Source organism: Pseudomonas sp. B6(2017) (assembly GCF_002112765.1).
GTDB classification, from domain to species: Bacteria; Pseudomonadota; Gammaproteobacteria; order Pseudomonadales; family Pseudomonadaceae; genus Aquipseudomonas; species Aquipseudomonas piscis.
This window is the reverse complement of the sequence record NZ_NEIQ01000022.1, coordinates 1-52,919: the sequence shown is the minus strand read 5'-3', so window position 1 is coordinate 52,919 and position 52,919 is coordinate 1. Positions and strand designations below refer to the sequence as shown.

At 59.3% G+C, this 52,919-nt stretch carries 62 protein-coding genes, 5 tRNA genes and 5 pseudogenes (1 of these 72 running past the window's edge); 54 read left to right on the top strand and 18 right to left on the bottom strand.

Features of this window, described 5'->3' with window-relative positions:
* From CAG11_RS28790 to CAG11_RS28740, 11 genes are all read left to right on the top strand, one after another.
* Window positions 1–301, top strand: partial view of a phosphoribosylanthranilate isomerase gene (locus CAG11_RS28790; protein WP_085599489.1) — the 3' portion only. The gene continues 332 nt to the left of window position 1, outside the view; 301 of the gene's 633 nt are visible here — the last part of the coding sequence; the start codon falls outside the window, past its left edge; its stop codon occupies window positions 299–301.
* A 259-nt stretch (window positions 302–560) separates the two neighbouring features.
* The gene (gene accD / locus CAG11_RS28785; RefSeq protein ID WP_085599487.1) at window positions 561–1,481 is read left to right on the top strand and encodes an acetyl-CoA carboxylase, carboxyltransferase subunit beta; all 921 of its coding nucleotides are present in this window, start codon (window positions 561–563) and stop codon (window positions 1,479–1,481) included.
* Window positions 1,478–2,785 (top strand): bifunctional tetrahydrofolate synthase/dihydrofolate synthase, encoded by a 1,308-nt coding sequence (gene folC, locus CAG11_RS28780; protein WP_085599485.1) that lies wholly within the window; start codon window positions 1,478–1,480, stop codon window positions 2,783–2,785. Before accD ends, folC begins: the two co-directional genes overlap by 4 nt.
* Window positions 2,769–3,419: an SPOR domain-containing protein gene (locus tag CAG11_RS28775; protein ID WP_031321372.1), complete on the top strand. Its 651-nt coding sequence runs from the start codon at window positions 2,769–2,771 to the stop codon at window positions 3,417–3,419. Before folC ends, CAG11_RS28775 begins: the two co-directional genes overlap by 17 nt.
* A gap of 84 nt (window positions 3,420–3,503) precedes the next feature.
* A complete protein-coding gene (locus tag CAG11_RS28770; RefSeq protein ID WP_022643449.1) occupies window positions 3,504–4,061 on the top strand; it encodes a CvpA family protein in 558 nt (185 codons plus the stop codon).
* A 41-nt stretch (window positions 4,062–4,102) separates the two neighbouring features.
* A complete protein-coding gene (gene purF, locus CAG11_RS28765; RefSeq protein WP_031321374.1) occupies window positions 4,103–5,608 on the top strand; it encodes an amidophosphoribosyltransferase in 1,506 nt (501 codons plus the stop codon).
* 36 nt (window positions 5,609–5,644) lie between these two features.
* Window positions 5,645–6,856, top strand: a complete 1,212-nt coding sequence (locus CAG11_RS28760) for an O-succinylhomoserine sulfhydrylase (protein WP_085599483.1) — start codon at window positions 5,645–5,647, stop codon at window positions 6,854–6,856.
* A gap of 5 nt (window positions 6,857–6,861) precedes the next feature.
* On the top strand, window positions 6,862–7,629 hold the full coding sequence (locus CAG11_RS28755) for an SDR family oxidoreductase (protein WP_053138390.1): 768 nt from the start codon (window positions 6,862–6,864) through the stop codon (window positions 7,627–7,629).
* Window positions 7,630–7,786: 157 nt separating this feature from the next.
* Window positions 7,787–7,862: transfer RNA gene (locus CAG11_RS28750), tRNA-Val, on the top strand.
* 59 nt (window positions 7,863–7,921) lie between these two features.
* A tRNA-Asp gene (locus tag CAG11_RS28745) sits at window positions 7,922–7,998 on the top strand.
* 98 nt (window positions 7,999–8,096) lie between these two features.
* Window positions 8,097–8,173 (top strand) — tRNA-Asp (locus tag CAG11_RS28740).
* Between the two features lie 165 nt (window positions 8,174–8,338).
* Here CAG11_RS28740 and CAG11_RS28735 read toward each other — a convergent pair.
* A complete protein-coding gene (locus tag CAG11_RS28735; RefSeq protein ID WP_085599481.1) occupies window positions 8,339–9,622 on the bottom strand; it encodes an FAD-binding oxidoreductase in 1,284 nt (427 codons plus the stop codon).
* A gap of 186 nt (window positions 9,623–9,808) precedes the next feature.
* On the opposite strand from CAG11_RS28735, the gene CAG11_RS28730 reads away from it, so the two are divergent.
* Window positions 9,809–9,885: transfer RNA gene (locus CAG11_RS28730), tRNA-Val, on the top strand.
* A gap of 718 nt (window positions 9,886–10,603) precedes the next feature.
* Here the strand turns inward: CAG11_RS28730 and pseH are convergent.
* The 3 genes from pseH to CAG11_RS28715 form a co-directional block, all read right to left on the bottom strand.
* On the bottom strand, window positions 10,604–11,167 hold the full coding sequence (gene pseH / locus CAG11_RS28725; protein WP_085599479.1) for a UDP-4-amino-4,6-dideoxy-N-acetyl-beta-L-altrosamine N-acetyltransferase: 564 nt from the start codon (window positions 11,165–11,167) through the stop codon (window positions 10,604–10,606).
* Window positions 11,168–11,370: 203 nt separating this feature from the next.
* The gene (prfH, locus tag CAG11_RS28720) at window positions 11,371–11,988 is read right to left on the bottom strand and encodes a peptide chain release factor H (protein WP_085599559.1); all 618 of its coding nucleotides are present in this window, start codon (window positions 11,986–11,988) and stop codon (window positions 11,371–11,373) included.
* On the bottom strand, window positions 11,988–13,121 hold the full coding sequence (locus CAG11_RS28715) for an RNA ligase RtcB family protein (protein ID WP_085599477.1): 1,134 nt from the start codon (window positions 13,119–13,121) through the stop codon (window positions 11,988–11,990). Before CAG11_RS28715 ends, prfH begins: the two co-directional genes overlap by 1 nt.
* Window positions 13,122–13,397: 276 nt before the next feature.
* Between CAG11_RS28715 and CAG11_RS28710 the strand changes: the two genes are divergently transcribed.
* The 6 genes from CAG11_RS28710 (at window position 13,398) to CAG11_RS28685 (ending at window position 17,797) form a co-directional block, all read left to right on the top strand.
* Window positions 13,398–13,718: a helix-turn-helix domain-containing protein gene (locus CAG11_RS28710; protein WP_053138141.1), complete on the top strand. Its 321-nt coding sequence runs from the start codon at window positions 13,398–13,400 to the stop codon at window positions 13,716–13,718.
* Window positions 13,719–13,806: 88 nt separating this feature from the next.
* A complete protein-coding gene (locus tag CAG11_RS28705; RefSeq protein ID WP_085599475.1) occupies window positions 13,807–14,157 on the top strand; it encodes a hypothetical protein in 351 nt (116 codons plus the stop codon).
* A gap of 335 nt (window positions 14,158–14,492) precedes the next feature.
* The gene (locus CAG11_RS28700; protein WP_031321399.1) at window positions 14,493–15,122 is read left to right on the top strand and encodes a lytic polysaccharide monooxygenase auxiliary activity family 9 protein; all 630 of its coding nucleotides are present in this window, start codon (window positions 14,493–14,495) and stop codon (window positions 15,120–15,122) included.
* A 45-nt stretch (window positions 15,123–15,167) separates the two neighbouring features.
* The gene (locus CAG11_RS28695) at window positions 15,168–16,634 is read left to right on the top strand and encodes a carbohydrate-binding protein (protein WP_085599473.1); all 1,467 of its coding nucleotides are present in this window, start codon (window positions 15,168–15,170) and stop codon (window positions 16,632–16,634) included.
* A gap of 177 nt (window positions 16,635–16,811) precedes the next feature.
* Complete coding sequence (locus tag CAG11_RS28690; protein WP_085599471.1) at window positions 16,812–17,273, top strand: DUF2214 family protein; 462 nt, start codon at window positions 16,812–16,814, stop codon at window positions 17,271–17,273.
* Between the two features lie 92 nt (window positions 17,274–17,365).
* On the top strand, window positions 17,366–17,797 hold the full coding sequence (locus CAG11_RS28685) for a VOC family protein (protein ID WP_085599557.1): 432 nt from the start codon (window positions 17,366–17,368) through the stop codon (window positions 17,795–17,797).
* 234 nt (window positions 17,798–18,031) lie between these two features.
* On the opposite strand, the gene csrA is transcribed toward CAG11_RS28685, so the two are convergent.
* Window positions 18,032–18,226 (bottom strand): carbon storage regulator CsrA, encoded by a 195-nt coding sequence (gene csrA, locus CAG11_RS28680; RefSeq protein ID WP_007920550.1) that lies wholly within the window; start codon window positions 18,224–18,226, stop codon window positions 18,032–18,034.
* Window positions 18,227–18,493: 267 nt separating this feature from the next.
* Between csrA and CAG11_RS28675 the strand changes: the two genes are divergently transcribed.
* Window positions 18,494–18,856, top strand: a complete 363-nt coding sequence (locus tag CAG11_RS28675) for an SPOR domain-containing protein (RefSeq protein WP_371857925.1) — start codon at window positions 18,494–18,496, stop codon at window positions 18,854–18,856.
* Window positions 18,857–18,906: 50 nt separating this feature from the next.
* Here the strand turns inward: CAG11_RS28675 and CAG11_RS28670 are convergent, their stop codons facing one another.
* The 3 genes from CAG11_RS28670 to CAG11_RS28660 all read right to left on the bottom strand — a co-directional run bounded on the left by CAG11_RS28670 (window position 18,907) and on the right by CAG11_RS28660 (window position 21,160).
* The gene (locus CAG11_RS28670) at window positions 18,907–19,596 is read right to left on the bottom strand and encodes an endonuclease (RefSeq protein ID WP_085599467.1); all 690 of its coding nucleotides are present in this window, start codon (window positions 19,594–19,596) and stop codon (window positions 18,907–18,909) included.
* A gap of 4 nt (window positions 19,597–19,600) precedes the next feature.
* Complete coding sequence (locus tag CAG11_RS28665; RefSeq protein WP_053138153.1) at window positions 19,601–19,870, bottom strand: DUF1654 domain-containing protein; 270 nt, start codon at window positions 19,868–19,870, stop codon at window positions 19,601–19,603.
* A 201-nt stretch (window positions 19,871–20,071) separates the two neighbouring features.
* Window positions 20,072–21,160 (bottom strand): asparaginase, encoded by a 1,089-nt coding sequence (locus tag CAG11_RS28660; protein WP_053138156.1) that lies wholly within the window; start codon window positions 21,158–21,160, stop codon window positions 20,072–20,074.
* A gap of 339 nt (window positions 21,161–21,499) precedes the next feature.
* On the opposite strand from CAG11_RS28660, the gene CAG11_RS28655 reads away from it, so the two are divergent.
* The 8 genes from CAG11_RS28655 to CAG11_RS28620 all read left to right on the top strand — a co-directional run bounded on the left by CAG11_RS28655 (window position 21,500) and on the right by CAG11_RS28620 (window position 29,204).
* Window positions 21,500–21,958, top strand: coding sequence for a hypothetical protein (locus CAG11_RS28655; protein WP_085599465.1), 459 nt, complete (start codon window positions 21,500–21,502; stop codon window positions 21,956–21,958).
* A 270-nt stretch (window positions 21,959–22,228) separates the two neighbouring features.
* Window positions 22,229–23,185, top strand: coding sequence for a sugar ABC transporter substrate-binding protein (locus CAG11_RS28650; protein WP_085599464.1), 957 nt, complete (start codon window positions 22,229–22,231; stop codon window positions 23,183–23,185).
* 55 nt (window positions 23,186–23,240) lie between these two features.
* A complete protein-coding gene (locus CAG11_RS28645) occupies window positions 23,241–24,794 on the top strand; it encodes a sugar ABC transporter ATP-binding protein (protein ID WP_085599462.1) in 1,554 nt (517 codons plus the stop codon).
* Entirely contained in the window at window positions 24,791–25,768 is a 978-nt protein-coding gene (locus CAG11_RS28640; protein ID WP_085599460.1) for an ABC transporter permease, read from the top strand. The genes CAG11_RS28645 and CAG11_RS28640 overlap by 4 nt, the downstream gene beginning before the upstream one ends.
* 3 nt (window positions 25,769–25,771) lie before the next feature.
* Window positions 25,772–26,791, top strand: coding sequence for a LacI family DNA-binding transcriptional regulator (locus CAG11_RS28635; RefSeq protein WP_085599458.1), 1,020 nt, complete (start codon window positions 25,772–25,774; stop codon window positions 26,789–26,791).
* 24 nt (window positions 26,792–26,815) lie between these two features.
* Complete coding sequence (gene rbsK / locus CAG11_RS28630; RefSeq protein ID WP_085599457.1) at window positions 26,816–27,733, top strand: ribokinase; 918 nt, start codon at window positions 26,816–26,818, stop codon at window positions 27,731–27,733.
* Complete coding sequence (gene rbsD / locus CAG11_RS28625) at window positions 27,730–28,134, top strand: D-ribose pyranase (RefSeq protein ID WP_085599455.1); 405 nt, start codon at window positions 27,730–27,732, stop codon at window positions 28,132–28,134. Before rbsK ends, rbsD begins: the two co-directional genes overlap by 4 nt.
* A gap of 41 nt (window positions 28,135–28,175) precedes the next feature.
* Complete coding sequence (locus tag CAG11_RS28620) at window positions 28,176–29,204, top strand: nucleoside hydrolase (RefSeq protein WP_085599453.1); 1,029 nt, start codon at window positions 28,176–28,178, stop codon at window positions 29,202–29,204.
* Between the two features lie 33 nt (window positions 29,205–29,237).
* Here the strand turns inward: CAG11_RS28620 and CAG11_RS28615 are convergent, their stop codons facing one another.
* On the bottom strand, window positions 29,238–29,429 hold the full coding sequence (locus tag CAG11_RS28615) for a hypothetical protein (RefSeq protein ID WP_031321411.1): 192 nt from the start codon (window positions 29,427–29,429) through the stop codon (window positions 29,238–29,240).
* Window positions 29,430–29,567: 138 nt separating this feature from the next.
* Here CAG11_RS28615 and CAG11_RS28610 point away from each other — a divergent pair, with 138 nt between their 5' ends.
* Both CAG11_RS28610 and CAG11_RS28605 read left to right on the top strand, forming a co-directional pair.
* Complete coding sequence (locus CAG11_RS28610; RefSeq protein WP_085599451.1) at window positions 29,568–29,873, top strand: hypothetical protein; 306 nt, start codon at window positions 29,568–29,570, stop codon at window positions 29,871–29,873.
* A gap of 159 nt (window positions 29,874–30,032) precedes the next feature.
* On the top strand, window positions 30,033–30,347 hold the full coding sequence (locus CAG11_RS28605) for an I78 family peptidase inhibitor (RefSeq protein WP_022643537.1): 315 nt from the start codon (window positions 30,033–30,035) through the stop codon (window positions 30,345–30,347).
* A 68-nt stretch (window positions 30,348–30,415) separates the two neighbouring features.
* On the opposite strand, the gene CAG11_RS28600 is transcribed toward CAG11_RS28605, so the two are convergent.
* Complete coding sequence (locus CAG11_RS28600) at window positions 30,416–30,628, bottom strand: cold-shock protein (protein WP_003179963.1); 213 nt, start codon at window positions 30,626–30,628, stop codon at window positions 30,416–30,418.
* A 297-nt stretch (window positions 30,629–30,925) separates the two neighbouring features.
* Window positions 30,926–31,225: a hypothetical protein gene (locus CAG11_RS28595; RefSeq protein WP_085599449.1), complete on the bottom strand. Its 300-nt coding sequence runs from the start codon at window positions 31,223–31,225 to the stop codon at window positions 30,926–30,928.
* Between the two features lie 378 nt (window positions 31,226–31,603).
* Between CAG11_RS28595 and thrS the strand changes: the two genes are divergently transcribed.
* From thrS to CAG11_RS28550, 9 genes are all read left to right on the top strand, one after another.
* Window positions 31,604–33,526, top strand: a complete 1,923-nt coding sequence (gene thrS, locus CAG11_RS28590; protein ID WP_085599447.1) for a threonine--tRNA ligase — start codon at window positions 31,604–31,606, stop codon at window positions 33,524–33,526.
* Window positions 33,526–34,077, top strand: a complete 552-nt coding sequence (gene infC / locus CAG11_RS28585; protein ID WP_172681693.1) for a translation initiation factor IF-3 — start codon at window positions 33,526–33,528, stop codon at window positions 34,075–34,077. Before thrS ends, infC begins: the two co-directional genes overlap by 1 nt.
* Window positions 34,078–34,137: 60 nt before the next feature.
* The gene (gene rpmI, locus CAG11_RS28580; RefSeq protein ID WP_002553160.1) at window positions 34,138–34,332 is read left to right on the top strand and encodes a 50S ribosomal protein L35; all 195 of its coding nucleotides are present in this window, start codon (window positions 34,138–34,140) and stop codon (window positions 34,330–34,332) included.
* A 30-nt stretch (window positions 34,333–34,362) separates the two neighbouring features.
* Complete coding sequence (rplT, locus tag CAG11_RS28575) at window positions 34,363–34,719, top strand: 50S ribosomal protein L20 (protein WP_016963673.1); 357 nt, start codon at window positions 34,363–34,365, stop codon at window positions 34,717–34,719.
* Window positions 34,720–34,828: 109 nt separating this feature from the next.
* Window positions 34,829–35,845, top strand: coding sequence for a phenylalanine--tRNA ligase subunit alpha (pheS, locus tag CAG11_RS28570; RefSeq protein WP_053138173.1), 1,017 nt, complete (start codon window positions 34,829–34,831; stop codon window positions 35,843–35,845).
* 35 nt (window positions 35,846–35,880) lie between these two features.
* Window positions 35,881–38,259 carry a phenylalanine--tRNA ligase subunit beta gene (gene pheT / locus CAG11_RS28565; RefSeq protein ID WP_085599445.1) on the top strand — a complete coding sequence of 793 codons (2,379 nt, stop codon included), beginning with the start codon at window positions 35,881–35,883 and terminating at the stop codon, window positions 38,257–38,259.
* A gap of 3 nt (window positions 38,260–38,262) precedes the next feature.
* Window positions 38,263–38,565, top strand: coding sequence for an integration host factor subunit alpha (ihfA, locus tag CAG11_RS28560; protein WP_002553164.1), 303 nt, complete (start codon window positions 38,263–38,265; stop codon window positions 38,563–38,565).
* A complete protein-coding gene (locus CAG11_RS28555; protein ID WP_007920509.1) occupies window positions 38,546–38,902 on the top strand; it encodes a MerR family transcriptional regulator in 357 nt (118 codons plus the stop codon). Before ihfA ends, CAG11_RS28555 begins: the two co-directional genes overlap by 20 nt.
* An 88-nt stretch (window positions 38,903–38,990) precedes the next feature.
* Window positions 38,991–39,067, top strand: a tRNA-Pro gene (locus tag CAG11_RS28550).
* 69 nt (window positions 39,068–39,136) lie between these two features.
* Here CAG11_RS28550 and CAG11_RS34230 read toward each other — a convergent pair.
* The 3 genes and pseudogenes from CAG11_RS34230 to CAG11_RS28535 all read right to left on the bottom strand — a co-directional run.
* Window positions 39,137–39,558: pseudogene (locus CAG11_RS34230) on the bottom strand (site-specific integrase); the annotation flags it as partial.
* Between the two features lie 411 nt (window positions 39,559–39,969).
* Window positions 39,970–40,206 carry a hypothetical protein gene (locus tag CAG11_RS28540; protein WP_085599443.1) on the bottom strand — a complete coding sequence of 79 codons (237 nt, stop codon included), beginning with the start codon at window positions 40,204–40,206 and terminating at the stop codon, window positions 39,970–39,972.
* Window positions 40,203–40,403, bottom strand: coding sequence for a hypothetical protein (locus tag CAG11_RS28535; RefSeq protein ID WP_085599441.1), 201 nt, complete (start codon window positions 40,401–40,403; stop codon window positions 40,203–40,205). Before CAG11_RS28535 ends, CAG11_RS28540 begins: the two co-directional genes overlap by 4 nt.
* A gap of 731 nt (window positions 40,404–41,134) precedes the next feature.
* Here CAG11_RS28535 and CAG11_RS33700 point away from each other — a divergent pair.
* From CAG11_RS33700 to CAG11_RS28495, 6 genes are all read left to right on the top strand, one after another.
* Window positions 41,135–41,443 (top strand): hypothetical protein, encoded by a 309-nt coding sequence (locus tag CAG11_RS33700; RefSeq protein WP_158091448.1) that lies wholly within the window; start codon window positions 41,135–41,137, stop codon window positions 41,441–41,443.
* A 107-nt stretch (window positions 41,444–41,550) separates the two neighbouring features.
* The gene (locus CAG11_RS28520; protein WP_085599435.1) at window positions 41,551–42,063 is read left to right on the top strand and encodes an acyloxyacyl hydrolase; all 513 of its coding nucleotides are present in this window, start codon (window positions 41,551–41,553) and stop codon (window positions 42,061–42,063) included.
* Between the two features lie 347 nt (window positions 42,064–42,410).
* Window positions 42,411–43,373, top strand: coding sequence for a hypothetical protein (locus CAG11_RS28510; protein ID WP_085599431.1), 963 nt, complete (start codon window positions 42,411–42,413; stop codon window positions 43,371–43,373).
* Window positions 43,374–44,512: 1,139 nt separating this feature from the next.
* Window positions 44,513–44,872, top strand: coding sequence for a hypothetical protein (locus tag CAG11_RS28505; RefSeq protein WP_083457012.1), 360 nt, complete (start codon window positions 44,513–44,515; stop codon window positions 44,870–44,872).
* A gap of 105 nt (window positions 44,873–44,977) precedes the next feature.
* Window positions 44,978–45,307 carry an MFS transporter gene (locus tag CAG11_RS28500; protein WP_085599429.1) on the top strand — a complete coding sequence of 110 codons (330 nt, stop codon included), beginning with the start codon at window positions 44,978–44,980 and terminating at the stop codon, window positions 45,305–45,307.
* Window positions 45,304–45,648 (top strand): hypothetical protein, encoded by a 345-nt coding sequence (locus CAG11_RS28495; protein WP_085599427.1) that lies wholly within the window; start codon window positions 45,304–45,306, stop codon window positions 45,646–45,648. The genes CAG11_RS28500 and CAG11_RS28495 overlap by 4 nt, the downstream gene beginning before the upstream one ends.
* Before the next feature lie 75 nt (window positions 45,649–45,723).
* Here the strand turns inward: CAG11_RS28495 and CAG11_RS28490 are convergent, their stop codons facing one another.
* Together CAG11_RS28490 and CAG11_RS33695 are read right to left on the bottom strand one after the other, a co-directional pair.
* A complete protein-coding gene (locus tag CAG11_RS28490; protein ID WP_085599425.1) occupies window positions 45,724–46,056 on the bottom strand; it encodes a hypothetical protein in 333 nt (110 codons plus the stop codon).
* Between the two features lie 157 nt (window positions 46,057–46,213).
* Entirely contained in the window at window positions 46,214–46,372 is a 159-nt protein-coding gene (locus tag CAG11_RS33695) for a hypothetical protein (protein WP_158091447.1), read from the bottom strand.
* Window positions 46,373–46,474: 102 nt separating this feature from the next.
* On the opposite strand from CAG11_RS33695, the gene CAG11_RS28485 reads away from it, so the two are divergent.
* The 4 genes from CAG11_RS28485 to CAG11_RS28470 are packed head-to-tail and all read left to right on the top strand — an operon-like array spanning window position 46,475 to window position 50,415.
* Entirely contained in the window at window positions 46,475–47,089 is a 615-nt protein-coding gene (locus CAG11_RS28485; RefSeq protein ID WP_177409190.1) for a putative metallopeptidase, read from the top strand.
* Between the two features lie 32 nt (window positions 47,090–47,121).
* Window positions 47,122–47,574, top strand: coding sequence for a DUF2280 domain-containing protein (locus tag CAG11_RS28480; protein ID WP_085599423.1), 453 nt, complete (start codon window positions 47,122–47,124; stop codon window positions 47,572–47,574).
* A complete protein-coding gene (locus tag CAG11_RS28475; RefSeq protein WP_085599421.1) occupies window positions 47,561–48,862 on the top strand; it encodes a terminase large subunit domain-containing protein in 1,302 nt (433 codons plus the stop codon). Before CAG11_RS28480 ends, CAG11_RS28475 begins: the two co-directional genes overlap by 14 nt.
* Window positions 48,859–50,415 carry a DUF4055 domain-containing protein gene (locus tag CAG11_RS28470; RefSeq protein WP_256578754.1) on the top strand — a complete coding sequence of 519 codons (1,557 nt, stop codon included), beginning with the start codon at window positions 48,859–48,861 and terminating at the stop codon, window positions 50,413–50,415. The genes CAG11_RS28475 and CAG11_RS28470 overlap by 4 nt, the downstream gene beginning before the upstream one ends.
* 49 nt (window positions 50,416–50,464) lie before the next feature.
* Here the strand turns inward: CAG11_RS28470 and CAG11_RS28460 are convergent, their stop codons facing one another.
* Window positions 50,465–51,001, bottom strand: a complete 537-nt coding sequence (locus CAG11_RS28460; protein ID WP_085599419.1) for a hypothetical protein — start codon at window positions 50,999–51,001, stop codon at window positions 50,465–50,467.
* Between the two features lie 129 nt (window positions 51,002–51,130).
* Here CAG11_RS28460 and CAG11_RS28455 point away from each other — a divergent pair.
* From CAG11_RS28455 to CAG11_RS28435, 6 genes and pseudogenes are all read left to right on the top strand, one after another.
* A pseudogene (locus tag CAG11_RS28455) lies at window positions 51,131–51,462 on the top strand (hypothetical protein); the annotation flags it as partial.
* A gap of 48 nt (window positions 51,463–51,510) precedes the next feature.
* A pseudogene (locus tag CAG11_RS28450) lies at window positions 51,511–51,918 on the top strand (major capsid protein); the annotation flags it as partial.
* Between the two features lie 51 nt (window positions 51,919–51,969).
* Window positions 51,970–52,101, top strand: coding sequence for a hypothetical protein (locus CAG11_RS34225; RefSeq protein WP_256578753.1), 132 nt, complete (start codon window positions 51,970–51,972; stop codon window positions 52,099–52,101).
* Complete coding sequence (locus CAG11_RS34220) at window positions 52,094–52,276, top strand: hypothetical protein (protein ID WP_256578752.1); 183 nt, start codon at window positions 52,094–52,096, stop codon at window positions 52,274–52,276. Before CAG11_RS34225 ends, CAG11_RS34220 begins: the two co-directional genes overlap by 8 nt.
* A 3-nt stretch (window positions 52,277–52,279) precedes the next feature.
* Window positions 52,280–52,435: pseudogene (locus CAG11_RS34575) on the top strand (DnaT-like ssDNA-binding protein); the annotation flags it as partial.
* A 1-nt stretch (window position 52,436) separates the two neighbouring features.
* Window positions 52,437–52,526 (top strand): annotated as a pseudogene (locus tag CAG11_RS28435) (integrase core domain-containing protein); the annotation flags it as partial.
* Window positions 52,527–52,619: 93 nt separating this feature from the next.
* On the opposite strand, the gene CAG11_RS28430 reads toward CAG11_RS28435, so the two are convergent.
* On the bottom strand, window positions 52,620–52,919 hold a 300-nt coding region (locus tag CAG11_RS28430), incomplete at its 5' end, for a flagellar hook-basal body complex protein (protein ID WP_143494801.1).

Below are 52,919 nucleotides of genomic sequence, written 5' to 3'. Positions count from 1 at the left end.
CATCGCCGCGGCCTGCCAGGCCTATCCTGGGGCCAGCGGGATTCTCCTGGATACCTATGTCGAAGGCGTGCCCGGGGGAACCGGAGAGGCCTTCGACTGGTCCCTGGTTCCGCAGGGGCTGAGCAAGCCGATCATCCTCGCCGGTGGCCTGTCGGCCGATAACGTCGCCCTGGCCATTGCCCAGGTGCGTCCTTATGCGGTGGATGTCAGCGGCGGGGTGGAGCAGAGCAAGGGCATCAAGGATCCAGCGAGAATCCAGGCGTTTATGCAGGCTGTACGTCGCAGCAGTGAGTCGATGTGACGGCTGGCAGTCTGCCGCCGTCCATAAGACCACTGTACAAAACAGGCAGGCGCCGCCGTGAGGCGGAGTCGTAATCGAGTGGCAACCGCTCTATCGCGGGTTGTCGGGATGGCGCAGGAGGGGTTCGCTGCGGGCAGGTCGAGCCAAGTGCTGACCGCGGTAGCGAGCCGATCATCGCCGCATACATGAATTTGGCTCAAGGGCATGCGCGGGGTCGCGAACCACAGCGTTCGGGCCGCCGGTACTGGAGAAAGAAAGCATGAGCAACTGGTTAGTAGACAAACTGATCCCTTCGATCATGCGTTCCGAGGTGAAGAAGAGCTCGGTGCCCGAAGGTCTTTGGCACAAGTGCCCGTCCTGCGAGGCCGTGCTCTATCGTCCGGAGCTGGAAAAGACCCTGGATGTTTGCCCCAAGTGCAACCACCACATGCGGATCGGCGCACGTGCCCGCATCGATATCTTCCTTGATGCTGAAGGCCGCGCCGAACTGGGTGCCGACCTGGAGCCAGTGGACCGCCTGAAATTCCGCGACGGCAAGAAGTACAAGGACCGCCTGAGCGCAGCCCAGAAGCAGACCGGCGAGAAAGACGCGCTGGTTTCCATGAGCGGTACGCTGCTGGGTATGCCAGTGGTGGTTTCGGCTTTCGAATTCTCCTTCATGGGCGGTTCCATGGGGGCCATCGTCGGCGAGCGTTTCGTGCGTGCGGCCAACTACGCCCTGGAAAACCGCTGCCCGATGGTCTGCTTCTCCGCCTCCGGTGGTGCGCGGATGCAGGAGGCGTTGATCTCCCTGATGCAGATGGCCAAGACCTCCGCGGTGCTGGCGCGCTTGCGTGAAGAAGGCCTGCCGTTCATCTCCGTGCTGACCGACCCGGTCTACGGCGGCGTATCCGCCAGCTTGGCGATGCTGGGTGATGTAATCGTCGGTGAGCCCAAGGCGCTGGTAGGTTTCGCCGGCCCTCGAGTGATCGAGCAGACCGTGCGCGAGAAGCTGCCTGAAGGCTTCCAGCGCAGCGAGTTCCTGCTGGAGCACGGTGCGATCGACATGATCATTTCCCGTCAGGAACTGCGTCCACGCCTGGGCAACCTGCTGGCACAGCTGATGGGGCTGCCGACGCCGGAGTTCGTGGCTGCACCGGTCGAGCCGATCGTGGTTCCCCCGGCTCCTGCAAGCCTATGACCCAACGTACCCTGGGCGAGTGGCTCGCCTACCTCGAGCAGTTGCATCCTTCGGCCATCGACATGGGGCTGGAGCGCTCGCAGCAGGTAGTGTCCCGGATGGGGCTGGGCAAGCCGGCGCCCCGGGTGATAACCGTTACCGGTACCAACGGCAAGGGTTCCACCTGTGCCTTCATCGCTTCCCTGCTGCGGGCCCAGGGCCTGCAGGTCGGGGTCTACAGTTCGCCGCACCTGTTGCGCTACAACGAGCGGGTGCAGGTCAATGGCATCGAGGCCACGGACCAGCAGCTGTGCGAGGCCTTCGCTGCGGTGGAGGCCGGGCGTGGCGATGTCTCCCTGACCTATTTCGAAATGGGCACCCTGGCGGCGTTCTGGCTGTTCCAGCGCGCAGCCCTGGATGCCGTGGTGCTTGAGGTGGGCCTGGGAGGGCGCCTGGATGCGGTCAACCTGGTGGATGCCGATATCGCCCTGGTGACCAGCATCGGTGTCGATCATGTGGAGTATCTCGGGGACTCCCGCGAGTCTGTGGCCTTTGAAAAGGCCGGGATCTTCCGTCCTGGCGCCCCGGCGTTGTGCGGCGACCTCGAGCCGCCGCAGCCTTTGCTGGACAAGGCGCGAGAGCTGGGTTGTGCGTTTTTCCTCCGTGGCCGGGATTTCGATCTGGGAATCACCGATACCCATTGGCAATGGCGTGGCCTGGATAACCAGGGCAATCCGGTGCAATTGCGTGACCTGCCGCTACTCGACCTGCCCATGGAAAACGCGGCACTGGCGCTGCAGGCCTATCTGCTGACCGGGTTGCCCTGGCAGCCTGAGCGGCTCGCCAGCGCGTTGCAGCAGACCCAGGTGACCGGGCGCCTGGATCGTCGCCGGATCAACTGGCAGGGCAAATCCCTCAACCTGTTGCTGGATGTCGGGCACAACCCCCATGCGGCGCAGTACCTGGCCGAGCGCCTGGCGCGCCGGCCGGTGGCTGGCCGGCGCCTGGCGGTGTTCGGCCTGTTGGCCGACAAGGACCTGGCGGGCGTGGTGGCCTGCCTGCAGGCGTCGATCCAGCACTGGGCCGTAGCTCCACTGGACTCGCCCCGGGCGCGTCCTGCCGAGGAGCTGCAGGCGGCGCTGGAGAACCTTGGCGCTCCCGTGGCGTCTTATGCCAGCGTGGCGGCGGCGCTGGAGGCGCAATGCGCGCAGGCCACCGCCGATGACGAAATACTGCTGTTCGGGTCTTTTTATTGTGTTGCCGAGGCCCTTGAGTGGCTTGCCCGGCGCGCCACGGAGGAAGCTGCACATGGCTATGCTGGATAACGTCTACAAGCAGCGGATGGTCGGGGCGTTGGTGCTGGTGGCACTGGCAGTGATCTTCTTGCCGATGCTGTTCTCGCGAGAAGACGAGCAGCGCCACGTGGTGGTCGAGGCGCCTGCTGCGCCGCAGCCATCGGCGTTGCCCCAGGTCCAGGTCGAGCCGGTGGTGGTCCCGGAGCCGCAGCCATTGCCGCAAGGTTCCGTGCCTGCCGATGATCCGGTGGTGCAGCAGGCGGCCCCTGCGGCGCCGATCGCCCCCAGTGTGCCAGCGACTCCGGCTCCGGTAGTGGTCAACAAGCCGGCCCCGACGCCCAAGCCGGCGCCCGTGCCGGCGCCAGCGCAGCCGGTGGTGAGCGCCAAGCCCGATACCAGCCAGAGCCGTGTCGATGCCAATGGCTTGTCCGTCAGCTGGTCGGTGCAACTGGCCAGCCTGTCGAGCCGGGAAAGCGCGGAAAACCTGCAAAAGACCCTGCGTAGCCAAGGCTATAACGCTTATATCCGTTCGGCCGAAGGCAAGAACCGGGTGTTCGTCGGGCCGCTGATCGAGCGTGCCGAAGCGGATCGCCTGCGTGATCTGTTGGGTCGCCAGCAGAACCTCAAGGGCTTCGTGGTGCGCTTCCAGCCAGAGCGCGGTTGATTTGTACGGCACAGTGAATCGCAGCTTACCGACAGCCAAGCGCTCTGTTAAAATGCGCCGCCTTATCCGTCTGTAGGCTGCACTGTGCCATTTACCCTGGTTGACTGGGCGATTGTTGCAATAATCGCCATTTCCGCTTTGATCAGCTTGAGCCGTGGTTTCGTCAAAGAAGCCTTGTCGTTGCTTACCTGGATCATCGCAGGAGTCGTCGCCTGGATGTTCGGTGGCTCACTGTCCGAGTACCTCGGCGCTTATATCGAAACTCCTTCGGCTCGCGTGATCGCGGGCTGCGCAATCATGTTTGTCGCCACCTTGCTGGTGGGCGCAATGGTCAACTATCTCATCGGCGAATTGATTCGCGTCACCGGCCTGTCCGGCACCGATCGATTCCTCGGCATGGCCTTCGGCGCGGCGCGTGGCGCGTTACTGGTGGTCGTGGCGGTCGGGCTCCTGAGCCTGGGGCCGGTTCAGCAGGATTCCTGGTGGCAGCAGTCGCGACTGGTGCCACAATTTCTATTGGTTGCAGATTGGTCCAAGAACCTCATATTGGGGTGGAGCAGTCAGTGGCTGGCCAGCGGTATCAGCGTACCCGCTGAAATACCGTTCAAGGAGCACCTCTTACCGGCCCAGGCGCCTCAGTAAGATGAGCTCAGTTCAGTTCCATTAAGTAGGGGTTGCGTCGCATGTGTGGCATCGTCGGTATCGTCGGTAAGTCGAACGTTAATCAGGCGCTGTATGACGCGCTAACCGTCCTCCAACACCGCGGCCAGGACGCGGCTGGTATCGTGACCAGTCATGATGGCCGGTTGTTCCTGCGCAAGGACAATGGCCTGGTCCGTGACGTGTTCCAGCAGCGCCACATGCAGCGCCTGGTCGGCCACATGGGCATCGGCCACGTGCGTTACCCGACCGCCGGTAGCTCCACTTCGGCCGAGGCCCAGCCGTTCTACGTCAACTCGCCTTACGGCATCACTTTGGCGCACAACGGCAACCTGACCAACGTCGAGCAACTGGCCAAGGAGATCTACGAGTCCGACCTGCGTCACGTCAATACCAGTTCCGATTCCGAAGTGCTGCTCAACGTCTTCGCCCACGAACTGGCCCAGCGCGGCAAGCTGCAGCCCACCGAGGAAGATGTATTCGCCGCCGTGACCGACGTGCACAACCGTTGTGTGGGTGGTTATGCGGTGGTGGCGATGATCACCGGCTACGGCATCGTCGGTTTCCGCGATCCCCATGGCATCCGTCCGATCGTGTTCGGCCAGCGCCATACCGACGAGGGCGTGGAGTACATGATCGCCTCCGAAAGCGTGTCCCTGGATGTGCTGGGCTTCACCCTGATCCGCGACCTCGCGCCGGGCGAGGCGGTCTACATCACTGAGGAAGGCAAGCTCTACACCCGCCAGTGCGCCACCAATCCGCAGCTCACCCCGTGCATCTTCGAGCATGTATACCTGGCCCGTCCTGATTCGATCATCGATGGCGTCTCGGTATACAAGGCGCGCCTGCGCATGGGTGAGAAGCTGGCCGAGAAGATCCTGCGCGAGCGTCCCGAGCACGATATCGACGTAGTGATCCCGATTCCGGACACCAGCCGCACCGCGGCACTGGAGCTGGCCAACCACCTGGGCGTGAAGTTCCGCGAAGGTTTCGTGAAGAACCGCTATATCGGCCGGACCTTCATCATGCCGGGCCAGGCCGCCCGCAAGAAGTCGGTACGCCAGAAGCTCAATGCCATCGAGCTGGAATTCCGCGGCAAGAACGTGATGCTGGTGGACGATTCCATCGTGCGTGGCACCACCTGCAAGCAGATCATCCAGATGGCCCGTGAGGCCGGTGCGAAGAATGTCTACTTCTGCTCCGCCGCCCCGGCCGTGCGTTATCCGAACGTGTACGGCATCGACATGCCGAGCGCCCACGAGCTGATCGCCCACAATCGTTCCACCCAGGATGTGGCCGACCTGATCGGTGCCGATTGGCTGATCTACCAGGACTTGCCGGACCTGATCGAGGCGGTCGGTGGTGGCAAGATCAAGATCGAAAGCTTCGACTGCGCAGTGTTCGACGGCAAGTACGTTACTGGTGATGTCGACGAGGCCTATCTGAACAAGATCGAGAATGCCCGTAACGATGCCTCCAAGGCCAAGACCCAGGCGGTCAGCGCGATCATCGATCTGTACAACAACTGATCCAGAGCATTCACGAAGAGATTAGGAGTAGGCGGCATGAGTCAGGATTGGGATGCCGGTCGGCTGGATAGCGACCTTGAAGGCGTAGCGTTCGATACCCTGGCGGTGCGCGCTGGTCAGCACCGTTCGCCGGAGAGCGAGCATGGTGATCCGATGTTCTTCACCTCCAGCTATGTGTTCCGCACGGCCGCCGATGCGGCTGCGCGTTTCGCTGGCGAGGTGCCGGGCAACGTCTATTCGCGCTACACCAACCCTACGGTGCGTTCTTTCGAAGAGCGCATCGCGGCCCTCGAGGGGGCGGAGCAGGCGGTGGCTACCGCGACTGGCATGGCGGCGATCCTCTCGGTGGTCATGAGCCTGTGCAGCGCCGGTGACCACGTATTGGTTTCGCGCAGCGTGTTCGGCTCCACCATCAGTCTGTTCGAGAAGTACTTCAAGCGTTTCGGCGTCGAAGTCGGCTACGTGCCCCTGGCGGACCTGTCCGGCTGGGACGCGGCGATCAAGAGCAATACCCGATTGCTGTTCGTCGAGTCGCCCTCCAATCCTCTGGCCGAACTGGTGGATATCGCCGCACTGGCTGAGGTGGCTCATGCCAAGGGGGCGATGCTGGTGGTGGACAACTGCTTCTGCACCCCGGCGTTGCAGCAGCCGCTCAAGCTTGGTGCGGACGTGGTGGTGCATTCGGCCACCAAGTTCATCGATGGCCAGGGTCGCTGCATGGGCGGTGTGGTGGCCGGGCGCAGCGAACAGATGAAAGAAGTGGTGGGGTTCCTGCGTACCGCGGGGCCGACCCTGAGTCCGTTCAATGCTTGGGTCTTCCTCAAGGGGCTGGAGACCCTCAGCCTGCGCATGCGTGCCCATTGCGCCAATGCCCAGGCCCTGGCCGAGTGGCTGGAACGCCAGGAAGGGATCGAGAAGGTGCATTACGCCGGGCTCGCCAGTCATCCGCAGCATGAATTGGCCAAGCGCCAGCAACGTGGCTTCGGCGCGGTGGTGAGTTTCGAGGTCAAGGGGGGCAAGGAGGGCGCCTGGCGCTTCATCGATGCCACTCGCCTGGTCTCGATCACCGCCAACCTGGGTGACAGCAAGACCACCATTACCCATCCAAGCACCACCTCCCACGGGCGCCTGGCGCCGCAGGAGCGTGAGGCTGCGGGTATTCGCGACAGCCTGATCCGTATTGCGGTCGGCCTGGAAGACATTGCCGACCTGCAAGCCGACCTGGCTCGCGGCCTGGCAGCCTTGTGATCGAGTTGTCGACGCCCCCGGGGGCGGGCAATGGTCGTGTTGCGCTGGTTACCGGCGCGGCACGGGGTATCGGCCTGGGCATCGCCGCCTGGCTGATCAGCGAAGGCTGGCAGGTGGTCCTCACCGACCTGGATCGCGAGCGCGGCTCCAAGGTGGCCAAGGTGCTGGGCGACAACGCCTGGTTCATCACCATGGATGTGGCCGATGAGGAGCAGGTGGCTGAAGCGGTCGCCGAGGTGCTGGGGCAGTTCGGGCGTCTCGATGCCCTGGTTTGCAATGCTGCCGTGGCCGATCCGCACAATATGACCCTGGAAAGCCTCGACCTGGGCCATTGGAATCGGGTGTTGGCGGTGAATCTTGGCGGGCCGATGCTGCTGGCCAAGCATTGCGCGCCCTATCTGCGGGCCCACGGCGGTGCGATCGTCAACCTTGCCTCCACCCGCGCCCGCCAATCGGAGCCGGACAGCGAAGCCTATGCTGCGAGCAAGGGGGGCTTGTTGGCCCTGACCCATGCTCTGGCGATAAGTCTCGGGCCGGAGATTCGCGTCAATGCGGTAAGCCCGGGCTGGATCGATGCTCGTGACCCGGCCGTGCGGCGCGCGGAGCCCTTGTCCGATGCCGACCATGCCCAGCATCCGGCAGGACGGGTGGGCACCGTTGAAGATGTGGCGGCGATGGTGGCCTGGCTGCTTTCACGCAGTTCGGGATTCGTCACCGGCCAGGAGTTCGTGGTGGACGGTGGCATGTCCAAGAAGATGATTTACCAGGATTGAATTCTTTCGCGGGCAAGGAGCGGAGCGCTTGCCAATCGCTGGGGATTTTTCCTGGGGCTTGAAGCGTGTCGTTTACAGCTCTTTTGAAAAAAACTTCAATCCTGCTATTGACTTAGCTTCGATACGTGCGTAAATTTCGCGGCCTCAGCGAAGCAAAGGGTGATTAGCTCAGCCGGGAGAGCATCTGCCTTACAAGCAGAGGGTCGGCGGTTCGATCCCGTCATCACCCACCACTTCCTGAGTGCCTTTCGAAAGAAAGGCGGAAGCTTCCAAGGAAGCCTCCAACCGACGCGCAGCGGTAGTTCAGTCGGTTAGAATACCGGCCTGTCACGCCGGGGGTCGCGGGTTCGAGTCCCGTCCGCTGCGCCATATTTTCCAAATCAGGTTTTCCTGGTTTGAGATTGGAAGCCTTAGGGCCTAGATCAGACGATTTAAAAGTTTCACCTGGATGTAAGTCCAAGCGATACGCAGCGGTAGTTCAGTCGGTTAGAATACCGGCCTGTCACGCCGGGGGTCGCGGGTTCGAGTCCCGTCCGCTGCGCCATATATGCTTCAAGGACCACTGAACGCCTTGATGCAGCGAAACAGCAAAGACCCTGGTCGCAAGACCGGGGTTTTTTGCCTTTCGCCTCTGTGGTTTCTGTCGTTATGATTCGCCCACAAAAAACCGCCTGGCTGGCGGTTTTTTTGTGGGCGAAGAACAGCCTCGTCAGAAACCGAGCTTGTCCCGCAGGCTGTAGTACCAGGCTCCCAGGGCGCTGAATGGGACGCGTAGTGCATGCCCGCCAGGGAAGGGGTAGTGAGGCAGGTTGGCGAACGCGTCGAAGCGCTCTGCCTGGCCTCTCAGGGCCTCTGCCAGGACCTTGCCGGCCAGGTGGGTATAGGTCACGCCATGGCCGCTGCAGCCCTGGGAGTAATAGATGTTGTCCCCCAGGCGGCCAACTTGCGGCAGGCGCGACAAGGTCAGCAGGAAGTTGCCGGTCCAGGCATAGTCGATCTTCACATCCTTGAGCTGTGGGAAGGCCTTGAGCATCTTCGGGCGGATGATCGCCTCGATGTTCGCTGGATCCCGGGCGCCATATACCACGCCGCCGCCGAAGATCAGGCGCTTGTCGCCGGAGAGGCGATAGTAATCGAGCAGGTAATTGCAATCCTCGATGCAATAGTCCTGGGGTAGCAGGCTGGCTGCCAGTTCGTCGCCCAGGGGCTCGGTGGTGACCACCTGGGTGCCGCAAGGCATGGACTTGGCTGCGAGCTCCGGAATCAGGTTGCCCAGGTAGGCGTTGCCGGCAACGATGACGAACTTGGCGCGGATCCTGCCCTGGGGGGTGTGCACCACGGGAGAGGCTCCACGCTCGATGCGCACTGCCGGGGATTGTTCGTGGATGATGCCGCCCAGAGACTCGACGGCGGCCGCTTCGCCCAATGCCAGGTTCAGCGGATGGATGTGGCCGCCGCTCATGTCGAGCATGCCGCCCTGGTACTGGTCGCTGGCCACGACTTCGCGAATCCGGCGCTCATCCAGTAGTTCCAGTTGAGTGTGGCCGTAGCGTTCCCATAGGCGCTTCTGCGACTCCAGGTGAGCCATCTGCTTGCCCGTCAGGGCTGCGAACACGCCACCGTCCTTCAAGTCGCACTGGATCTTGTGCTTGGCGATGCGCTCGCGAATGATCTTGCCGCCCTCGAATGCCATCTGTCCCAGCAGTTGCGCTTGCTTGGGGCCGACGCTGCGCTCGATCACATCGATGTCGCGGCTGTAACTGTTGACGATCTGGCCGCCGTTGCGTCCGGATGCGCCGAAGCCGACCCTGGCCGCCTCCAGCACGGTGACGCGAAAGCCGCTCTCCAGGAGGAAGAGGGCGCTGGACAGGCCGGTGTAACCCGCACCGATCACGCAGACGTCGGTTTCCATCTCGCCCTGCAGTTGGGGGCGTTCCGGGGCGGCGTTGGCTGAAGCGGCGTAATAGGACTGGGGGTATGGAATGTGCGCCATCCTGCGACCTCTTGTGTTTAATATATTTTACGAGTGCGGCGATGCTACCTGAGTTGCAAATGGGCTGCCAGAGCAGAAGAAAAACTTCTTCGCCCTCGGGAAATTAAAAAATTCGCATATTCATAGGCTTAGCTGAAAAAAGGTGTTGACACCCCTCCGGAATTCCGTAGAATGCCGCCTCACAGCAGGCACGTAGCTCAGTTGGTTAGAGCACCACCTTGACATGGTGGGGGTCGTTGGTTCGAGTCCAATCGCGCCTACCAAACAAAATCCGCTCTGCTGGGCGGTCTGAAAAAGGGTTCACCGAAAGGTGAGCCCTTTTTTCGTTATAGGGCTTTTTCACGGCCTTTGCCAAATCCCTCCGATCTTCCCGGTGCCCGCTGCATGCGGTGTCCTGCCCGCGCAGAGCTGATGCCTGGTGTTGCTCTGATGACGCCTCAGGTTTCTTTTATTCCTCGTTGCCTGGCCGCTTGTGCACGTGGCGCGATGGAGCGTGTAGCCACTTGGTCGATGCTGGTGCGGCTGGCACATGCATTTGCTGCGCGAATATGAAAGGTGGCGAACAAGCCGCGAAAATAGAACAGCGGAGGCTGTATCGCTGGTGGTCATTTCTGTCCGTGTTTTTTCCCGAGCACAGCAAAAAAAATCATAACCCTGTGTTTTTTCTGATGAAAACTTGGTGGCTCGGTTCTTCTGATAGATGAAAGATGGCTTTCGATGGACGCATTCCTGGGATCTTCGCCGTTGGCTAGGCAGCGATCGCAGGTAGCTCCAGGGTGGCAGCAGACGAGACGCTTGCGTTAATTATCATCATCAGATGCCAGGGGAGGGTACGGAGCAGCGTTGGTCGTCGCCCAAGCCCTGAGGATGCGTCTGCTGCAGTTGATTGAAAGCGTCGACAGATTGCCTGCCGGTGCTGCCAGGCTAGGGGGAAGGGCGGCCATTACCCCGTGACCTTGCTGGTGATCAATGATTGATGGGTTAGAGGTTGGCCTCTGATTTGCCCAGGCGTTTGATCAGGGGTTCGAGCTCTGGGCGTGTGCTCGCCCATTCATCTTTTGTGATGCCAAGCAATGCCACGTCAATCCGCACACCTTCCTTGAGAATGTGCTTGCGGCGGGTGCCTTCGAGCTTGAAACCAAACTTCAAATGCATGTTTATCACAGAGGTATTTGTTTCCAGTACCTCGCAATTGAGCTTCTCCAGGCCAGCTTCATTGAATGAGTAATCAAGCATCCAGAATTCCACCCTGCTCCCGAGGCCTTTTCCCTGTCGCTCGGAGTCCAGGTAGAAGGCCCAGTCCGCGGTTCGGTGCAGGCTATTGATGGCACTGAGTGAAACGACACCGACCGCCTGTTCATCCTGGAGAACGACAAATACCTTTTGCCGCAGGTTGCCCTGGAGGGAAGCCAGCCAATCCTGATGTTCGCTTTCGGTGATTTCGTGGGAGGTGTACATGTGCCTTCGAACGGGCTCCTGGTTACGCAAGTTGCGTATATGTGCTTGAAGTTCGGAGCTGGCGTCGAGCAGCGGCAGGAATCGCATGCAAGTATCCTTATATGAACCGAGGGAGCCGGGAGGGAATCTTGCCATGATCGAGGCAGGATTTATCTGACTGGGCGCACCTCCGGGGCTGTCGTCGGATAAACTTTTCGAGTCGAGGGCAAAGGGCAGGCATGGTGCCTGCCTTTGTCTTGTTGTGGCGGGAGGGAACTGGCCGATGACCGGCTCCCCGTGCCGGCAGGGTTTCAGTTGCCTGGCGTGAAAGCGCTGCCGTTGAAGGTGCGCACCGGATTGCCGCGTTCCACCTGGTGGTGGGCGTAGCGGCGATCCTGGCGCAGCTGCTCCTGGTCTTGCTGTTGCCGGGCTTCCAGGCGCTGCTGGATCAACAGGCGCGCCAGGCGCTTGTTGTCATGCTGGCTGCGCTCGGATTGCACCTTCACGCTGATGCCGGTAGCCAGGTGCGTGGCACGCACGGCGGAGTCCGTGGTGTTCACATGCTGGCCGCCGGGACCTGAGGCACGCATGGCTTCGAAGCGGATCTCGCTGTCCTGGGCGCCCTGGGGCGGACTGAACAGCTGGCCGGCGAAATACCAGTTCTTGCGCTTGTGACCGGGCCGCGAAGGGCTCTTGCAGCTCCACAGCAGGGTGCCGGTCCAGCGCCGGGCAAGCTCCTCGGCCTGCTCGCCGTCGAGGCTGGCCAGGACCGACTTGCAGTGGTTGCCGCCATACCCGGCAGCCTGCTCCACGATATCGATACGCACGCCCAGGATCTGGGCCTCGCGATACAGTTGGCGCAAGGCCTTGCTCACGGCGATTTCACACTCCACCGGGCCCTGGGCGGAGGAGAGTTGCAGCAACAACATCAGCAGCACCCCCGGCGCTTGTAGGTCAGTACCGGCTTGAGCCGGGCGATGATCTTCACCAGTCCGGCATCTCGCAGGCTACCTACTACGCTATCGATGCTCTTGTAGGCCTCGGGGGCCTCCTCGTACATCAGGCCGCGGTCTTCGCAGATCACCCGGCTGCCCAGTTGGGTGCGCTTGAGCTGCTCGAAGCTGAAGCGCGCATCCAGGCGGCCCTTGCAGTCGCTGCGCAGCCATTTGCGCCCGGCCCCATGGGCCAGGGAATAGAGGCTGGCGGTTGCCGGGATGGGTTGTACCAGGTAGCTGTAGTCGCCCCGGGAGCCCGGGATGACCACCGGTCCCACGTCAGAAGGCGTGGCCCCTTTGCGATGCAGCCAGCCACTGACTCCGTCGACGTTGGCCGGCGATACCAGGTTGTGGTTGATGTCCAGTACGGAATGTCCCTTGGCCCGCAGGTTGCAAAGCAGCCGCTCGGCGATCAGCCGGCGATTGGCCTCGGCGAAGCGCAAGGCCTCATTGTGCTGCTGCAGATACTGGGCGCCGGCGACGCTGTCGACTTCCAGGGGCTGATGCCCATGCTGGTCCACATGGCGGCGCAGAATGGCTTCTCCCAGGCCCCGGGAGCCGCTGTGCACCAGCAGGAGCAGGGCCTTGGGGTTCAGCTCCAGTACTTGCAGGGCCTCGGTGTCGTACACCTGGTCGAGCTGCTGCAGCTCGGCGAAGTGGTTGCCACCCCCAATGGTGCCCAGGGAGTGCTCGTGGCCAGTCACCGGTAGGCCCAATTGCTCACGTTCTTCATCCCACTGCTCATCCAGCGGATGGTCGATGTTGCCGATCTTCTTTTCCAGCTTGTCGAGGTTCGGGCGAATGCTGGAAATATCGGTTTGCCACAGCGCCATGCCGCAGCCGATGTCGTTGCCCACCAGGGCTGGGTAGATCACCTCGGTGGAGAAAAATGCCGCGCCTACCGGGTAGCCTCGGCCGGGATGCAAGTCGGGCATGCCGACGACCTGGCGCATGCCGGGCAGTTGGGCGGTGGTGTGCAGTTGCTGGAGCGCTTTGTCTTCGATCCAGGTGGTGTCGGAGGCGATCAGAGAGACGCCGTTCGACAAATGACGGATGCAAGTGTCCATGTCCAATTCCTGATTGGAAAAAAATATTCAGGTAATGGCAGGACGAAGCGGGATTAAGCGAAGGCGCTAACGAATAGCGGATGCAGCGTTTAAACCAGGCACGTCCTGCAAGGGGTGATCAGCTGTTCCATGATGAGTCTCCTTGTCAAAAGTGTGGGAAGGGGCGCGAAGGTTAATCGTTTGTCCCGTGGCTGGCAATGGGCCATTTTACACGATGGGCACCTTCGCCAATGGCCGTGGTCGTAACAACCATCACCTTGTCGAATGAGGATGGTTATGCAGACCTTCGGTGAGCGCTTGAAAGAACAGCGCAAGGCGCTGGGGCTCTCCCAGCAGGAATTCGGGGCTATCGGTGGAGTCGAGGCCAATGCCCAGGGGCGCTATGAGAGCGGTGAACGGGTACCCAAGTCGGATTACCTGATGGCGATCGGACGCCATGGGGTAGATCTGCTCTACGTATTGACCGGCGAACCTTCACGCCTGCCCGAGGGCAGCCTGAGCGCCGATGAAAGCAGCATCATCCAGAACTACCGCCATCTTGGCGACGACGACCAGGAGGCTATTGCCCAGCTGGCGTCGTCCCTGGCCGAATGCTGAAGCCTGGTGCGGGTTTTTTCTCGGCCGTGGACGGCTTTTTTCCTGCGCCTGGGCGATACTCTCGCGTTTTCACGGACCAGGAGGCAGCATGCGGGTTTTGATGGCGGTAACGGTGGCGGCCCTGTTGGCCGGCTGTGTGAGCTCTAACATGGATGATGCGCGGGCCAAAGCCCCCGCCAAGACCTTGAGCTCGGCCAAGGCCGATCAGTTGGTGGCGCAGTGCGTGCAGTTCGCCTGGCAGGATGAGGCGGTATTCGGTGTCGATGCCGCAGCCTATCTGGAGTCGGGCAAGGGCGGTGGCTATACGGTGTATAGCCGGTCCGCCGAATCCTTCGTGGATATCAAGGCGGAGGCGGCGGCGACTACCGTCCGCTTCTACGCCGTCGAAGACAATTTCGTCTCCAAGCGCCGCCTGGCGGCTTTGGCCACCTGCTTGTAGTTTCCCCTGGCGCGGCCTTCAGCGCGTTTCCTGCAAACCCGGCCCTGGCCGGGTTTTGTCGTTTCTGGAACTTGGATTTTTCGGGCTTAGTTTCAAGTTCTTCTCTGGAATAAATCGGGGAGAAGTCATTTTTACTCCAGAAAAGCGTGTAATACATTGACTCTTCAAATTGTCAGCGCAAATAAGGAAGTCCAGAGTTTAGTGGGGTTTGCGCTGTTTTTTGAAAATTGGCCGATGTGGTTACTTCTCGAGGGCATGAAAAAAGTCGGAAAAAGTGCGCTAAGTTAAAGGTGCTCGCCAAGAGCGAGTTTTATTTAATCAATGGAGTGAAAGAAATGAATAAGCCACAAACTCAACTTAAACATGGTCGTGTCGTATCTCCTTCCAGCCGCGGTGCGGTTGCGGTGGATCTGGGTCTCCTGGGCACCTGGCAGGTCAACGAAATGGAAGGCGGAAAGAACTTGCCTGCCCTGGGCGCCGGCCCGTTCCCGGCCCCTTACGGCAGCGACGAACCCAGTGTCGCACCGCCTGCAGATGGCCATATCCTCAGCGGTGGCAAGACCGATGCGCGTGATTGCGTCAACTTCACCGACGAAGAAATGTCGAAGAAACTCAATCGTCCATTCAGCTGGCCGCTGGTGAACGTGGAGCCTGGGCAAGTATTCCGGGTGCAGTGGGTTTACAGCGCTCCACATGTTACCCGTGGGTATAGCTGGTTCATCACCAAAGATGGCTGGGATCCGAAACAACGGATCAGCCGTGCGCAACTTGAGCCCAAGGCTTTTTACCAGGATTTCTATACTCAAGTTCCGTATCACGCTCATGGCCCGGAATTGAAAGCCAAGACCGAACATGAAGTCGTGCTGCCCAAGAACAAGAAGGGGCACCATGTTGTAGTTCTGGCCTGGATTGTGGCCAATACCGGTAACGCTTTCTATCAGGCCTTCGATCTGGACTTCAAGTAAGTTGCAGTGGAAGAAACTCTTTTAATAGTTCTGAAGGAATAGAACATGGATAAAATCGACTTTTCCTTGATCAAGAGCCAGGCCGCCGATGCCGCATCGCTGATGCCCAGCCTCGCCGGCAAGAAGATCCTCATGGGCTTCTGGCACAACTGGGCCGCTGGCGCCGCCGATGGTTACCAGCGCGGGCAGTTCGCCAACCTGAGCCTGCTGGATGTACCCAAGGAGTACAACGTGGTGGCGGTGGCCTTCATGAAAGGCAACGGCATTCCCACCTTCAAGCCCTACAACTTGTCTGACGCCGAGTTCCGGCGTCAGGTGGGCGTACTCAACAGCCAGGGGCGGGCGGTGTTGATTTCCCTGGGTGGCGCCGATGCGCATATCGAGTTGCACAAGGGCAACGAGCAGCCTTTGGCCAACGAGATCATCCGCCTGGTCGAAACCTATGGCTTCGATGGCCTGGACATCGACCTGGAGCAGAGCGCCATCGACTTCGCCGATAACAAGAGCGTGCTGCCAGCGGCATTGAAACTGGTAAAGGATCATTACGCCGGCCAGGGCAAGCACTTCATCATCAGCATGGCGCCGGAGTTCCCGTACCTGACCAGCAGTGGCAAGTACCTGCCGTACTTGCAGGCGCTGGAGGGCTACTACGACTTCATCGCCCCGCAGTACTACAACCAGGGCGGTGATGGCCTGTGGGTAGCGGAGGCCAACGGTGGTCGTGGGGCCTGGCTTGCCCAGAGCAACGACCAGGTGAAGGAGGACTTCCTGTTCTACCTCACCGACAGCCTGGCTTCCGGCACTCGTGGCTTCACTCGCATCCCGGCGGACAAGCTGGCGATCGGCCTGCCCAGCAACGTCGATGCCGCGGCTACCGGCTACGTCATCGATCCGGCGGCGTTGACCAATGCCTTCAAGCGCTTGCAGAAGGCTGGCCATGCCATCAAGGGGCTGATGACCTGGTCGGTGAACTGGGATGCCGGCACCAGCCGGCAGGGAACGCACTACAACTGGGAGTTCTGCAATCGCTACGCGCCGCTGATCCATGGCGATGGCGGTGAACCGGAGCGCCCACCGGCACCCGGCAACCTGGCGGTATCGGGCCGTAGCCGCAACAGCATCAGCCTGGGCTGGAGCGTGGTCGGCGGCGAACGTCCGGTGGAGTTCTATTCCCTGTATCGCGACGGTCGGCCAGTGGCCAAGACGCCTGCTCCAGGCGTCGAGGACCAGGGCCTGCAACCTGATACCGAGTACAGCTACTTCGTCACTGCCACCGATATCCAGGGGCAGGAGTCGTTACCCAGTCGCAGCGTGACAGCCAGGACTGCCGGCGGCGAGGTAGACCCGGGCTTCCCGCAGTGGCGCGTCAGCCAGCACTACCGCAAGGAAGACGGTGTGAGCTATGAGGGCAATCGCTACCTGTGCCTTCAGGAGCACACCTCCAACCCGGCGTGGACGCCTTCGGTGGCTTTCACCTTGTGGCGCAAGGTATTGCTGGAGCGCCATGCTTGAGCATGGCGGGCCATTGCTGGATTGGATGGCCAGGCGACCCAGGGGCGGATCTTGCGATCCGTGCCTGGGTCGTTTTTTTTTGCCTTGCACATTTCCCGGAGGCGGCGGATGCCGTGCCCATGGACTATTAATTGAGCTGCCCTGGATTTCTCGATCAACCGGATGGAGGTGAGCGCGATGCTGATGCAGTGGATGTTGGCGGCTGTGCACTTGCTGGCGTTTGCCGGCGCTTTCGCGGCGGTTCTGGCCCGTGCCGCAGCCTTGGGGCGCCTGGTTCGTGGCGAGTCCAGCTACCGGTCGGTGTTGCTGGTCGACAATGCCTGGGGGCTGGCCGCGCTGGTGCTGCTGGTGACCGGCTTGTTGCGGGCTTTCGGCGGTTACGGCAAGGGCACCGACTACTATCTGCAGCAGCCGTTGTTCCATCTGAAAATGGCCCTGTTCATCGGCATCCTACTACTCGAGGTCTTGCCCATGTTGACCCTGGTCCGCTGGCGTATCGCCCTGGCACGCGGCGCGCAGCCCGATATCGCCCGGGCTTCTTCGTTCGTCCGAAGCAGCCAGTTGCAGGCGCTGTTGCTGGTGCTGCTGGTGGTCGCGGCCAGCGGTATGGCGCGGGGAGTAGGGCTGGCGCAGCTGTAGGCTGGAACTTTGTAATCAATGGTAAGCGCTACTGCATCGGCCTGGACTTGGGAGTAGTCTCGCGGCTCGATCAATGAGCGATGGATGCCGTGATGCCCCCAGGGTTTCAGATGAACAAGCTGGTCCCGGAACTGCTGGTCACGAACCTGGACCGCAGCCTGGAATTTTATTGCACCATCCTGGGCTTCAGGATCGAGTACCAGCGACCGGAGTCCGGCTTTGCCTTTCTTGATTTCAACGGTGCCCAACTGATGTTGGAAGAGGATGACCAGGAGCCGTCTCCCTGGCGTGTGGAGCCCTTGGAGGCGCCTTTCGGGCGCGGGATGAACCTGTCGATCGAGTGTCCGGACATTCGCGCCTTGGCGCAGGCCCTGGCCCACGCCGGCATCATGCTGCGCCGGGATATCCAGGAGTGCTGGTATCGGCAAGATGATCGCCTGTGCGGACAGTCGAACCTGCTGGTGCTCGACCCGGATGGCTACCTGCTGCGTTTCACCCAGGCGCTGGGTTTCAGGTCGGCCTAGTCCTGGTCTGGGGCGACGCCTGCAGAGCGGGGCGTCGCGTATCGGGAGTCAGGGATGGAGTGTGAGTCGGGGAGGAGAGTCGTCAGTGATGAGGGGTGGTCTGGTGCCTGGGAGTCTGTGGTGCTTGCCGCCCTATCGGGGCATGCAGCGGGATTGCGGGAAAAAGCTCAAGGCGAACAAGGTATACGCCGCGCCAATCGTAGCGCGCGGGCCGAAGACTGATGCTCATGGGGCTCAAGGGGTTTCGCGTTTGTCCGGTGCGGTGAGGCCCGCCTGGATACGTTGGTAGATTTCTTCACGGTGGACCGCGACGTCTTTTGGCGCATTGATGCCGATGCGGACTTGCTGGCCGCTGACGCCGAGGATGGTGATCGTAATGTCGTCACCGATGTTGATGCTTTCACCGACTTTGCGGGTGAGTATCAGCATGATCTTCTCCTTGATAGCTTGGTAGGGCACCAGATTGAAACAGTGCAGAGGTCGGTCTTAGGTATAGATTAGTGCGAAGTTCCACTAAGTGGGTGCCTCTTTCTGACGCGCAGAAGATCTATAAATTCCCAAGGCGCAACTATACAGATGCAATAAAATTCATTCTTCCTGTTTCGGCTCGATTTTGTGACGAGGTCTCTCGAGCCCTGGGTGGTAAAATCGCCGAGTCAGATTTCCTAGGGGTAGGTTGTGCGCACGATAGCGATGATGTTAGCCGCATTGGCGGTAGTGGGTTTGGCCGGTTGTGGCGAAGGCAAGCGAGCCGAGGTGAGCAAGAATGTCGCGGCTGCGGAGCAGGGTCCGCCGGCGGTGGCCGCCACTTCTACGCAATGGGATGTGCTGGTGGGTAGCGAGCTGCCCCAGGCGGTGAGCGACCTCACCGGCTGGTTGATCGAGCACGGGATCATCTCCAGCGTGGTGACGGTGGACGGCAAGCAGCGAGTGCTGGTCGGGCCTTTTGCATCCCAGGCCGAAGCCGAGGCGAAGAAGACCGAAGTGGTCGAGAAGCTGGTTAAGGCGAAGAAGCGCGATATCGATGTCACGGTGATCGAGCACCAGAGCGCGCAGTAGGCCGGGTCTCCTTCCTGGAGTATCGCCCGCGTCCTGCGGGCGATTGCAGGTCAGCCGCAGGCCTTGAGGTTGACCGTTCCGACGAATTCGTTGCCGCGTCCCATCACGCACGCCACGCTCTGGTTGCGTTGGCGCTCCCAGTCCTGCACCGGATAGGTCTTGTTCCAGGCTTCGAAAAGTTGCCGGTCCTGCTTTGACAGGCGCAAGCCGTATTGCTTGCTCATATAGAAGTAGGTGCGGGCGATCATGCCGCGTATCGATGGCCTGGGCATGACCTTCTTGGCCTTGAAGTCCACCTGGGTCAGACAGGACCCATATTGGCCTGACTGCTCCGGTAGCCAGCCGAAGCTGAAGTTGCTGCGATCGCCATTCACCTCGCCGATGCTCGGTACCAGATTGTGCAGGTCGGCTTCGGCTCGCTGGTAGAGGGTGTCGTTGCGCGAACAATTCTTGCGGCCGCCTTGCTGCCAGCACTGGCGCTGATGGCCGATCTGCCAGGCCGGCACTATGTGTTCCCACTCGATGCGCTCGGCGCGCTTGGCATTCTTGCGGGGTACGTAGCCGCAGGCGGCCAGGTTCACTCGATTGCCCTTGTACTTGCAGCCGCAATAGAACTCGGTGGACTGGGGGGCGTAGAGTTTCCAGGCAACCTTCTTGGCCTCGCTGAAAGTACGGGGGGCGTCGGCCTGGACGGTGGAGCTAAGGAGCAACAGCAGTACAGCGAAACAACGAACGATCATCGGCTCAATCTTCCTTCGGCACGACCCAGAAAATCTGTACGCCGCCATCGTCGCGATAGGCGAGGGTGACGTTGTCGTTTTCGGCGATCTCTTCCAGAAGGCGCTCCCATTCGTCCTGGGGTTCATCGGCGAGGCGGAAGATCAAGGCGGCTTTGGCTTTTTGAGCGGTGGGAGAGTTGATGATCTTTTGGATGCGTACACCCAGGCGTTCGTAGGAACTGAGGGGTGTTTGGGATGAGGCCACGGAACAATCCTTATTAAGCTGTACGTGCATACAGTATTTAACTGTAGGTCATTTCGCAACTGCTTAAAATTCAAGAAGTTCCTCTGACAACGCTTTGCGCGTTTGTCTCATACATGCTGGAAATTTTTTAAGGCGGGACAAGAAGCAGCGTGATCTGGGATCAAGGACCACTCGCCCGGACGGGCGAGTGGAGGCAAGCCTGCTCGACCGGGGCCGGTCGAGCAGCGGGAATCAGTATTCCCAGAACATGCGTTGCAGTTCCTTGCTGTCCTGGGTCTTGGTCAGGGCGACCATGGCCAGGATGCGGGCTTTCTGCGGGTTCAGGTCGTGAGCCACGACCCAGTCGTTCTTGTCGTCAGGCTGTTCGGCGTTACGCAGTACGAAACCACCAGCATTGACGTGGGAAGAACGGATGATCTGCACGCCGTTCTTGCGCAGTTCCTGCAGGGCCGGTACCACGCGGGAAGATACCGAGCCGTTGCCGGTGCCAGCGTGGATGATGGCCTTGGCGCCGCTCTGGGCCAGGGCCTTGTAGGCGGTGTCGCTGACGTTGCCGTAGCCGTAGGCGATTTCTACGTCAGGCAGGCTCTTGATGTTCTTGATGTCGAATTCCGAGTCCATGGTGTGGCGCTTGGCTGGCAGGCGGAACCAGTAGGACTTGCCTTCCACCACCATGCCCAGCGGGCCCCATGGGCTCTTGAAGGCTTCGGTCTTGATGTTGATCATCTTGCTGACGTCGCGACCGGACTGGATCTCGTCGTTCATGGTCACCAGGACGCCTTTGCCCCGGGAGCTTTTGTTGCCGGCCACGGATACGGCGTTGTACAGGTTGAGCATGCCGTCCGCGGACATGGCGGTGCCTGGGCGCATGGAGCCGACCACGACGATTGGCTTGTCGGTTTTTTCCACCAGGTTGAGGAAGTAGGCAGTCTCTTCCAGGGTGTCGGTACCGTGGGTGATGACGATGCCGTCCACGTCCTTGCTGTCGGCCAGCTCGGCTACGCGGCGACCCAGTTGCAGCAGGTTTTCATTGGTGATGCTTTCGGAGGCGATCTGCATCACTTGCTCGCCACGTACGTTGGCCACTTGGCTCAACTCGGGGATGCCGGCGATCAGTTGTTCGATGCCGACCTTGGCTGCCTGGTAGGTGGCGCTGTTGGCCGCGCTGGCGCCGGCGCCGGCAATGGTGCCGCCGGTGGCGAGGATCACCACGTTGGAGAGCTTCTGTTGGGTTTCGGCTTCCTTGGCCTGCAGGGCTGCGGGCAGGAGCATGAGCAGGGCCAAAGCGCCCGGAACGAAGGTTTTGAAGGCAGATTTCATTGTTTTCTCTCTAGTAGTGAGACGGTGCTGGTGCAGGTTCATCTAGAAACACCTCGGCTGCAGATCTGTATGCGGCGGGGCATCGCGGGTTGAGCAGGATCTGTACCAGCGCTACCTTGGCCGGATAAGTATTTTAAGTTACTGATTTATATCAATTTTATTTCTGTTTTTAGCGGGCCTCGGCAAGCTTGTGTCCGGGTTTCCGAACGTTTCGGAGTGTGGCGTTCGGCAATCCGAAAGCGACAGTCGTCAGCCGCAGGCGAGCTTTTCGCTCATGAATTAAAGATTGTTCTGACGCGGTCGATGAGTCTTTTAGGATTTTTTTAACCAGGAGTTCATATGTCGCTGTCAGTCGGATTTCCAGGGCCGGGGGCCATTCTGATCAATGGCAAGTCGCCCGCGACCATCAATGCGTTGAGCGATGCCAGTGCCGAGGGCGCTCCGGCAGCGCTGGGTACTGAAGACTCGGGTACTTTGCGCGTCGGCTCGGCCAAGCAGGCGGAAAAGGCCGAGGGCGGCGATGCGGGCAGCGCGGGCGACAACCACAGCATCGTAGTCAAGATGCTGCTCAAGCGCATGCAGGAGCTGCAGGAGCAGCTCAAGCAGCAGCAACAGCAACTGGCCGCTGCCCAGGCCGCCAGCTATCCGACCCCCGAGGCCAAGCAGACTGCGGTCATGGCCATCCAGGGGCAGGTAGCGCAAACCAACGCCGCACTGGCTGAAGTTTCGGGCAACCTGGTGCGCGAGCTGGCCAAGGAATCAGGCTCCTCCGGCAAGTTGGTGAATACCTCCGCTTGATCAGCATCCGCCCAGTGCCAAGCGCTGGGCGGCTGCTTCCTCTTGGCCATCGGCGCAGCTGTGCGCCGATGGCACCTTCGCGTAGTAATCAGCGTTGACAAACCCCGGTCGGGTTCGCATAGTTCGCCTTACGCAAACGTTTGCGCGGACTTCCGGCAAGGATAATCGACTATCTTTTCCGAACTTCCAGGCCGTTGGGCGATACCCGGCACCTGGTTGTGCATGTCATCCAAGCGTTGCCCACAATAATCATAAGATCGGAGTGTACCCATGAAGCTGCCCTTTGCTGGACGTCTGCTTGCCGCCGCTGTCCTGGCCGCCACCTGCTCAGCGCTTCCCCTCTCTTCGGCCTATGCCGATACCCCGCAGAAACCCAAGGTCGCCCTGGTCATGAAATCCCTGGCCAACGAGTTTTTCCTGACCATGGAAGACGGTGCCAAGGCCTACCAGAAAGAACACCCGTCCGACTTCGACCTGGTGTCAAACGGCATCAAGGATGAAACCGATACCGCCAACCAGATCCGCATCGTCGAGCAGATGATCGTCTCCAAGGTCAATGCCCTGGTGATTGCGCCCGCCGACTCCAAGGCGATGGTGCCGGTGATCAAGAAGGCAGTGGATGCCGGGATCACGGTGATCAACATCGACAACCAGCTCGACCCTGGCGTGCTCAAGAGCAAGAACATCAACGTACCGTTCGTAGGTCCCGACAACCGCAAGGGCGCCCGCCTGGTGGGCGAGTACCTGGCCAAGCAGCTCAAGGCCGGGGACGAAGTGGCGATCATCGAAGGGGTCTCCACCACTACCAATGCCCAGCAGCGTACCGCTGGCTTCAAGGACGCCATGGAGGCCGCGCAGATCAAGGTGGTATCCCTGCAGTCCGGTGACTGGGAGATCGACGCGGGCAACCGTGTCGCCGCGGCCATGCTCAGCGAATACCCGAATCTCAAGGCGCTGCTGGGCGGTAACGACAGCATGGCCGTCGGCGCGGTATCCGCGGTGCGCGCAGCAGGCAAGGCCGGCAAGGTGCAGGTGGTCGGCTACGACAACATCAATGCCATCAAGCCGATGCTCAAGGATGGCCGGGTCCTGGCCACCGCCGACCAGTTCGCCGCCAAGCAGGCGGTGTTCGGCATCGAGGCCGCGCTGAAGATCCTCAAGGGCGATAAGGTCGACAGCGGCGCCAACGGCGTGATCGAAACTCCGGTCGAACTGGTCACCAAGTAGTCCTCCCGGCGGTACAACGGCGCCCATCCGGCGGATGGGCGCATGGAGAGTCTTTATGTCTGTTTCCGCTGCGAACGCTGTCCTTTCGGTCAGCGCTATCGGCAAGACCTATGCGCAACCGGTACTGACCGGCATCGACCTGACGCTGCTGCGTGGTGAAGTGCTGGCGCTGACCGGCGAGAACGGCGCCGGCAAGAGCACCCTGTCGAAGATCATCGGTGGCCTGGTCAGCCCCACCACCGGCCATATGCGTTTCAATGGCCAGGATTATCGTCCGGGCAGTCGTACCCAGGCCGAGGAACTGGGCATCCGCATGGTCATGCAGGAGCTCAACCTGCTGCCGACCCTGTCGGTAGCCGAGAACCTGTTCCTCCACAACTTGCCCAGCCAGGGTGGCTGGATCAGCCGCAAGCAACTGCGCAAGGCGGCGATCGAGGCCATGGCCCAGGTCGGCCTCGACGCCATCGATCCCGACACCCTGGTGGGTGAACTGGGGATCGGCCACCAGCAGATGGTGGAGATCGCTCGCAACCTGATCGGCGACTGCCATGTGCTGATCCTCGATGAGCCGACCGCGATGCTCACCGCCCGGGAGGTGGAAATGCTCTTCGAGCAGATCACCCGGCTGCAGGCCCGTGGCGTATCGATCATCTATATCTCCCATCGCCTGGAAGAGCTGGCCCGGGTGGCCCAGCGCATCGCCGTGCTGCGTGACGGTTGCCTGGTCTGTGTCGAGCCGATGGCCGATTACAACAGCGAGCAGCTGGTGAACCTGATGGTGGGGCGCGAGCTGGGCGAACATATCGACCTGGGCGAGCGCAACATCGGCGCGCCGGCACTCACCGTCAGCCACCTCAGTCGTGCGGACAAGGTCCGCGATGTGTCCTTCCAGGTGCGTAGCGGCGAGATCTTCGGTATCTCCGGATTGATCGGGGCAGGGCGCACCGAGTTGCTGCGCCTGATCTTCGGCGCCGACGTCGCCGACAGCGGCAGCATTGCCCTGGGCGCTCCGGCGCGGACGGTGAGCATCCGCTCCCCGGTGGACGCGGTGGCCAACGGCATTGCCCTGATCACCGAGGATCGCAAGGGCGAGGGCCTGCTACTGACCCAGTCCATCAGCGCGAACATCGCCCTGGGCAACATGCCGGCGATTTCCAGCGGCGGCCTGGTCAATGCCGAGGATGAAGAACAGCTGGCGCGCCGGCAGATCGATGCGATGCGGATCCGCAGTTCCAGTCCGGCGCAGTTGGTGTCCGAACTCTCCGGCGGCAACCAGCAGAAAGTGGTGATCGGCCGTTGGCTTGAACGCGACTGTTCGGTGCTGCTGTTCGATGAGCCGACCCGGGGGATCGACGTCGGTGCCAAGTTCGATATCTATGGCTTGCTGGGTGAGCTGACGCGCCAGGGCAAGGCCCTGGTGGTGGTTTCCAGTGACCTGCGGGAGCTGATGCTGATTTGCGATCGCATCGGCGTGCTGTCGGCCGGGCGTCTGATCGACACCTTCGAGCGTGACAGCTGGACCCAGGATGAATTGCTTGCCGCCGCGTTCGCCGGCTATCAAAAACGAGATGCGTTGCTCAATGAAGCGGCGCCTAGGAATGCATCATGAAAACTGCACCTGCAAGCGGCAAGCGCGGCGGCCAATATTATGGCCTCGGTACCTACCTGGGGCTGGCGGGGGCCCTGCTGGGGATGATCGTCCTGTTCTCCGTGCTCAGCAGCCATTTCCTGTCCTACGACACCTTCAGCACCCTGGCCAACCAGATTCCGGACCTGATGGTGCTGGCGGTGGGCATGACCTTCGTCCTGATCATCGGCGGCATCGACCTGTCCGTCGGCTCGGTGCTGGCCCTGGCGGCCTCAGCTGTCAGCGTGGCGATCCTCGGCTGGGGCTGGAGCGTGGTGCCGGCGGCCTTGCTGGGCATGGCCGCTGCCGCGCTGGCTGGCACCATCACCGGCTCGATCACCGTGGCCTGGCGCATCCCGTCGTTCATCGTGTCCCTGGGCGTGCTGGAAATGGCCCGGGGCGTGGCGTACCAGATGACCGGTTCGCGCACGGCCTATATCGGCGACGCCTTCGCCTGGCTGTCGAATCCGATTGCCTTTGGCATTTCGCCGTCGTTTATCATTGCCCTGCTGATCATCTTCCTGGCCCAGGCGGTGCTGACCCGTACCGTGTTCGGCCGCTACCTGATCGGCATCGGCACCAACGAAGAGGCAGTGCGCCTGGCGGGAATCAATCCCAAGCCCTACAAGATCCTGGTGTTCAGCCTGATGGGGCTGTTGGCGGGCGTCGCCGCGCTGTTCCAGATTTCCCGCCTTGAGGCGGCTGACCCGAACGCAGGCTCCGGCCTGGAGCTGCAGGTCATCGCTGCGGTGGTGATCGGCGGCACCAGCCTGATGGGTGGACGCGGCTCGGTGATCAGCACCTTCTTCGGCGTCTTGATCATTTCCGTGCTGGCTGCAGGTCTTGCGCAAATCGGCGCAACCGAACCGACCAAGCGCATCATCACCGGCGCGGTCATCGTGATTGCCGTGGTGCTCGATACCTATCGCAGCCAGCGCGCCAACCGGCGGGTTTGATTCATGGCAACAATCAAGGATGTGGCGGCGCTGGCGGGAATTTCCTATACCACGGTGTCCCATGTACTGAACAAGACACGGCCGGTCAGCGAAGAAGTGCGACTCAAGGTCGAAGCGGCGATCCAGCGCCTGGACTACGTGCCCAGCGCGGTGGCTCGTTCGCTCAAGGCCAAGACCACCGCCACCATCGGTTTGCTGGTGCCCAACAGTCTCAATCCGTACTTCGCCGAATTGGCGCGGGGTATCGAGGATTACTGCGAGCGCAATGGCTATTGCGTGATCCTCTGCAACTCCGACGACGATCCGGACAAGCAGCGCAACTACCTGCGGGTGCTGCTGGAGAAACGCATCGACGGGCTGATCGTGACCTCCGTCGGGGGCGACAGCGGCTTGGCCCAAGGGCTGCTCGGGGTGCGTACGCCCATGGTGATCGTCGACCGTGGCCTGGAGGGCGTGGATGCCGACCTGGTGCGCATTGATCACCAATACGGTGCCTACCTGGCGACCCGGCATTTGCTGGAGCTGGGGCATCGCGACATCGCCTGTGTGGGCGGCCCGGCCAATACCAGCGTGACCCAGATGCGCCTGGCGGGCTTTCACCAGGCGTTGCGCGAGGCGGGAGTCGAGGTGCCGGTACAACGCATCCTGGAGAGCGATTTCAGCAGCACCGGGGGTTACTTGGCGGCGGCGCAACTGCTGGACGGGAATCCGCCGAGCGCGATCTTCGCTACCAACGACATGATGGGCATCGGCGTGTTGCGTGCTGCGGCGGAGCGCAATATCCGCGTGCCCGGCGAGCTGTCGGTGATCGGTTTCGACGACATCTTGTTGAGCCGTTATGTCTATCCGGCGCTGACCACTGTGGGCCAGTCGATCCTGCAGTTGGGCGAGACCGCGGCGGAGCTGTTGCTGCGCCGTATCGCCACGCGGGACCTGCCGCTGGACCAGCGCATCGTCAAGCCGAGCATCGTCTTGCGGGAATCGACCGCGCCCGTTGCTGGCGCGTTCGTGCAATACCGCTGAACCTTATTGATTGAGTATCGATGTATGCCAGCAAAAGTAGTGGTAGTGGGTAGCCTCAACATGGACCTGGTGACCCGGGCCGAGCGCCTGCCTCGGGGTGGCGAGACGCTGGCGGGCAAGTCCTTTGCCACGGTGTCCGGTGGCAAGGGTGCCAACCAGGCGGTGGCGGCAGCCAGGCTCGGTGCGGAAGTAGCCATGGTCGGCTGCGTTGGCGACGATGCCTATGGCGTGCAGTTGCGTGATGCGTTGCTCGCCGAGGGCATCGATTGCCAGGCCGTGAGCGTGGTCGAGGGTTCCAGTGGCGTGGCCCTGATCGTGGTGGATGACAGCAGCCAGAACGCCATCGTCATCGTTGCCGGTGGCAACGGCCAACTTATGCCCGAGAAAGTAGCGGCCGTGGACGCGGTATTGCAGCAGGCCGAGGTGATCATTTGCCAGCTCGAGGTGCCGCTGGCCACGGTGGGCTACAGCCTCCAGCGTGGTCGTGAGCTGGGCAAGACGGTGATTCTCAATCCGGCGCCAGCCAGTGGACCTTTGCCGGAACAGTGGTACGCCTCGATCGACTACCTCATTCCCAACGAAAGCGAGGCCGGCGCACTCAGCGGTGTGGTCGTCGATTCGCTGGAAAGCGCCGAGCAGGCGGCCAACCACTTGCTCGCCGCTGGTGCCGGCAAGGTCATCATCACCTTGGGTGCCCAGGGTTCATTGTTCGCCGATGGCAGCCGCTTCGAGCATTTCCCGGCGCCCAAGGTGCAGGCCCTCGATACCACGGCGGCGGGGGACACCTTCGTCGGTGGCTTCGCTGCCGCGTTGGCGGCCGGCAAGAGCGAGGCCGAGGCCATCCGTTTCGGCCAGGTGGCGGCGGCCCTGTCGGTGACTCGTGCCGGCGCCCAGCCTTCCATTCCCACTCAGTCCGACGTCCAGGCGTTCATTCCCTCATGAAAAAGACCCCTTTGCTCAACATCGCCCTGTCGCGCCTCATCGCTTCCCTGGGGCATGGCGATATCGTGGTGATCGGCGATGCCGGTTTGCCGGTGCCGTCCGGAGTCGAGTTGATCGACCTGGCGCTGACCCATGGCGTTCCCGACTTTCTCGCTACCCTCAAGGTGCTGCTCAGCGAGATGCAGGTGGAGCGCCACGTGCTGGCCGAGGAGATCCTGCTCAAGCGGCCGACGCCGCTACCAGCCCTCGACGCCTTGGCCGCGGCCGGCGAGCTGGGGCAGCGCCAGCTCCTGAGTCATGAAGAGTTCAAGGTGCTCAGTCGCCAGGCCCGTGCCGTGGTCCGCACCGGTGAATGCCAGCCGTACTGCAACATCGCCCTGATCGCCGGAGTGACTTTCTAGTTCGCCAACCGGTTTTTCCCACTTTGCACAAGGAGTGCGCTATGCGCCGCTATGCTCAGCTGTTCCACCACTGGTTCCGGAGTCTACTGCTCTTGTCTCTACTCACTGCTACCGGCGCCCAGGCGGCGGAAAAGATCGATCTGATCATCGATACCGACCCGGGGGCCGACGATGTGGTGGCCTTGTTGTTCGCCCTGGCGTCGCCCGAGGAACTGCATATTCGCGCCTTGACCACCGTGGCCGGCAACGTGCGCCTGGACAAGACCTCGCGCAATGCGCGCCTGGCGCGTGAATGGGCCGGGCGCGAGGAGGTTCCGGTGTACGCTGGTGCCCCTGCGCCTTTGCTGCGCACGCCCATCTATGCCGAAAACATCCATGGCAAGGAAGGTATCTCCGGGGTCACGGTGCATGAGCCCAAGGCTCCCCTGGCCAAGGGCAGTGCGATCAACTACCTGATCGACACGCTGCGGGCGGCCAAGCCCCACAGCATCACCATCGCCATGCTCGGCCCTCAGACCAACCTGGCGCTGGCGCTGATCCAGGCTCCCGACATCACCCAGGGCATCAAGGAAGTGGTGGTCATGGGTGGTGCACACTTCAACGGTGGCAATATCACTCCGGTGGCGGAGTTCAACCTGTACGCCGATCCCCAGGCTGCCGAAGTGGTGCTCAAGAGTGGCGTCAAGCTGACCTACCTGCCGCTGGATGTCACCCACAAGATCCTCACCAGCGATGCGCGCCTGCAGAAGATCGCGGCGTTGAACAACAATGCCAGCAAGGTGGTGGGCGATATCCTCAACGAGTACGTCAAGGGCGATATGGAGCACTACGGCATTCCAGGTGGTCCGGTGCACGATGCGACCGTGATCGCCTACCTGCTCAAGCCTGAGCTGTTCACCGGGCGCCAGGCCAACATGGTCGTCGACAGTCGCGAAGGGCCTACCTTCGGCCAGACCATCGTGGACTGGTATGACGGCCTGAAGCAGCCGAAGAATGTGTTCTGGGTCGAGAACGGCAACGCCCAGGGCTTTTTCGATCTGCTCACCGAGCGCCTGGCTCGCCTGAAATAAGCATCGCCCCCGCGGGCTCCTGCCTGCGGGGTTCTACTCCCGGCGGCTTGTCGGATATTTCTCGAATACCTGGTTCATGAACGCCTGGGCCGATTCCGCCCCCAGCTCCCTTACCAACAGGTCGACGCCGATGATCGCCAGTTCTTCCGGGCTTGCGGGGCTGTAGGAGCATTGGCCTTGGGGCCATCTGGCCTTGATATCGGCGTCGATGTTGACGATGGGCATGACGGTCTCGCTGGTTCTGTGGAAGTGGGCTGGCAAGGTCGCAGAGTTAAGCATGTCGCCCTGGTTTACGCACTGCGACTTAGGCATCAGGCGAGGGCTGTGCGACACTGCGGCTTTTCCGCGTTCAAGGAAGCCTGTGTGCAAATCGATCTGAACCAGCCTGATGCCCTGACTGCGCAAGCGGTGCGCCAATTGCTGGCTTCGGCCAGCGACAAGGTCCACACCCAATTGCGCGTGAGCAAGAGCGGTATTGCCTATATTTCCTCGGGAGTGGTGGGCGGGGCTCAGATCGATAACGTGCTGTTTCGCCTGGAGACCTGGGCTGCTGGCTCCGGTTACGTAGGGGAAGTGGCCGCCAGTGATGAGGCCTGGGTGATGCAGGTCCTCAGTGCGCTCAAGCAGAACTGGCCGAAGCCGGCATTCGACTACATCGATATCTACTGAGCGTCATTCATATCCAGTGACGATTGTCTGCTGAAACCGGAAGGTTGGCTGAGGCAGACTTGCCCGCCCTGTTCCGTGGGGCAAAATGCCACTTCGTTTTGCAACCAAACGCAAAATCGGCTGTCGCACGATCTCTGTATATTTTAAAAAGGAGGCTTCATGCCTTGGAAGTTCGCTTCATTCGCAACCTTGTTGGCAGTCGCAGTCCTGGGTGGCTGCAGTACCGGCGGGTCGACCAAGGAACCCGTGGCCGCAGCCGAGGCTGGGCATACTCGTTGTGAAGCAACCGCCGCCGAATTCGCCATCGGCAAGAAGGCTTCTGCGGAGCTGCTCGAGCAAGCCCGAACCCGTGCTGGTGCGCAGTACGCGCGCTTCCTCAAGCCCAACGACATGATTACGCTGGAGTACCGCTCCGATCGCCTGAACCTCAATACCGACGCCGATCTGGTGGTCACTCGGGTCAATTGCGGCTAAGGCTGCAGCTTTACCCGCCCACAAAAAACCCCGTCACATGGACGGGGTTTTTTTAGCTCGCTGAGAAATTACTCAGGACGAACTTGTGCAGCTTGCATACCCTTTTGGCCTTTCTCAGCCACGAAGGAAACGGTCTGGCCTTCTTTCAGGCTTTTGAAACCGTCGGATTCGATAGCTTTGAAGTGTACGAACAGGTCGTCACCGCCACCTTGAGGAGTGATGAAACCGAAGCCTTTTTCATCGTTGAACCATTTTACGGTGCCGGTTTGGCGATTAGACATGGTGTATCTCCAAGAAACATATATTTTCAGTAGTGCTGTGTTGCTCAGGCCAACTGGGCACACCGGGCTATCATAGTCGAAATGTTCGGCTTGGGAGCCCCCTGCAGAGGCTGTTTACCTGGTGCTTTGGTGAGTTTTTCTGCTTGGGTTGGCTGCAGGCCCCGGTTTAAGGGGCTCCCGTTGGAAAACAAGCGGTGATAAAAAAACCGTAAAAGCTGCATTTCGGTGGAGGAAGGCCGCGTTTCAGCCTGCTTGGCTAGCGTCGATGCGGCCGTTCCCGCTCCTGGCGGTGTCGGGTTACTTGGTCACCCGGCACGCGGCAATGGCATCGAGTGCCCGGGTGCGCAGGTCGGCGCTGGGTTGCTTGGTCTTGCTCATCAGCTCCTTGATTTCCTCGGTAGTGAACTTTTCATTCAGCTTTTCGGCACCACAGGCGCAATGCTGCTCGGCGCTTTTGGCATCGATGCTCTGGCTGGCCGCTGCGGTGCAGTCCTTCATGTAGTCCGCACGGGCACCGGCTGGCCAGGCGGCCTGGGCGCTCAGGGGCAGCAGCAGGGCGAACGGAGCGGCTAGGGCAAGCAGGTTGGTGAGGCGCATGGGTCGATTTCTCCTGAAGTCGGTAGCAAAGACGACGATTCTCGGGGCATTTGAGGGCTGGCGTACATGCCAAGTTCACTTTCTTCAATAAAAGACCGGAAACTGCAAATTGCGAAGTTTGCTGCGCGATGATTGTGATTTTTCTGTGCTAGCATGCCCGGCTTGGGTGTTTTCAGGCTTTGGATGTTTCACTTTCCCTCGCGGTCGATACCTTTTTTTGATTTGAATTCCAGTCACTCTGGTTCGTCCCTGGCAGGCCGAAAGGTCTCTGCCACTGTGAGGCAGGCTTTCCCGTGGGAAAGGCAGGGCGGATCTTGTACTGGCTCATCCCAACCCACGTGACCTTTGGTAGGGGTCACCACTAGGAGAGGAGGCGCCATGCCCACTATTACTCTTCCCGATGGCAGTCAACGTTCGTTCGACAAGGCCGTATCCGTAGCCGAAGTCGCCGCCTCGATCGGCGCCGGCCTGGCCAAGGCCACCCTGGCAGGCAAGGTCGATGGCAAGCTGGTCGATGCTTGCGACCTGATCGAACACGATGCCACTTTGCAGATCATCACCCCCAAAGATGAAGAGGGACTGGAGATCATCCGTCACTCGTGCGCCCACTTGATCGGCCACGCGGTGAAGCAGTTGTATCCGACCGCCAAGATGGTGATCGGCCCGGTGATCGACGAAGGCTTCTATTACGATATCGCCTACGAGCGTCCTTTCACTCCGGACGACCTGGCCGCCATCGAGCAGCGCATGCATCAGCTGATCGACAAGGACTACGATGTCATCAAGAAGATGACTCCGCGCGCGCAAGTCATCGACGTGTTCCAGAACCGTGGCGAAGACTACAAGTTGCGCCTGGTGGAGGACATGCCCAACGAAACTGCCATGGGCCTGTATTATCACGAAGAATATGTCGACATGTGCCGCGGTCCGCACGTGCCGAACACGCGTTTCCTCAAGGCTTTCAAGCTGACCAAGCTGTCGGGTGCCTACTGGCGCGGTGATGCCAAGAATGAGCAGTTGCAGCGCGTTTATGGCACCGCCTGGGCCGACAAGAAGCAGTTAGCTGCCTATATCCAGCGTATCGAAGAAGCCGAAAAGCGCGACCATCGCAAGATCGGCAAGCAACTGGACCTGTTCCACCTGCAGGAAGAAGCGCCAGGCATGGTGTTCTGGCACGCCAACGGCTGGACCATCTACCAGGTACTCGAGCAGTACATGCGCAATGTGCAGCGCGAAAACGGTTATCTTGAGATCAAGACCCCGCAAGTCGTCGACCGTATCCTTTGGGAACGTTCCGGTCACTGGTCAAACTACGCCGAGAACATGTTCACCACGTCCTCGGAAAGTCGTGACTACGCGGTCAAGCCGATGAACTGCCCATGCCACGTACAGGTGTTCAACCAGGGCCTGAAGTCCTACCGTGACCTGCCACTGCGTCTGGCCGAGTTCGGTGCCTGCCACCGTAACGAGCCGTCTGGCGCCCTGCACGGCATCATGCGCGTGCGTGGTTTCGTCCAGGACGATGCGCACATTTTCTGCACCGAAGAACAGGTGAAGAAAGAAGCCGCTGACTTCATCAAGCTGACTTTGGACGTCTACAAGGACTTCGGCTTCAGCGACATCGCGATGAAACTGTCGACTCGTCCGGTCAAGCGCGTGGGTTCCGAAGAGCTGTGGGATCGCGCCGAGGGTGCCTTGGCCGATGCCTTGAACGAGTCCGGCCTGGAGTGGGAATACCAACCGGGAGAGGGTGCGTTCTACGGTCCGAAGATCGAGTTCACCCTGCGTGACTGTCTCGGCCGTAACTGGCAGTGTGGTACTCTGCAGTACGATCCAAACCTTCCAGAGCGTCTGGATGCCAGCTATATCGCCGAAGATAACAGCCGTGTTCGCCCAGTGATGTTGCATCGAGCGATCCTGGGTTCGTTCGAGCGTTTCATCGGCATGCTGATCGAGCATTACGCAGGTGTGTTCCCGGCTTGGCTGGCGCCAACCCAGGCGGTGATCATGAATATCACCGACAAACAGGCCGATTTCGCCCTCGAGGTGGAAAAAACACTCAACCAAAGCGGATTTCGTGCCAAGTCCGACTTGAGAAATGAAAAGATCGGCTTTAAAATCCGCGAGCATACTTTGCTCAAGGTTCCCTATCTCTTGGTTATTGGAGATCGGGAGGTCGAGATGCAGACTGTCGCTGTGCGTACCCGTGAAGGTGAAGACCTGGGCTCGATGCCTGTCGCCCAATTCTCGGCGTTGCTCGCACAAGCGGTTTCCCGGCGTGGTCGCCAAGATTCGGAGTAATTACTATTAAGCGTGATATGAGACAAGATAAACGAGCTGCACCGAAGGCCCCGATCAACGAGAATATCTCGGCACGCGAGGTTCGGTTAATTGGCGCTGACGGCGAGCAGATTGGCATCGTCTCGATTGATGAAGCGCTCCGTATAGCTGAAGAAGCCAAACTGGATCTGGTGGAAATTTCCGCCGACGCAGTCCCGCCTGTTTGCCGGGTGATGGACTACGGCAAGTCGATCTTCGAAAAGAAGAAACAGCTTGCTGCCGCGAAGAAGAACCAGAAGCAGATTCAGGTTAAAGAAATCAAGTTTCGTCCAGGGACGGAGGAAGGGGATTACCAGGTAAAACTACGCAACCTGGTACGTTTCCTGAGTGACGGGGACAGGGCCAAGGTTTCCTTGCGATTCCGCGGCCGTGAGATGGCCCACCAGGAGCTGGGGATGGAACTCCTCAAGCGGGTTGAAACTGACCTGCAAGAGTACGGTTCGGTCGAACAGCATCCTAAGATGGAAGGACGCCAGCTGATCATGGTCATCGCCCCGAAAAAGAAGAAGTAATCAACAGGGCACGGCAGGCCTTCTGATTATGTTTATCAATTGAATGCGGAGTATCCGAACATGCCAAAGATGAAAACCAAAAGCGGTGCTGCTAAGCGGTTTCTGAAAACTGCTAACGGTATCAAGCACAAGCACGCTTTCAAGAGCCACATCCTGACCAAAATGTCGACCAAGCGTAAGCGTCAACTGCGCGGTAGCAGCTTGCTGCATCCGTCTGACGTGGCAAAAGTCGAGCGCATGCTGCGCCTTCGTTAATTTTTGGATCAAGAATAGAGGAAGTAACTCATGGCTCGTGTAAAGCGTGGCGTCATTGCCCGTAAGCGTCACAAGAAAATTCTGAAACTTGCTAAAGGCTACTACGGTGCTCGTTCGCGCGTATTCCGTGTTGCCAAGCAAGCGGTAATCAAGGCAGGCCAATACGCCTACCGTGACCGTCGTCAGAAAAAACGTCAGTTCCGCGCTCTGTGGATCGCTCGTATCAACGCTGGTGCTCGTACCAACGGTCTGTCCTACAGCCGTCTGATCGCCGGTCTGAAAAAGGCGTCCATCGAGATCGACCGTAAGGTTCTGGCTGATCTGGCAGTGAACGAAAAAGCGGCGTTTGCTGCGATTGTCGAGAAAGCTAAAGCCACCTTGGCTTAAGTACCCCCGACAGTCACCCGGGCTCACCTTCGTGGGCTCTGGTGTTAAACGTCATAAATAGGGGAAGAGCCTTCAAGCTCTTCCCCTATTTTGTATCTGGAGTCTGTACATGGAAAACCTGGATGCGCTGGTTTCTCAAGCACTTGAGGCCGTGCAACACGCTGAAGACATCAATGCCCTGGAACAGATCCGGGTTCACTTCCTTGGCAAGAAGGGCGAGCTGACTCAGGTGATGAAGACCCTGGGCAACCTGCCGGCCGAAGAGCGCCCGCAGGTCGGTGCGCTGATCAACGTTGCCAAGGAGCGTGTGACAGAGGTTCTCAATGCTCGCAAAGCGGCTTTCGAGGAGGCGGAACTCAGCGCCAAGCTCGCCGCCGAGTGCATTGATGTGACCCTGCCGGGCCGTGGCCAGACCTCTGGTGGCCTGCACCCGATCACGCGGACCCTGGAGCGTATCGAGCAGTTCTTCACCCATATCGGCTTCGGCATCGCCGAAGGCCCCGAGGTCGAAGACGATTATCACAACTTTGAAGCGCTCAACATCCCAGGCCACCATCCGGCCCGGTCGATGCATGACACCTTCTATTTCAATGCGAACATGCTGCTGCGCACCCATACCTCGCCGGTACAGGTCCGCACCATGGAATCGCAGCAGCCGCCGATTCGCATCGTCTGCCCAGGCCGTGTGTATCGCAGCGACTCCGATATCACCCACTCGCCGATGTTCCACCAGGTCGAAGGCCTGCTGGTGGATCGTGGGATCAATTTCGCCGACCTGAAGGGCACCATCGAGGAGTTCTTGCGGGTGTTCTTCGAGAAAGAACTGGCTGTGCGTTTCCGTCCTTCCTACTTCCCATTCACCGAACCATCCGCTGAAGTCGATATGGAATGCGTGATGTGCAGTGGCAAGGGTTGCCGCGTCTGCAAGCAGACCGGATGGCTGGAAGTGATGGGTTGCGGCATGGTTCACCCCAACGTGCTGCGTATGTCCGGGATCGATCCGGAAGAATTCCAGGGCTTTGCCTTCGGCATGGGCGCCGAGCGTCTGGCCATGCTGCGTTACGGTGTCAATGACTTGCGCCTGTTCTTCGACAACGACTTGCGGTTCCTTGCGCAATTTCGCTAGTCGCGCGTCCGTAACGAATCTATTAGGAGAGCAGGATGAAATTCAGTGAACAATGGCTGCGCGGTTGGGTTAGCCCGCAGGTAAGTCGTGACGAGCTGGTCGCTCGTCTGTCCATGGCTGGCCTTGAGGTGGACAGTGTTACGCCAGCCGCCGGTGACTTCAGTGGTGTGGTCGTGGGTGAGGTGCTAAGTACCGAGCAGCACCCTGACGCCGACAAACTGCGGGTCTGCCAAGTCAGCAACGGAGCCGAGACTTTCCAGGTTGTCTGCGGTGCGCCGAACGTGCGCCCCGGCCTGAAGGTCCCTTTCGCGATGATCGGTGCCCAGCTGCCCGGCGACTTCAAGATCAAGAAGGCCAAGCTGCGTGGCGTCGAGTCCAACGGCATGCTGTGTTCCCAGGCGGAGCTGCAGATCGGTGAAGGCAACGATGGCTTGATGGAGTTGCCGGCTGACGCGCCAGTGGGTGAGGACATTCGTGCCTACCTGAGCCTGGACGATGCCAGTATCGAAGTCGACCTGACCCCAAACCGCGGTGACTGCCTGTCGTTGGCCGGTATTGCACGCGAAGTTGGTGCCCTTTATGCGGCCAAGGTGCAGCGTCCGGAAGTCAAGGCAGTTCCTGCAGTGCACGATGAAGTACGTCCAGTTGACGTGTTGGCGCCAGCAGCCTGCCCGCGTTACCTGGGGCGGGTGATCCGTAACGTGGACCTGTCCAAGCCGACCCCGCTGTGGATGGTCGAGCGCCTGCGACGTGCCGAAGTCCGCAGCATCGATGCTGCAGTGGATATCACCAACTACGTGATGCTTGAATTAGGTCAGCCGCTGCATGCGTTCGACCTGGCCGAGATCAACGGTGGCATTCGCGTACGCATGGCTGAAGAAGGCGAGAAGCTGGTATTGCTCGATGGTCAGGAAGTGGCCCTGCGCAGCGATACCCTGGTGATCGCCGACCATACCCGTGCCCTGGCGATTGCCGGTGTGATGGGTGGCGAGCATAGTGGCGTCACCACCAAGACTCGCGATGTATTTTTGGAAAGCGCATTCTTCGACCAGATCGCCGTGGCTGGCAAAGCCCGTTCCTACGGCCTGCATACCGATGCTTCCCATCGTTATGAGCGTGGCGTGGATTGGCAGTTGGCCCGTGAGGCCATGGAGCGTGCTACTGGCCTGCTGCTGGAAATCACCGGCGGCGAAGCCGGCCCGATCATCGAAACCGTCAGCGAGCAACATTTGCCATTGGTGGCGCCTGTCACCCTGCGGGCCGAGCGCATCAGCCAAATGCTGGGCATGGAGCTCGAAGGTTCCGAGGTCGAGCGCCTGCTCACCGCGTTGGGGCTGACGGTAGCTGCCGATGGGGCAGGGCAGTGGCGCGTTGATGTGCCGAGTCATCGTTTCGATATCAGCCTCGAGGTCGATCTGATCGAGGAACTCGCACGCCTGTACGGTTACAACCGCTTGCCGGTTCGTTATCCGCAAGCCCGCCTGGCTCCTCAGGCCAAGGCCGAGGCGCAAGGCGACTTGCCGGCACTGCGGCGCCTGCTGGTGGCTCGTGGTTACCAGGAAGCCATCACCTACAGCTTCATCGATCCGAAACTGTTCGAACTGTTCAGCCCAGGTGTCGAGCCGTTGCTGTTGGCAAACCCGATTTCCGCCGACATGGCGGCCATGCGTTCGTCCCTGTGGCCAGGCTTGGTCAAGGCGCTTCAGCACAACCTGAACCGTCAGCAGGATCGCGTCCGCATGTTCGAAAGCGGCCTGCGGTTCGTTGGTCAGTTGGAAGGCCTGAAACAGCAGCAGATGCTGGCAGGTATCGTTTGCGGTACGCGGTTGCCTGAAGGTTGGGCGCAAGGCCGCGATGGCGTGGACTTTTTCGACGTCAAGGCAGATGTCGAGGCGGTGCTGGGCTTTGCCGGCGCTTTGGATGCGTTCACTTTCGTACCGGGCAAGCACTCTGCGCTGCATCCGGGCCAGACAGCACGCATCGAGCGCGATGGGCGTGAAGTGGGTTACCTGGGAGCCATTCATCCGGAACTGGCGAAGCAACTGGGGCTGGATCGCCCGGTTTTCGTGTTCGAACTGGTCCTGAGCGAAGTGGCCCAGGGTCGTTTGCCGAAGTTCCACGAGCTGTCGCGCTTCCCTGAAGTACGTCGTGACTTGGCCCTGCTGGCAGATCGTGACGTTGCCGCGAGTGCGGTCTTGGAGGTCATTCGCGAGAATGCTGGCGAGTGGCTGACCGACCTCAGGCTATTTGACGTGTATCAGGGTAAAGGCATTGATCCTCATAGAAAAAGCCTTGCCGTTGGCTTGACCTGGCAGCATCCATCGCGCACTCTTAATGATGATGAGGTGAACTCAGCGACGCAAAATATCCTCACCTCGCTCGAACAAAGGTTAAACGCCACGTTAAGGAAGTGACGTATGGGGGCTCTGACGAAAGCTGAAATGGCCGAACGTCTCTATGAAGAGCTGGGCCTGAACAAGCGCGAGGCCAAGGAATTGGTCGAGCTATTCTTTGAAGAAATCAGGCACGCTCTCGAAGATAACGAACAGGTCAAATTGTCCGGTTTTGGTAACTTCGATCTTCGCGATAAACGCCAGCGTCCTGGCCGGAACCCGAAGACAGGCGAAGAAATCCCGATCACGGCTCGCCGAGTCGTCACCTTTCGTCCAGGGCAGAAGTTGAAGGCCCGGGTTGAGGCTTATGCTGGAACCAAGTCATAACGACGAGCTCCCGGTTATCCCGGGCAAACGCTACTTCACCATTGGTGAGGTCAGCGAGCTCTGTGCGGTCAAACCGCATGTGCTGCGTTATTGGGAGCAGGAGTTTCCTCAACTCAACCCCGTTAAGCGCCGCGGAAATCGCCGGTATTATCAGCGCCAGGATGTGCTGATGATCCGGCAGATCCGCGCGTTGCTTTATGATCAGGGGTTCACCATCGGTGGCGCGCGCTTGCGCCTCTCCGGTGATGAAGCCAAAGACGATACTACCCAGTACAAGCAACTGATCCGTCAGATGATCTCCGAACTGGAAGATGTGCTCGTAGTACTCAAGAAATAATTCTCTGCTTTAAATACTTCCACTTTTCAAAAGGTTGCGGTATATTCCTCAGCGTTTCCTGAGAGGTGAAACAGGTTTCACGCCTAGTCGGGGCGTAGCGCAGTCCGGTAGCGCACTAGCATGGGGTGCTAGGGGTCGAGTGTTCGAATCACTCCGTCCCGACCATATTTTTCAATGACTTAGCCCAATCTTCACAGGTTGGGCTTTTTCATGCCCAGGGATTTTTGCGGGGGTTCAAACCGTTTTCCTCCTCAAGATGGTTAGTGCCGGCCCTCGCGAATCGGTCGCTGATACTTTATTCGCTGCCTCAATCAGATGCTGCAGCTCCGGGGTAGAATGGTGGCTCGTGATGCTGACGTTCTTGTTACTCAACAACGCTTTCCGATCTTCCTCTATCACGTTTGCTGCACGCAGCCTCTGCCAAAGGAGTGCTTCAAGTCGTGAATTCTGATTGATTTGAATCCAGGGTGCGTTGATGACTTATGGTCCTTCTCCCATTTGTCAGCTGCGCAGACCCTGGCTTTCTTCCAGGCCGATTCATTCATCCTATGCATTGCCGTTGGCCCGAACTGTTCAGGCTGTCCGTAGGGAAAGACCAGGTCATTGTGTAGCCCACGTTGCCCATCGATGATGTTCATCGCGATCGAATGCCACACCCTGTTTTCCGATGCGGATCTCAGTCAGGTGCGGCCTGACGGTGTTCTTGAATTCTTCTCTGCACATACCGAGGTATGCCGGAGCCTTCATTGCGTGATGAAGCGGGGCGCAAGCTCTACGGCCTGCGCTGCCTTTGTATTGGCCATAGGAATTCCTCGCCCGCCATCGCCGGCAGGCTTGCATTGTTGGGGGAAGGGTTACTCGCTGTACTGCTTGCGGATGCGTCTGGCGATGGCGTGAAGGTCATGGCTGCACCTCCAGGTCTCGCCGCACTTCACTGTACTTCTCGACGTGCCCGCATGGGTTCCAACAGGGCGCGGTTTGGTGCGGACATGACTATCTCCCGCCGCGCCGATGCGCAGCTGTGAAAGATGTGGGTTATTGGGCGAGGTGAACGGTGAGGGCAATGATCAGCATTGCAGTCGTGCAGAGGGCGAGAGCAGGGAAGGAGCTGCGCCAGCAGAGCAGGGCGATTGCGTCTCGACCAGGGACAGAAGCCGCTCGCGCAGGATGATCTTGGGGTTGGCCTGCTCCTTCTTGATGCCGTTTGCCTGGGCCACCTCGGAAAGGGACAGGCCATCGCGACGGAGTTTTGCGCAACGGATCGCCAACTGCTGGCCGCGCTTGTGCGCGCCGGCACCGCTCATTGCCGCTGCTCCAACTGAGCCACGCGATAGCGCAGCACCTGCCGTACCCGATCGCGGTAACCAGTCTCCGCATACTGTTCAACTGGCGGCCCGAAGAAACCTCGGCGCTCGCCCAGGTTATAGGCATCGCGCAGGTTGTGAGCGGTGATGTCTTCCAACTGCTCATCGATGAGCGACTTGACTGGGGATGTGGACATTCTGCCTCCTTGCGCTTTTGACAGACGTCCAAGCGCTTGCAGTAGTGGTTGAATTCATCAGTGGTGATTGCCCCATCAGTGAAGAGGCGAGTGATCAGGCCTTGCACCAGGACATCGATGCCGAGCTCACTGTCGGGATCGGCAACACCTTCGAGGGCCTGGTCGATGAGGATGCCTTAGGGCGCGGAGTCAGAGGAGGGGAGTAGGTACGACGGTGCCGGCGCGGGGAGGGAGCCCAGTGCCGGCAGACAGAGTGGCTTTGGTGATTGTGGCGAGCGTTACTCTACGCTGCACACCCAGCGATGGTTGTATCGGTATGGGGCGCGAATGAACGTCACGTCCGATAGGAGAACCATGCCTTTGCTCTTCAGGGTCTCGGTCAGTTCAACCAGTGTCTCTGCTTCGATAGTCATCGCTGTTACCTCGTCAGATTTACTGTACTCATAGTTGTGGACTGAACCCCTTCATGGGGAATTCAATTTTTCTATTCGGGTGATTGAGGGCTTCGCAATTGATTTGCGAGGCGCCCTGATCGGCAGCGGCAATCGCTTGGTGCAGCTTCAGAACAAGATGTGCAGGCAGGCTCAGAATAGGCCCTGAGCTTTCAAGGCTGCCTTCCGGCAAGGTTTTGATCAGCTCTTGTGCCGCGGTGCGGATGGCTTCAAGCGTGGAGTCGTTGGCTCGTGCATCGATCCAGCCGTTACCTTTGACTTACCGGTGGCCTTGGCCTTTTGCAGTTCACCGCCGAGCACCTTGCCCGCTTCCTCGCCGCGCTGGCGCACTACCTGTACCGCAGTTGTAGCGGATACCTGGCCCGAGGCGACAAGTTGTTGAACGCCTATGTTGGCATTGCCGAGCGTCATCACTTGTTTGACGTGCTGGCGGGTCTTGCCGACCTTCTTTGCGATGTGATCAGCCGTCCAGCCAAATGCTGTGAGCCGCTTGTAGCCGTACAGAACCCGGACATTGAGCCGGGTTTTTTAGTTGCTGTATTCGCTAATGAATCTGCGCCAGCCATAGGTAAAACGGCCAAATCATAAGTTAAAAATGACAGGTGAAAATTTCATTGAACGATTTGATGGCTCAACGCCTCTTAGCCGTCGGTGATTGCTTACACCTCTCATAATCAGTACTTATTGGTCATAAAATGAAGAAAATTCTGCTGGGTGCTTTACTGTTTTCCTGCGCGTCCTTTGGTGTGAATGCCGCGGAATTGTCAGGTGCGATTGGTGCCACTAGTCAAGGTGGCCTTACTGCCCGGGTAGGTATGGGTTTCGGTTGGGACAAGAGCTGGTTTGAGTCCAATACAGGACGCCTCACGGGCTACTGGGACGCGGGCTATACCTATTGGGAGGCGGGAGACGCTTCCGGTGGCGCGCACTCGCTGTCTTTCGCCCCGGTGTTCGTCTACGAGTTCGGTAGCGGCAACGTGAAACCATTCGTTGAGGCAGGTATTGGGGTGGCGGTGTTCTCCGGAACCTCCGCAGGTGACCAAGAGTTCGGTTCGGCGTTTAACTTCGAAGACCGCATCGGTGCTGGCCTGAAGATCGGCGAGACTCAGAAGGTCGGCATTCGTGCCACGCACTACTCCAACGCTGGTATCAAGCAGCCCAACGACGGTATCGAGTCGTACTCGCTGTTTTACAGCCATCAGATCTGAAACAGCAATTTCCCGAAATGCCCGCCTTGTGCGGGTATTTTGTTCCCAGGCCCTGGCATCCGCTGGGGCTTTTTCGTTTCTGGAGTGTCGATGACGAGACCAGGCCGGTCGGGTGAGGCCTTCTGACCGTGGATACGAACAGCCAGAATTAATACTGGTTGCATATACAGTATTTTGCTGAGATAGTAATTCCACTCCTCGGGTGTATCAGAAGCGAAACCCACTGCGTTGTTGGTGCTTACATTCTCGACCCGTGTGAAGGCCTTGAGCCTCGAGCAATCGCCCATGAGCGCCATACGCCCGATACAGAGGCCTGAACTTAAATCAGCTCAGTAACGGAGTTTAAAATGGAAAACGCGAACTCAGCCTCTCAAACCTTGCAAGATCTTTGGACTCAATTGGAACCGGTGGATAACACCGGCATGCTTAGGCGCGTGGTTTTTGCGGACGGCAAGTTTTATGCGGCTGGTGGCAACGGTCTTCCCACAACCACCCAGCTTGTCAGCGGAGGCGCGACTGGTACAGCGTGGACCAAGCTTAAGGGCGTCGTCACCTCTGATAGCGGAAAGGTCCTCAACGACCTTTACTGGAACGGTCTTGGGACACAGCTTCAAGCCCTTTCTCAATCCGGCAATGTGGCCTATGGCAGCACAGCACGCCCTGAAAGGGCTTGGACAGACATTACAGCAACTGTTCGCGCGTCCGGAGACTTGCAAGGCATTGTGTATTATCAGCCAATTAACGGCAGCAACACGACCTGGATACTGGTTGGGTCTAACGGTAAAGTCTTTTCCCGTTATGGCGATTGGTCAGGCCAGGTGGAGCGCACTACGACCTTCACTTCTAGCGAGACTGTGTACTGCGTCAACGTCATTGGCGTTTTTGTGTTGGTTGCGGGATCGAATGGGAAGCTGCTTAGCGCTGTGAAGATGGCGACGAATGATTCGCAATCATTTTCGACCAGAACCAGCACCTTCGGCACTAGCACCATCCTTTCCATGAAGCTTTGCAACGGGAAAATGTTTATCGTTGGTGCGGATGGCAAGATGGCATATTCATCCGATGGGCTTACCTGGACTGCTGTTGGAGATACCAGTTTCGGTGGAACCATCATCCGCGACATTGCTTACGGTAATGGCAAGTATGTAGCTGTCGGCGACGGCGGCAAGACAGCTGTTTCCGAGGATGGGATCGGCTGGGTTCAGCAGGCCAACACTTTCGCAGGAACCGATATCCGGAGCGTCGCCTACGGCAACGGCAATTTTGTAGCTGTTGGTGCAGGCGGCAAGATTGCTTACTGGACTCCATGATCTTCTATCTCCCTGCGTAATAGAGCCCAGCCGTCGCGCTGGGCTTTTTCATTTCTGATTCAGGCTCGCCACATCCAGGGTGGCCCTTCGGGGGATGCCTGGACGCGGATAAGTCGGTAGTGCAGCGCTACGGAAAAACACCGGCAGCCCATGCATTCTGACCTCACATGCTTGTGGAGAGGTGCGATCGATGCGATAGGGCGTCCGCGCCGGGAGCGTTATCGGTAGAGTGAGATTTCTAGGGATGGGAAATAGCGCATGAAATACTGGTTGCATGAACAGTATTTTGTTGAGATAGTCATTCCATTCCTCGGACGCACAGGATGTGGAAATCAGCTCGATATAGGGGCTGACCTACAGGTGTCTGAGTGAAGGCCTTGAGCCTCGAACCATCGCCATTGAGCGACATGAAAGCGGAATCCTCCGCGCCAAGTCATTCAACTCAATAGGTGATTAATTTGAACTTTGTAAAGGTCGGTAAGAATCATGTGTGCATAGGCCCGTTGAAGGGCGTTGTGCAGGTTATTGCTCCCTCGCAGAACACTGCAGGTATCACAATCAACACTTCATGCATCGCGGTAGGTAAGGGATCAGTGAACATGGTGTCAGGTACCTTTCCGCCAACCTCTACCGCAGACTTCCGTCAGCCAGTCATTTTCGGCGCAAACGGTAACGCGGCCGAGGGGCATTCCTACGAGGCCTTTATGCCATACCCGCTATTCCTTCCGGCAGGCCAGGGTTTGTGGGTTGTCGGCGAGCCTAACGGCATTTCTTCGATTTCGTTGACCTGGGACGTTTTGGGGTGATGGTGCAGCCCTACATGTGCTGTGGGGCAGGGATTACGTCCTGCTTTAAAGCTGGGCTTTTCCTTTTCTAAAGCATCAATGGTTCGACCTGAGCCAGTTCGGGCATAGCGTCATGGATGTTGCTACGGACACTCAATATTTATAATGTCTGTATATCCAGTATTTTGCTGAGATAGTAATTTCACTCCTCGGGTATATCAGAAGTGAAACCCACTGCGTTGTTGGTGCTTATCTTCTCGACCCGTGTGAGGGCCTTGAGCCTCGAGCAATCGCCTTTGAGCGACATGAAAGCGGAATTTTCCGCAAACAATCATTCGACTCAATAGGTGAAAAATGAGTGCAATAAAAATTGGTAAGCACTTCGGTAACGTATTTCCGAAGGATGTTGTGCAAATCGTTTCGCCCAGTCAGAACGTAAACGGTCTGACCATTCAAACAGCTTATATCGATCCTGCCGACGGGTACGTCAACCTTTATGCCTCGGAGACTGCTCCTGCCGGTGCCGGTGACGCCAATACTCGCATTATCTTCTGCGGCAACGGCCCTGCTGTCGCAACCAGCCATTCCCTAATCACGCTTCCAGAACCATTGCTTGTGCCAGCTGGCCTGGGGCTTTGGGTTACTGCCGGCTCTAGGGTCGCAGGAGCCAGCGCTACTGGGTCGATAGCCATCACTTGGGACTTGGTTGCATAAAGGCTAGATGTAGCCACTGGCCTGGCCATATGCCGGGCCTTTTTGTCTTTGGGTTCCTACTAAATCTGCAACAGCCTTTTTTACTGTGCCCATGGAGTCGAGCGCATGGAGTTTCTGTACCGCCTGCTCGACAGGCTTGATACCTGGTTTACCGCAGGATTGGTTGGTGCGTTCGCCGCGAGCTGGTGGCACCGCGATGACCTAGTGGACCGAAAGGCCTGGGCCGTCTTCATTTTCTCGGGTGCTGTATGCGCCCATTACCTGACCGGACTGGTGAGCGCTTACCTGGGAGTGGTTGAGCCCCGCAGCGTTGCCGGCATCGGTTTTCTGCTCGGCACCTTTGGTGGCTCATTGATCGCTGCCATTACCCGGGCAATCAAAGCTGCTGACCTTTGGGCGTTCATTCGTTCGAAGTTCGGGGGAGGTGGCGCGTGATCCTGGAGCACGTTGCAACCTGGTCGGCTGGACTGATTGCGCTTTGGGCGACCTGGTGCTGCTTGAGCGGGAAGGTCCGCGACGGGGTGCTGGGGAAGTTGATCTACGCGACTATCGCGCTGAGCGGGTACGCGCTTCTGGTGCGCAACGACAGGCTGATCATGTCCCAGTCGGTGGCAGAGGCGACCTTGTACGCCTCCCTGGCCCTTGCTGGCTTTCGGCATGTCTTCATGGTCACCTACTGGCAGCGGGTCAAGGTCTGGCTGTGCCGGGCTCTGAACTGCGAGCACTGCCTGCGCTGTGACAAGGCGCCAGGCGGGATCGACCAGCGGGCCAAGTAAGTTGCGACACGTTTCGCGGTTTAGCAAGTTGTGTCGCGACACTGGCATCAGGATGAGCAGCGTTTTTGGCAGAAGCTACAAGCTCACCAAGTAAAGCTTCCTGCACATCTCCCATGCGAAGTTTCCACTAACCCTTATGGCCTTGTCGTCTCTGCCGTGTGGAATTAATACGTCTTGTACACCGCCGAGAGCTGTTCGATAGTCGGAAGGATCCGTCTCCGGCGGAACATTACGGCTCAGATGCGGCAAAAAGCCATTCTGCTGAAGCAGCTCAGAAGATTGAATCAGTCTTTCTTTTGCATGGGATATGACTGATTCCCGCTTTTCCCCCTGTCTACTGAGGTACATGTTTGCTGCTACGTACTCACGAGCCGAGATGAGCAGTTCGTCTTCAGTTACTGTTTCCATAAAGCACTCCATAGGGGTCGTTTTACATTAGCAAGACCACAAACCTCGCGAACCAAGCAGCTGACCGGGCTAATGAGGCCCTCAATCGGGTAGCACCTTAGTCGCGCCACAGATAGACAGCTCATCACTCTGTGGCACGAGCAAGACTTCGCTGGCGTTAGGCGAGAGGCTGGTTCAGGCACCAAATGCCGAACATTGCGGCCTGGATACCAACGTAGGCGGTGACGTAGCGAGGTCGTTTGGCTCCCAGGTTAAGCAGGATCGGGCCGCCAAAAGTGAGCAGCAGGTACAGCAGGGCGTCATGTGGGTTGAGCATCTACATCTCCTCAGATTGATGAATGCCCAACCCATTGTTCACATATTGAAAGTGAGTGCTACTCAATGTGGGGTCACTTTCTCCGGGTGATGGGATTTGATGATGATCGCTTCTAGACCGATGCCGCCTGCCGATCTGCTTGAGTCGCTTTGGCCCGCCCTGCGCCCCGCCCCAGATGTGCGGGGCTGGATAGGCCAAGAGATCCTGTCCACTACTGGCCGCATCCACAACATAGACCATGCCCACCTACTGGATGCAGACATCCGGATCATGTGGGCATCATCGAGCTTCGAGAAGCAGGGTAGGACAGTTCTTGGCCAGGCCGAGCAGGTAGCTTTCCGCGCTGGTGGCTGGCAGAAAGCCCGGATGGAACAGCAGATGCGTGATTGGTTCGGTGAGGTACCGGCCTTCATCATTACCCTGGCCGCTGGCTACTGTGCTCAGTGCTCCGACGCTGAATTCTGTTCGCTGATTGAGCATGAGCTCTACCACATCGCCCAGGCGACCGATAAGTACGGCCAGCCAGCCTTCACCCAGGAAGGCGCACCCAAACTGAAGCTGCGCGGCCATGACGTCGAGGAATTCGTCGGAGTGGTCCGCCGCTACGGTGCGAGCCCTGACGTTCAAGCCCTGGTAGACGCTGCAAACAATCCTGCTGAGGTGGGGAAATTGAACATATCGAGGGCCTGCGGAACCTGTCTGCTCAAGTCGGCCTGATCCTTGACAGGACCTTGACGGAATAAACCCATATGGCAGCCCTGAAAGATGAGGTGAAGCGCTTCATTGTGCAGGCGTTGGCCTGCTTTGATACGCCCACGCAAGTAGTGCAGGCGGTCAAGGAAACCTTCGGGCTTGATGTAACCCGCCAGCAGTGTGAGTTGTACGACCCCACGAAGTACGCAGGACGTGATCTTGGGGTGAAGTGGCGGACAGTCTTCGAAGATACCCGCAAGCGATTTCGAGAGGACACGGCTGATATCCCGATCGCCAACCGCGCGTTTCGCCTCCGCGGCTTGGCCCGGATGGCCGAGAACATGCGCAACCTGGCGCTGACCGCTCAGCTGTATGAGCAGGCGGCCAAGGAATGCGGTGACATGTACGTCAACCGGGCCCGCAAGGAAGAGCCGGACGACGAGCCGCTGATCCCGACCCGCATCCAGGTCGATGTGGTGGATGCGAGGAAGCCGAATGCCGAGCCTTAACATTCCTCAGGCTCAGTTCCTCACGCTGCCCCACAAGTTCCGCGCTTTCGTTGCCGGCTTTGGATCTGGGAAGACCTGGGTAGGTTGCTCCGCGCTGAGCAAACACTTCATGGAGTGGCCAGGCGTCAACGCTGGCTACTTCGCGCCAACCTATCCGCAGATTCGGGACATCTTCTATCCAACCATGGATGAAGTGGCCTATGACTGGGGCCTGAAGACCAAGATCAACCAGGCGAACCATGAGGTTCATATTTACAGCGGCCGGCAATGCCGCGGCACTGTGATCTGCCGGTCGATGGAGAAGCCACAGACCATCGTCGGCTTCAAGATCGGCCATGCCCTGGTGGATGAGCTGGACGTGCTGACGTCGGTCAAGGCGCAGCAGGCCTGGCGCAAGATCATTGCCCGGATGCGCTACAACCTGCCGGGCCTGAAGAACGGGGTGGACGTCACCACGACGCCCGAGGGCTTCAAGTTCGTCTTCCAGCAGTTCGTGAAGCAATTGCGCGACAAGCCGGCGCTCAAGGAGATGTATGGCCTGGTCCAGGCCAGCACCTTCGACAACGAGCTGAACCTGCCCGACGACTACATCCCGTCGCTGATGGAGTCGTACCCCGAGCAACTGATCAGGGCTTACCTGAACGGCCAGTTCGTCAACCTGACGTCCGGATCGATCTACCACGCCTACGATCGCAAGCTGAACCAGTGCTTCGACACGGTCCAGGCTGGCGAGCCGCTGTTTATCGGCATGGACTTCAACGTCGGCAAGATGGCGGCGATCACCCACGTCAAACGTGACCAGGGGCTGCCCAGGGCGGTCGATGAGCTGATCGATGGCTACGACACGCCGGATATGATCCGCCGCATCAAGGAGCGCTACTGGCAGCACGACGGCAACGATTTCAAGAAGACGTGCGAGATCAGGATCTACCCGGACGCCTCGGGCGACTCGCGCAAGTCGGTCAACGCCAGCATGACGGACATCGCCATGCTCAAGCAGGCCGGTTTCTCGGTCATCGCGCCGGCGGCCAACCCGCCAGTCAAGGACCGAATTAACGCCATGAACGCCATGTTCTGCAATGCCCAGGGCGAGCGGCGGTACCTGGTAAATCCGTTTACCTGCCCGACCTATGCCGATGGCCTGGAACAGCAGGTATGGGCGGCCAATGGCGAGCCCGACAAGTCACAAGGAAACGACCACGCCAACGATGCCGGCGGGTACTTCATCCACAAAGAGTTCCCGATCGTGAAACCGGTCACCTCGCTGAATATGGGATTCGCCCGATGACAGACGTCACCTTCACCCGCCCCGAGTACGACGCGGCGCGAAACCGCTGGCGCTTGGTGCGCGATGTCTGCAAGGGCTCAGAAACCATCAAGGCCGCCGGCGAGCGATATCTGCCGCGGCCCAATGCTCACGATATGAGCAAGGAGAACCAGGAGCGCTACGTTGGCTACAAGCAGCGGGCCGTGTTCTACAACGCCACCGGCCGAACCAAGCACAGCCTGGTGGGCGCCGTATTCCGTACTTGGCCGACGTTGACGGTCCCGGGCGCGCTCGACTACGTGGCTAAGGATGTCGACGGCCAGGGCGTGAGCATCTATCAGCAGTCCCAGTCAGTGATTGGGCACCTGCTTGAGGTAGGGCGTCACGGGCTATTGGTGGACTACCCGCAAGTTGACGGGCAGGCGGTGAGTATTGCCGATATGGCGTCTGGCCGTGTCCGATCGACGATCAGCAGCTACCCGACGGAAGCGATCAAGAACTGGAAGACCCGCAAGGTCGGTGGACAGCACCTCCTGAGCCTGGTGGTGCTGGAGGAGAAGGTTGATGTCGACACTGATGATGGCTTCGGCAGCAAGCAGGTAACCCAGTATCGCGTGCTGCGTCTGGATGCAGATGGAAACTACACCCAGGAGGTGTGGGAAGAGGGCTCGGGTCAGGCCTCTATGGTCACAGCACCTTTCACCCCGTTGAACGGCGCAGGCCAGCGGTGGAGGGGGGTCCCCTTCCAGTTCCTGGGAAGCGAGAACAACGACGCGAGCATCGATGATTCTCCGTTGTACGACATGGCCGAGATCAACATCGCGCACTACCGCAACAGCGCTGACTACGAGGATGCGGCTTACCTGATGGGCCAGCCCCAGGTTTACATGGCAGGCCTCAGTGAGCAGTGGGTGAAGATGCTGGAAGAGAAGGGGATCTACTTCGGTTCCCGGGCCATTCTGCCTCTGCCTCAGAACGGCACCGCCGGCATTCTCCAGGCCCAGGCCAACACAATGATCAAGGAGGCCATGGACACCAAGGAGGATCAGTTGATCGCCCTCGGCGCCAGGCTGATCGAGCGTGGTAGTGCGGTGAAGATCGCCACCCAGGCCGACAACGACAGTGCCGCTGAGCATAGCGTGCTGTCCTTAATCGTGAGCAACGTCAGCGAGGCCTATTCGCAGTGCCTGGAATGGATGGGCGAGTTCCTGAATGTCGTCGGCGAATCGCTCTACAAGCTGAACCAAGACTTCACGCAGATCAGCCTCGACCCCGCGATCCTTGTTGCATTGTTCAACGCAGTGCAGGGCGGCCGGCTGCGTGAGGCTGACTTCTGGCAATACCTGCGCGACCGTGGCGTCATCGACCAGGTTCAGCGCGCTGTTCGCCGAGGGCGCTACACGGGCTTCTGTCGGAGATGCTGGCGCGCGGCAGGTAAGGGCGGACCTCAGCTATTACGACTGGCTCAAGCAGCAGCCGGCGGCGTTTCAGGACAATGCCATCGGAGCAGTGCGGGCGAGGCTATTCCGCGAAGGCGGCCTGAGCATCGAACGATTCTCCGAGCTGCAGCTTGATCGTAACTTTTCACCTTTGGCCCTTGTTCAGATGAAGGCTCTTGAGCCTTTAGCTTTCTTCAGGGCTAACATCTGAAATGCAAGCGACACGTCTTTTTTCGAAAAAGCGATCGGAATCATGGAAGAGCTCCATCCATTTGTCGACAAAACCGTCAAAGCTTTTGAATGCAACGGAACGCTCCTCCTCCTTCCCGTAAAGCAGAGTCTCTATGTTCTTAGAGAGTGCAATTCCAGCACGTCCTAATTTCGAGTCCGCGTAGGCGCCAAGTCTCCAAGCGCTATCGGCAATAGGTAGAGCCTCAGCTACCAGCTCTGGGTGCTTCGTTTCATAGTTTTTTGAGTCCATCGGGTCCAAGAGTTTGGCGCGAAAATGGCCTATGGAAACCAGAAAAGCTTCGCCCTTGGTGCGTAGCAGGGCTTGATCTACATCCACTCGTGCTTGGCAGTACTTAACCACGTTGGCCTTAGCGGTCTGCGACGCCGTCAAGATTGACACCAGCGGAGTTGAAAGCGTGCCAATTAGGGTGATAAGCGCGGTCACGATCACTATCGGAACGGTCTTCGCATTGCTTGAGGATTCGGTCATCGAGAGATCCTTTTCAAATGAGTCGCGGATCGTAAGCGCTTATCCATTTTCGATAAACAGCTAGAAGTTGTTGGTTGCTTTTATTCCTAAGCAGGCACGGCCTGCACCTATGTCTCCGGGAGGCACCCCATGCTGAAATTCCAACTGGATACCCTGGAAGGGGTAGACGAATCCGTGCGTGCTTTTTACACCGAGAAGGATGGCAAGTACGTCCTGGGCATTGAAGGGTTGCCTCAACCTGCAGATGTATCCGGCCTGAAATCGAAAGTTGAAGAGCTGCTGGCCGAGAAGAAGTCCGAAGCCGACAGCGCAAGGCTGCTGAAGAGCAGGCTCGCCTGGTGCGTGAAGAAGTACTGCGTAAATCAGGCAACGTCGAAGAACTCGAGAAGTCCTGGTCCGAAAAGTACAGCCGCCGCGAGGCAGAGCTGGCCGGTCAGCTGGAGTCGCAACACAACACTTTGTAGGGCCAGATCCGGGATCTGACCGTAGGCCGTACCGCTACCGAGATCGCAACTACCTACTTCGACATGGTCGACCAAGCCATCACCGAGAAGGTCTACGAAGATGCCGGCGTGGTCATCTACGGTGGCCAGCCAGGGACCATGGGCAAGCCGGTTCTGGTGTCGGACACCATCCCGACCGAGACCATCTTCGGCCTACAGGCTGGGGCGATCAAAATCACCGAATCCCAAGCCCCTGGCTTCCGTTCGTACCCTATCAACACCCAGGAAAACTTGGCGATGGGCTTCCGCGCCGAGGGCACTTTCAACCTGGGCCTGCTGGATTACAGCTGGAAGGACGCCACTGGCGGTGTGAACCCGAACCTGGCCGCGATCGGCGCCGGTGCCAACTGGACCAAATACGCCACCAGCGACAAGGTCACTGCCGGCGTTCTGAATGATCTGTCCGCGCCTTAATCAGCGCCTTCCTCAGCAAGCGGTTCGTATTGAGCCGCTTTGGAGATACCCATGGAATTGACTTACTCTGCACAAACCACGGACTTCGGTCCCGATAAGCGCTATCGCAACCCGCAGTACTTCGATAAGCCAGAGAACGGTGTGACCAAGGTCACTATTGTGGGTGAGACCGGCCGTGGTTGAGGCTTACAAGGCCATCCAGGTCGAGGTCGATGTTGTCGAGCCCGGCGGTGCAGCTGAAACTGACCCGGCCAAAATGGACGTGGCAGATCTGCGTGATTGGCTCACTGCTCAGGGCATCGAGTTTGATCCGAAGGCCCCGAAAGCCGAAATTATGAAACTCATTCCAGCGAGCTGATTTATGGCACTCATAGTCGAGGATGGCACCGGCAAGCCTGACGCCGAAAGCTATGCATCCGCTGAGGACCTGGCCATGTACGCCGTGAAGTTCGGCGTGAACATCCCAGCGGAGGTGCCCGCGCAGGAATCGCTGCTTCGTCGGGCAGCTCTGGCAATGGGTCGACGAATCGTTAGAGATTTATAACCGCAAGCGGCCACATCAGGCCTTGAAATACAAAACGCCCGATGTGGTGCATCGGGCGTTTTGAGTGTGAAACAGGTGTAAATCTATTTCAGGACTAGACCCTGCTTTCAAAAAAGCCCCTTGAGCCAGGGGCTGTTTGCTTATCGGCATCAGCGCATCATCGGCCCATCTGGATGATGGTCTGCATGATGGTGCTCTGGGTGGAGATGGTCTTGGCGTTCGCCTGGTAGTTGCTCTGGGCCTTGATCAGGTTCACCAACTCGTTGGTCAGGTTGACGTTGGACTCTTCCAGGGAGTTGGACTGGATCGCGCCCAAGGTGCCGGTCTTGGGTGCGTCATAACCCGGGATACCCGAGGCGTAGGTTTCCTTCCACTGGGTACCACCGATCGGCTGCAGGCCCTGTTCGTTGGTGAAGCTGGCCAGGGAGATCTGGCCGATCGGCTTGGTCTGCTCGTT

Excerpts from the sequence above, each read along its gene's own strand:
- accD (WP_085599487.1), top strand. The coding sequence starts at position 561 with ATGAGCAACTGGTTAGTAGACAAACTGATCCCTTCGATCATGCGTTCC.
- folC (WP_085599485.1), top strand. The coding sequence starts at position 1,478 with ATGACCCAACGTACCCTGGGCGAGTGGCTCGCCTACCTCGAGCAGTTG.
- CAG11_RS28775 (WP_031321372.1), top strand. The coding sequence starts at position 2,769 with ATGGCTATGCTGGATAACGTCTACAAGCAGCGGATGGTCGGGGCGTTG.
- purF (WP_031321374.1), top strand. The coding sequence starts at position 4,103 with ATGTGTGGCATCGTCGGTATCGTCGGTAAGTCGAACGTTAATCAGGCG.
- CAG11_RS28760 (WP_085599483.1), top strand. The coding sequence starts at position 5,645 with ATGAGTCAGGATTGGGATGCCGGTCGGCTGGATAGCGACCTTGAAGGC.
- CAG11_RS28735 (WP_085599481.1), bottom strand. The coding sequence starts at position 9,622 with ATGGCGCACATTCCATACCCCCAGTCCTATTACGCCGCTTCAGCCAAC.
- pseH (WP_085599479.1), bottom strand. The coding sequence starts at position 11,167 with ATGCGATTCCTGCCGCTGCTCGACGCCAGCTCCGAACTTCAAGCACAT.
- prfH (WP_085599559.1), bottom strand. The coding sequence starts at position 11,988 with ATGTTGTTGCTGCAACTCTCCTCCGCCCAGGGCCCGGTGGAGTGTGAA.
- CAG11_RS28715 (WP_085599477.1), bottom strand. The coding sequence starts at position 13,121 with ATGGACACTTGCATCCGTCATTTGTCGAACGGCGTCTCTCTGATCGCC.
- CAG11_RS28710 (WP_053138141.1), top strand. The coding sequence starts at position 13,398 with ATGCAGACCTTCGGTGAGCGCTTGAAAGAACAGCGCAAGGCGCTGGGG.
- CAG11_RS28705 (WP_085599475.1), top strand. The coding sequence starts at position 13,807 with ATGCGGGTTTTGATGGCGGTAACGGTGGCGGCCCTGTTGGCCGGCTGT.
- CAG11_RS28700 (WP_031321399.1), top strand. The coding sequence starts at position 14,493 with ATGAATAAGCCACAAACTCAACTTAAACATGGTCGTGTCGTATCTCCT.
- CAG11_RS28695 (WP_085599473.1), top strand. The coding sequence starts at position 15,168 with ATGGATAAAATCGACTTTTCCTTGATCAAGAGCCAGGCCGCCGATGCC.
- CAG11_RS28690 (WP_085599471.1), top strand. The coding sequence starts at position 16,812 with ATGCTGATGCAGTGGATGTTGGCGGCTGTGCACTTGCTGGCGTTTGCC.
- CAG11_RS28685 (WP_085599557.1), top strand. The coding sequence starts at position 17,366 with ATGCCCCCAGGGTTTCAGATGAACAAGCTGGTCCCGGAACTGCTGGTC.
- csrA (WP_007920550.1), bottom strand. The coding sequence starts at position 18,226 with ATGCTGATACTCACCCGCAAAGTCGGTGAAAGCATCAACATCGGTGAC.
- CAG11_RS28675 (WP_371857925.1), top strand. The coding sequence starts at position 18,494 with ATGTTAGCCGCATTGGCGGTAGTGGGTTTGGCCGGTTGTGGCGAAGGC.
- CAG11_RS28670 (WP_085599467.1), bottom strand. The coding sequence starts at position 19,596 with ATGATCGTTCGTTGTTTCGCTGTACTGCTGTTGCTCCTTAGCTCCACC.
- CAG11_RS28665 (WP_053138153.1), bottom strand. The coding sequence starts at position 19,870 with ATGCACGTACAGCTTAATAAGGATTGTTCCGTGGCCTCATCCCAAACA.
- CAG11_RS28660 (WP_053138156.1), bottom strand. The coding sequence starts at position 21,160 with ATGAAATCTGCCTTCAAAACCTTCGTTCCGGGCGCTTTGGCCCTGCTC.
- CAG11_RS28655 (WP_085599465.1), top strand. The coding sequence starts at position 21,500 with ATGTCGCTGTCAGTCGGATTTCCAGGGCCGGGGGCCATTCTGATCAAT.
- CAG11_RS28650 (WP_085599464.1), top strand. The coding sequence starts at position 22,229 with ATGAAGCTGCCCTTTGCTGGACGTCTGCTTGCCGCCGCTGTCCTGGCC.
- CAG11_RS28645 (WP_085599462.1), top strand. The coding sequence starts at position 23,241 with ATGTCTGTTTCCGCTGCGAACGCTGTCCTTTCGGTCAGCGCTATCGGC.
- CAG11_RS28640 (WP_085599460.1), top strand. The coding sequence starts at position 24,791 with ATGAAAACTGCACCTGCAAGCGGCAAGCGCGGCGGCCAATATTATGGC.
- CAG11_RS28635 (WP_085599458.1), top strand. The coding sequence starts at position 25,772 with ATGGCAACAATCAAGGATGTGGCGGCGCTGGCGGGAATTTCCTATACC.
- rbsK (WP_085599457.1), top strand. The coding sequence starts at position 26,816 with ATGCCAGCAAAAGTAGTGGTAGTGGGTAGCCTCAACATGGACCTGGTG.
- rbsD (WP_085599455.1), top strand. The coding sequence starts at position 27,730 with ATGAAAAAGACCCCTTTGCTCAACATCGCCCTGTCGCGCCTCATCGCT.
- CAG11_RS28620 (WP_085599453.1), top strand. The coding sequence starts at position 28,176 with ATGCGCCGCTATGCTCAGCTGTTCCACCACTGGTTCCGGAGTCTACTG.
- CAG11_RS28615 (WP_031321411.1), bottom strand. The coding sequence starts at position 29,429 with ATGCCCATCGTCAACATCGACGCCGATATCAAGGCCAGATGGCCCCAA.
- CAG11_RS28605 (WP_022643537.1), top strand. The coding sequence starts at position 30,033 with ATGCCTTGGAAGTTCGCTTCATTCGCAACCTTGTTGGCAGTCGCAGTC.
- CAG11_RS28600 (WP_003179963.1), bottom strand. The coding sequence starts at position 30,628 with ATGTCTAATCGCCAAACCGGCACCGTAAAATGGTTCAACGATGAAAAA.
- CAG11_RS28595 (WP_085599449.1), bottom strand. The coding sequence starts at position 31,225 with ATGCGCCTCACCAACCTGCTTGCCCTAGCCGCTCCGTTCGCCCTGCTG.
- thrS (WP_085599447.1), top strand. The coding sequence starts at position 31,604 with ATGCCCACTATTACTCTTCCCGATGGCAGTCAACGTTCGTTCGACAAG.
- rpmI (WP_002553160.1), top strand. The coding sequence starts at position 34,138 with ATGCCAAAGATGAAAACCAAAAGCGGTGCTGCTAAGCGGTTTCTGAAA.
- rplT (WP_016963673.1), top strand. The coding sequence starts at position 34,363 with ATGGCTCGTGTAAAGCGTGGCGTCATTGCCCGTAAGCGTCACAAGAAA.
- pheS (WP_053138173.1), top strand. The coding sequence starts at position 34,829 with ATGGAAAACCTGGATGCGCTGGTTTCTCAAGCACTTGAGGCCGTGCAA.
- pheT (WP_085599445.1), top strand. The coding sequence starts at position 35,881 with ATGAAATTCAGTGAACAATGGCTGCGCGGTTGGGTTAGCCCGCAGGTA.
- ihfA (WP_002553164.1), top strand. The coding sequence starts at position 38,263 with ATGGGGGCTCTGACGAAAGCTGAAATGGCCGAACGTCTCTATGAAGAG.
- CAG11_RS28555 (WP_007920509.1), top strand. The coding sequence starts at position 38,546 with ATGCTGGAACCAAGTCATAACGACGAGCTCCCGGTTATCCCGGGCAAA.
- CAG11_RS28540 (WP_085599443.1), bottom strand. The coding sequence starts at position 40,206 with ATGAGCGGTGCCGGCGCGCACAAGCGCGGCCAGCAGTTGGCGATCCGT.
- CAG11_RS28535 (WP_085599441.1), bottom strand. The coding sequence starts at position 40,403 with ATGTCCACATCCCCAGTCAAGTCGCTCATCGATGAGCAGTTGGAAGAC.
- CAG11_RS28520 (WP_085599435.1), top strand. The coding sequence starts at position 41,551 with ATGAAGAAAATTCTGCTGGGTGCTTTACTGTTTTCCTGCGCGTCCTTT.
- CAG11_RS28510 (WP_085599431.1), top strand. The coding sequence starts at position 42,411 with ATGGAAAACGCGAACTCAGCCTCTCAAACCTTGCAAGATCTTTGGACT.
- CAG11_RS28505 (WP_083457012.1), top strand. The coding sequence starts at position 44,513 with ATGAGTGCAATAAAAATTGGTAAGCACTTCGGTAACGTATTTCCGAAG.
- CAG11_RS28500 (WP_085599429.1), top strand. The coding sequence starts at position 44,978 with ATGGAGTTTCTGTACCGCCTGCTCGACAGGCTTGATACCTGGTTTACC.
- CAG11_RS28490 (WP_085599425.1), bottom strand. The coding sequence starts at position 46,056 with ATGGAAACAGTAACTGAAGACGAACTGCTCATCTCGGCTCGTGAGTAC.
- CAG11_RS33695 (WP_158091447.1), bottom strand. The coding sequence starts at position 46,372 with ATGCTCAACCCACATGACGCCCTGCTGTACCTGCTGCTCACTTTTGGC.
- CAG11_RS28485 (WP_177409190.1), top strand. The coding sequence starts at position 46,475 with ATGATCGCTTCTAGACCGATGCCGCCTGCCGATCTGCTTGAGTCGCTT.
- CAG11_RS28480 (WP_085599423.1), top strand. The coding sequence starts at position 47,122 with ATGGCAGCCCTGAAAGATGAGGTGAAGCGCTTCATTGTGCAGGCGTTG.
- CAG11_RS28475 (WP_085599421.1), top strand. The coding sequence starts at position 47,561 with ATGCCGAGCCTTAACATTCCTCAGGCTCAGTTCCTCACGCTGCCCCAC.
- CAG11_RS28470 (WP_256578754.1), top strand. The coding sequence starts at position 48,859 with ATGACAGACGTCACCTTCACCCGCCCCGAGTACGACGCGGCGCGAAAC.
- CAG11_RS28460 (WP_085599419.1), bottom strand. The coding sequence starts at position 51,001 with ATGACCGAATCCTCAAGCAATGCGAAGACCGTTCCGATAGTGATCGTG.
- CAG11_RS34225 (WP_256578753.1), top strand. The coding sequence starts at position 51,970 with ATGGAATTGACTTACTCTGCACAAACCACGGACTTCGGTCCCGATAAG.